The 57,671-nt window shown below is 70.2% G+C and carries 49 protein-coding genes and 1 pseudogene; 21 read left to right on the forward strand and 29 right to left on the reverse strand.

From position 1 onward, the window contains the following. Window positions 1-73: 73 nt before the first annotated feature. The 3 genes from OG381_RS13835 to OG381_RS13845 all read right to left on the reverse strand — a co-directional run bounded on the left by OG381_RS13835 (window position 74) and on the right by OG381_RS13845 (window position 2,663). A complete protein-coding gene (locus OG381_RS13835; RefSeq protein ID WP_327716408.1) occupies window positions 74-1,180 on the reverse strand; it encodes an amidohydrolase family protein in 1,107 nt (368 codons plus the stop codon). Between the two features lie 99 nt (window positions 1,181-1,279). After that, the gene (locus OG381_RS13840) at window positions 1,280-1,609 is read right to left on the reverse strand and encodes a hypothetical protein (protein ID WP_327716409.1); all 330 of its coding nucleotides are present in this window, start codon (window positions 1,607-1,609) and stop codon (window positions 1,280-1,282) included. Window positions 1,610-1,709: 100 nt separating this feature from the next. Then, window positions 1,710-2,663, reverse strand: coding sequence for a heme o synthase (locus OG381_RS13845; RefSeq protein WP_327716410.1), 954 nt, complete (start codon window positions 2,661-2,663; stop codon window positions 1,710-1,712). A gap of 377 nt (window positions 2,664-3,040) precedes the next feature. Here OG381_RS13845 and tkt point away from each other — a divergent pair, with 377 nt between their 5' ends. Genes tkt through pgl form a run of 5 tightly spaced genes read left to right on the forward strand, consistent with a single transcriptional unit; the run spans window position 3,041 to window position 9,648 of the window. Beyond that, the gene (gene tkt / locus OG381_RS13850) at window positions 3,041-5,128 is read left to right on the forward strand and encodes a transketolase (RefSeq protein ID WP_327716411.1); all 2,088 of its coding nucleotides are present in this window, start codon (window positions 3,041-3,043) and stop codon (window positions 5,126-5,128) included. Window positions 5,129-5,161: 33 nt separating this feature from the next. Continuing rightward, window positions 5,162-6,280, forward strand: a complete 1,119-nt coding sequence (gene tal, locus OG381_RS13855) for a transaldolase (RefSeq protein WP_327716412.1) — start codon at window positions 5,162-5,164, stop codon at window positions 6,278-6,280. A gap of 1 nt (window position 6,281) precedes the next feature. Further along, window positions 6,282-7,808, forward strand: coding sequence for a glucose-6-phosphate dehydrogenase (zwf, locus tag OG381_RS13860; RefSeq protein ID WP_327722457.1), 1,527 nt, complete (start codon window positions 6,282-6,284; stop codon window positions 7,806-7,808). Continuing rightward, window positions 7,805-8,869: a glucose-6-phosphate dehydrogenase assembly protein OpcA gene (gene opcA / locus OG381_RS13865; protein WP_327716413.1), complete on the forward strand. Its 1,065-nt coding sequence runs from the start codon at window positions 7,805-7,807 to the stop codon at window positions 8,867-8,869. The genes zwf and opcA overlap by 4 nt, the downstream gene beginning before the upstream one ends. Next, window positions 8,866-9,648 carry a 6-phosphogluconolactonase gene (gene pgl, locus OG381_RS13870; protein ID WP_327716414.1) on the forward strand — a complete coding sequence of 261 codons (783 nt, stop codon included), beginning with the start codon at window positions 8,866-8,868 and terminating at the stop codon, window positions 9,646-9,648. Before opcA ends, pgl begins: the two co-directional genes overlap by 4 nt. An 82-nt stretch (window positions 9,649-9,730) precedes the next feature. On the opposite strand, the gene OG381_RS13875 is transcribed toward pgl, so the two are convergent. The 14 genes and pseudogenes from OG381_RS13875 to OG381_RS13940 all read right to left on the reverse strand — a co-directional run. Further along, window positions 9,731-10,684, reverse strand: a complete 954-nt coding sequence (locus OG381_RS13875; RefSeq protein ID WP_327716415.1) for a DUF3824 domain-containing protein — start codon at window positions 10,682-10,684, stop codon at window positions 9,731-9,733. Window positions 10,685-10,775: 91 nt separating this feature from the next. Continuing rightward, a complete protein-coding gene (gene pgi, locus OG381_RS13880; protein WP_327716416.1) occupies window positions 10,776-12,428 on the reverse strand; it encodes a glucose-6-phosphate isomerase in 1,653 nt (550 codons plus the stop codon). A 52-nt stretch (window positions 12,429-12,480) separates the two neighbouring features. Beyond that, on the reverse strand, window positions 12,481-13,749 hold the full coding sequence (locus tag OG381_RS13885) for an MFS transporter (protein WP_327716417.1): 1,269 nt from the start codon (window positions 13,747-13,749) through the stop codon (window positions 12,481-12,483). Window positions 13,750-13,886: 137 nt separating this feature from the next. Continuing rightward, window positions 13,887-14,222 (reverse strand): RNA polymerase-binding protein RbpA, encoded by a 336-nt coding sequence (locus OG381_RS13890; RefSeq protein ID WP_003957010.1) that lies wholly within the window; start codon window positions 14,220-14,222, stop codon window positions 13,887-13,889. Between the two features lie 200 nt (window positions 14,223-14,422). Further along, window positions 14,423-14,653, reverse strand: a complete 231-nt coding sequence (secG, locus tag OG381_RS13895) for a preprotein translocase subunit SecG (RefSeq protein ID WP_046261782.1) — start codon at window positions 14,651-14,653, stop codon at window positions 14,423-14,425. Between the two features lie 219 nt (window positions 14,654-14,872). After that, entirely contained in the window at window positions 14,873-15,649 is a 777-nt protein-coding gene (tpiA, locus tag OG381_RS13900; RefSeq protein ID WP_327716418.1) for a triose-phosphate isomerase, read from the reverse strand. A 6-nt stretch (window positions 15,650-15,655) separates the two neighbouring features. After that, complete coding sequence (locus tag OG381_RS13905; protein ID WP_327716419.1) at window positions 15,656-16,867, reverse strand: phosphoglycerate kinase; 1,212 nt, start codon at window positions 16,865-16,867, stop codon at window positions 15,656-15,658. A 133-nt stretch (window positions 16,868-17,000) separates the two neighbouring features. Continuing rightward, window positions 17,001-18,011, reverse strand: coding sequence for a type I glyceraldehyde-3-phosphate dehydrogenase (gene gap / locus OG381_RS13910; RefSeq protein WP_020120076.1), 1,011 nt, complete (start codon window positions 18,009-18,011; stop codon window positions 17,001-17,003). Window positions 18,012-18,239: 228 nt separating this feature from the next. Next, a complete protein-coding gene (locus OG381_RS13915) occupies window positions 18,240-21,191 on the reverse strand; it encodes a M14 family metallopeptidase (protein WP_327716420.1) in 2,952 nt (983 codons plus the stop codon). Window positions 21,192-21,337: 146 nt separating this feature from the next. After that, the gene (gene whiA / locus OG381_RS13920) at window positions 21,338-22,327 is read right to left on the reverse strand and encodes a DNA-binding protein WhiA (protein WP_327716421.1); all 990 of its coding nucleotides are present in this window, start codon (window positions 22,325-22,327) and stop codon (window positions 21,338-21,340) included. Continuing rightward, on the reverse strand, window positions 22,318-23,385 hold the full coding sequence (locus tag OG381_RS13925) for a gluconeogenesis factor YvcK family protein (RefSeq protein ID WP_266828694.1): 1,068 nt from the start codon (window positions 23,383-23,385) through the stop codon (window positions 22,318-22,320). The genes whiA and OG381_RS13925 overlap by 10 nt, the downstream gene beginning before the upstream one ends. After that, a complete protein-coding gene (rapZ, locus tag OG381_RS13930) occupies window positions 23,382-24,341 on the reverse strand; it encodes an RNase adapter RapZ (RefSeq protein WP_307032236.1) in 960 nt (319 codons plus the stop codon). Before rapZ ends, OG381_RS13925 begins: the two co-directional genes overlap by 4 nt. Beyond that, a complete protein-coding gene (gene uvrC / locus OG381_RS13935; RefSeq protein ID WP_327722458.1) occupies window positions 24,338-26,398 on the reverse strand; it encodes an excinuclease ABC subunit UvrC in 2,061 nt (686 codons plus the stop codon). Before uvrC ends, rapZ begins: the two co-directional genes overlap by 4 nt. Window positions 26,399-26,476: 78 nt before the next feature. Further along, window positions 26,477-26,636, reverse strand: a pseudogene (locus OG381_RS13940) (DNA-binding response regulator); the annotation flags it as partial. Between the two features lies 1 nt (window position 26,637). Between OG381_RS13940 and OG381_RS13945 the strand changes: the two are divergent. From OG381_RS13945 to OG381_RS13960, 4 genes are all read left to right on the forward strand, one after another. After that, a complete protein-coding gene (locus OG381_RS13945) occupies window positions 26,638-26,976 on the forward strand; it encodes a hypothetical protein (RefSeq protein WP_327716422.1) in 339 nt (112 codons plus the stop codon). Between the two features lie 197 nt (window positions 26,977-27,173). Further along, window positions 27,174-28,130, forward strand: a complete 957-nt coding sequence (locus OG381_RS13950; protein ID WP_307032222.1) for a hypothetical protein — start codon at window positions 27,174-27,176, stop codon at window positions 28,128-28,130. Window positions 28,131-28,258: 128 nt separating this feature from the next. Continuing rightward, on the forward strand, window positions 28,259-29,281 hold the full coding sequence (locus OG381_RS13955; protein WP_327716423.1) for a LacI family DNA-binding transcriptional regulator: 1,023 nt from the start codon (window positions 28,259-28,261) through the stop codon (window positions 29,279-29,281). 181 nt (window positions 29,282-29,462) lie between these two features. Then, the gene (locus tag OG381_RS13960) at window positions 29,463-30,374 is read left to right on the forward strand and encodes a carbohydrate kinase family protein (RefSeq protein WP_327716424.1); all 912 of its coding nucleotides are present in this window, start codon (window positions 29,463-29,465) and stop codon (window positions 30,372-30,374) included. Between the two features lie 159 nt (window positions 30,375-30,533). Here the strand turns inward: OG381_RS13960 and uvrA are convergent, their stop codons facing one another. Then, window positions 30,534-33,572 (reverse strand): excinuclease ABC subunit UvrA, encoded by a 3,039-nt coding sequence (gene uvrA, locus OG381_RS13965; protein ID WP_327716425.1) that lies wholly within the window; start codon window positions 33,570-33,572, stop codon window positions 30,534-30,536. A 224-nt stretch (window positions 33,573-33,796) separates the two neighbouring features. On the opposite strand from uvrA, the gene OG381_RS13970 reads away from it, so the two are divergent. The 5 genes from OG381_RS13970 (at window position 33,797) to OG381_RS13990 (ending at window position 38,098) form a co-directional block, all read left to right on the forward strand. After that, window positions 33,797-34,483 (forward strand): maleylpyruvate isomerase family mycothiol-dependent enzyme, encoded by a 687-nt coding sequence (locus tag OG381_RS13970; RefSeq protein ID WP_327716426.1) that lies wholly within the window; start codon window positions 33,797-33,799, stop codon window positions 34,481-34,483. A gap of 21 nt (window positions 34,484-34,504) precedes the next feature. Beyond that, entirely contained in the window at window positions 34,505-35,161 is a 657-nt protein-coding gene (locus tag OG381_RS13975) for an MBL fold metallo-hydrolase (protein WP_327716427.1), read from the forward strand. A gap of 407 nt (window positions 35,162-35,568) precedes the next feature. Beyond that, window positions 35,569-36,456, forward strand: a complete 888-nt coding sequence (locus tag OG381_RS13980; RefSeq protein ID WP_307032209.1) for an ABC transporter substrate-binding protein — start codon at window positions 35,569-35,571, stop codon at window positions 36,454-36,456. Continuing rightward, entirely contained in the window at window positions 36,453-37,349 is an 897-nt protein-coding gene (locus OG381_RS13985; RefSeq protein WP_327716428.1) for an amino acid ABC transporter permease, read from the forward strand. The genes OG381_RS13980 and OG381_RS13985 overlap by 4 nt, the downstream gene beginning before the upstream one ends. Further along, a complete protein-coding gene (locus tag OG381_RS13990; protein WP_327716429.1) occupies window positions 37,346-38,098 on the forward strand; it encodes an amino acid ABC transporter ATP-binding protein in 753 nt (250 codons plus the stop codon). The genes OG381_RS13985 and OG381_RS13990 overlap by 4 nt, the downstream gene beginning before the upstream one ends. 25 nt (window positions 38,099-38,123) lie before the next feature. On the opposite strand, the gene aroQ is transcribed toward OG381_RS13990, so the two are convergent. Further along, window positions 38,124-38,597: a type II 3-dehydroquinate dehydratase gene (aroQ, locus tag OG381_RS13995; RefSeq protein ID WP_327716430.1), complete on the reverse strand. Its 474-nt coding sequence runs from the start codon at window positions 38,595-38,597 to the stop codon at window positions 38,124-38,126. 104 nt (window positions 38,598-38,701) lie between these two features. Here aroQ and OG381_RS14000 point away from each other — a divergent pair, with 104 nt between their 5' ends. Continuing rightward, window positions 38,702-39,748, forward strand: coding sequence for a S66 family peptidase (locus OG381_RS14000; protein ID WP_327716432.1), 1,047 nt, complete (start codon window positions 38,702-38,704; stop codon window positions 39,746-39,748). 51 nt (window positions 39,749-39,799) lie between these two features. Then, a complete protein-coding gene (locus OG381_RS14005) occupies window positions 39,800-41,113 on the forward strand; it encodes an MFS transporter (protein ID WP_327716433.1) in 1,314 nt (437 codons plus the stop codon). A 39-nt stretch (window positions 41,114-41,152) separates the two neighbouring features. On the opposite strand, the gene OG381_RS14010 is transcribed toward OG381_RS14005, so the two are convergent. From OG381_RS14010 to OG381_RS14040, 7 genes are all read right to left on the reverse strand, one after another. Then, a complete protein-coding gene (locus OG381_RS14010; protein WP_327716434.1) occupies window positions 41,153-42,253 on the reverse strand; it encodes a calcium:proton antiporter in 1,101 nt (366 codons plus the stop codon). Between the two features lie 60 nt (window positions 42,254-42,313). Beyond that, on the reverse strand, window positions 42,314-42,628 hold the full coding sequence (locus OG381_RS14015) for a hypothetical protein (RefSeq protein ID WP_327716435.1): 315 nt from the start codon (window positions 42,626-42,628) through the stop codon (window positions 42,314-42,316). A 128-nt stretch (window positions 42,629-42,756) separates the two neighbouring features. Beyond that, window positions 42,757-43,758, reverse strand: coding sequence for a TerC/Alx family metal homeostasis membrane protein (locus OG381_RS14020; RefSeq protein ID WP_327716436.1), 1,002 nt, complete (start codon window positions 43,756-43,758; stop codon window positions 42,757-42,759). Window positions 43,759-43,986: 228 nt separating this feature from the next. Next, window positions 43,987-45,999, reverse strand: coding sequence for a TerD family protein (locus OG381_RS14025; protein WP_327716437.1), 2,013 nt, complete (start codon window positions 45,997-45,999; stop codon window positions 43,987-43,989). A gap of 50 nt (window positions 46,000-46,049) precedes the next feature. Further along, on the reverse strand, window positions 46,050-46,628 hold the full coding sequence (locus OG381_RS14030; protein ID WP_327716438.1) for a TerD family protein: 579 nt from the start codon (window positions 46,626-46,628) through the stop codon (window positions 46,050-46,052). Between the two features lie 164 nt (window positions 46,629-46,792). Continuing rightward, on the reverse strand, window positions 46,793-48,922 hold the full coding sequence (gene uvrB, locus OG381_RS14035; protein ID WP_327716439.1) for an excinuclease ABC subunit UvrB: 2,130 nt from the start codon (window positions 48,920-48,922) through the stop codon (window positions 46,793-46,795). Between the two features lie 40 nt (window positions 48,923-48,962). Beyond that, a complete protein-coding gene (locus tag OG381_RS14040; protein WP_327716440.1) occupies window positions 48,963-49,832 on the reverse strand; it encodes an MHYT domain-containing protein in 870 nt (289 codons plus the stop codon). A 279-nt stretch (window positions 49,833-50,111) separates the two neighbouring features. Here OG381_RS14040 and OG381_RS14045 point away from each other — a divergent pair, with 279 nt between their 5' ends. Then, complete coding sequence (locus tag OG381_RS14045) at window positions 50,112-50,984, forward strand: glycerophosphodiester phosphodiesterase (protein WP_327716441.1); 873 nt, start codon at window positions 50,112-50,114, stop codon at window positions 50,982-50,984. Window positions 50,985-51,062: 78 nt separating this feature from the next. Further along, on the forward strand, window positions 51,063-51,617 hold the full coding sequence (locus tag OG381_RS14050; protein ID WP_327716442.1) for a methylated-DNA--[protein]-cysteine S-methyltransferase: 555 nt from the start codon (window positions 51,063-51,065) through the stop codon (window positions 51,615-51,617). A gap of 41 nt (window positions 51,618-51,658) precedes the next feature. On the opposite strand, the gene OG381_RS14055 is transcribed toward OG381_RS14050, so the two are convergent. Next, the gene (locus OG381_RS14055; RefSeq protein ID WP_327716443.1) at window positions 51,659-52,087 is read right to left on the reverse strand and encodes a VOC family protein; all 429 of its coding nucleotides are present in this window, start codon (window positions 52,085-52,087) and stop codon (window positions 51,659-51,661) included. Window positions 52,088-52,185: 98 nt separating this feature from the next. Here OG381_RS14055 and OG381_RS14060 point away from each other — a divergent pair, with 98 nt between their 5' ends. Both OG381_RS14060 and OG381_RS14065 read left to right on the forward strand, forming a co-directional pair. Continuing rightward, window positions 52,186-53,094: a pseudouridine-5'-phosphate glycosidase gene (locus tag OG381_RS14060; protein WP_327716444.1), complete on the forward strand. Its 909-nt coding sequence runs from the start codon at window positions 52,186-52,188 to the stop codon at window positions 53,092-53,094. Continuing rightward, the gene (locus OG381_RS14065) at window positions 53,091-54,035 is read left to right on the forward strand and encodes a carbohydrate kinase family protein (RefSeq protein ID WP_327716445.1); all 945 of its coding nucleotides are present in this window, start codon (window positions 53,091-53,093) and stop codon (window positions 54,033-54,035) included. Before OG381_RS14060 ends, OG381_RS14065 begins: the two co-directional genes overlap by 4 nt. Window positions 54,036-54,867: 832 nt before the next feature. Here the strand turns inward: OG381_RS14065 and OG381_RS14070 are convergent. Beyond that, the gene (locus tag OG381_RS14070; RefSeq protein WP_327716446.1) at window positions 54,868-55,662 is read right to left on the reverse strand and encodes a methyltransferase domain-containing protein; all 795 of its coding nucleotides are present in this window, start codon (window positions 55,660-55,662) and stop codon (window positions 54,868-54,870) included. A gap of 256 nt (window positions 55,663-55,918) precedes the next feature. Between OG381_RS14070 and corA the strand changes: the two genes are divergently transcribed. Continuing rightward, window positions 55,919-57,046, forward strand: a complete 1,128-nt coding sequence (gene corA, locus OG381_RS14075; protein ID WP_327716447.1) for a magnesium/cobalt transporter CorA — start codon at window positions 55,919-55,921, stop codon at window positions 57,044-57,046. 158 nt (window positions 57,047-57,204) lie between these two features. On the opposite strand, the gene OG381_RS14080 is transcribed toward corA, so the two are convergent. Continuing rightward, complete coding sequence (locus OG381_RS14080) at window positions 57,205-57,633, reverse strand: CBS domain-containing protein (protein WP_327716448.1); 429 nt, start codon at window positions 57,631-57,633, stop codon at window positions 57,205-57,207. Window positions 57,634-57,671 lie beyond the last annotated feature (38 nt).

Consider the following 57,671-nt stretch of genomic DNA (forward strand, 5'->3'; position numbering starts at 1 on the left):
TACAGCCCGCCCGGTCCCGTACACCCTCCCCGCACCCCGTCCGGGCGCACCCGGACCGGCGCCCGCCCCCGGCTCACTCCAGTCCGTACACCCGGCGCGCGTTCCCCGCCGCGATCAGGCCCGCGACCCGCTGCGCGTCCGCCAGCGACCACGCCCCCTCGGCGACCCAGTTGCCCAGCACCCGGGCCAGCGCCTCGCGGAACAGCCGCGCGCCGACGACGTGCAGTTCGGGCAGGCCCTGGGCACCGCTGGAGAAGAGGATCTTGCCGAAGGGGGCGAGTTCGAGGATCTCCGCCAGGACCGTCGCCGCACGGGCGCCCGTACGCACCAGAGCGGCGCCCGAGTCGGCGTACACATGCGGGAAGACACCGGCGAGATGGGCGGCGTGCCGGTGGTACGGGTAGCCGTGCAGCAGGATCAGATCGGTGCCGAGCCCCGCGGTGGCGCGGACGAAGTCCGTGAGCAGGACCGGGTCCGTACGGTCGATCCGCAGCCCCGGCTCACCGAGCCCGGCGTGCAGCTGGAGCGGCAGCCCCGAGGCGACCGCGATCCACAGCAGGTGCCGCAGCAGCACCGGATCGGACAGCTCGCCGCCCACCCTGCGGCCCGCCAGCCAGCGGCCGGCCGCGCCCCGCACCTCCCCCGGCCCCGGCGGCTCGGGCGCCAGCGCCAGTCCGTGCCGTACCCCCGCCACCGAGGTGAAGGCGACCGCGTCGACCGCCGCCCCGTGCACCGACTCGGCGAGGTTGGCGAGGAACGACTCGACCGTGCCGGAGGTGTCGGCGACCTGTTCGGCGAGGAGTTCGAGCCGCACGATCTCGCGGGCCTCGGCGGCCGACGCCGTGGCCATCTCGTCGGCGCCGGTCAGATCGCCGGGCAGGCCCGTGTCGACGAGGTATGTCGTGATGCCGCTGCCCCGCAGCAGTCTGCGGCCCGCCTCCAGTACGCCGAGTTCACGGCGCCGGGCGAGATAGCGGGCGGGCGGGCAGTGCGGTTCCAGACCGAGGAGCGGGGGGCACAGGCGCCGTACGGCGAAACCGGTCTGGGTGTCGAAGAGGGTCGTACCGGGGGCGGGCGGCCCCTCGGTACGGGCCAGCTGGGCCTCGAAGGTGCCGAGGCCCAGCTCTGTTCTCAGTACGCCGTGGCAGTACTGGTCCACGAGGGACGGCGTTTCGATCATCCGGGCTCCCGTGCTGGACCGTGTCCTTGCTACGGGGCCTAACGGGTGAACGGGGTGTCAGGTGTTGCTGTCGCGCACCCGGTGTGAAAGCCGTGCGCGTCAGCCGTTCTTCGGGCCGCCCAGCTGGATGCCCGCCATGCGGGTCCACTCGTACGGTCCCGTGCGCACCTTCGCGGCGAACTCGCCGTCGAAGTCCTCGTGGACGGTGATGCCGGCCTTTTCGACCGCCTTCTGCGCGATCTCGACGCTCGGGGCCACCAGGTTGCCCCAGTCGCCGTCCTCGCCGACGAGGGCGATCCGTGCGCCGAGGTCGCCCAGGTAGGCCACCTGGCCCTCGGCGCCGCCGTGTGCCTTGGAGAAGGCGCTGATCTGCTTGGCCAGCCGGGTCGCTCGGCGCTCGGCCTGGGCCGCCTGCTTGGTGTCTGCCATGACCAGGATGCTACCGACGGGTAGCCGGTACGGCGACTGCCGGGTCACGTGGTGTTGACCACGCGCCGGTCGCGCGGTTCCCCGCGTCCCGCACGGGGGCTCAGCGCAGGAAGGGGTCGATCGCGACCGCGAGGAACAGGATCGACACGTACGTGATCGACCAGTGGAACAGGCGCATCTCCTTGAGCTTGCCGCCCGTCACCTCGGCCTTGGCCCGGTTCTGCAGTCCGTGCGCCTCCCACAGCCAGAACCCGCCGGCCAGCAGCGCCACCAGCGTGTAGAACCAGCCCGTGTAGCCGAGCGGGGTCAGCAGCAGCGAGACGGCGACCATGACCCAGCTGTAGATCACGATCTGCTTGGCGACCACCTTGTTGGAGGCGACCACCGGCAGCATGGGCACGCCCACGCGCGCGTAGTCCTCCTTCACCTTCATGGACAGCGGCCAGTAGTGCGGCGGCGTCCAGAAGAACATGACGAGGAAGAGGATGACCGGCGCCCACGACAGGGAGTTCGTGACGGACGACCAGCCGATCAGCACCGGGAGGCAGCCGGCGATGCCGCCCCACACGATGTTCTGCGACGTGCGCCGCTTGAGGATCATCGTGTAGACGACGACGTAGAAGAGGAGCGCCCCCAGCGACAGCCAGGCGGAGAGCCAGTTGACGGCCAGGCCGAACAGGAGCGTGGAGACGATCGCGAGGGTGATGCCGAAGGCGAGGCACTCGCGCGGCGACACCATGCCGGTGACCAGCGGTCTCTGCGAGGTGCGGTCCATGAGCGCGTCGATGTCGCGGTCGATGTACATGTTCAGCGCGTTGGCGCCGCCCGCGGACAGGTAGCCGCCGAGGCAGGTGAGGAGCACCAGCGTCAGGTCGGGCACCCCCTGCTCGGCGAGGAACATCACGGGGACCGTGGTGATCAGGAGCAGTTCGATGATCCGGGGCTTGGTCAGCGCCACGAATGCCTTGACACGGGCCCCGAACGGCCGGTGACCCGAGCTCTTGCTCTCCCCCAGCACCCCGGCTGGACGGGATTCGACGGCCGTCACGCACACCCCTACAGAGACATCCCAGCAAACCCCTCCCGTGTGAAGTCCCGGTAAAGGCTCGCGCGTACCACGCCACTGTAGACGTTGCCCATACCCCGACATTCGCGGGGGTGGGGTCGTGTTGGTCAGCACCCCCGTAAGAGGGGACCAGCACCCCCGGACGAGCTGTTCGACACTCGGTTGAGCACTCGAACGAGCGCGTCCGTATTCAGTTGCCGAATGGCGAATCGGCCCAGTCAGGAGGCGGATCGTCATGACTCCCGGCAGTCTGGAATGACGCGAAAAAACGCACGTACTTACGGGGGTAGGCTCGACAACGGCCGGGGCGCCCCGTGCACCGGCATTCGACATGCGTGACATGTGGAGAGGAGCCCTGACCCAGGGTGAGCACCAAGCCGACCACCACAGACCTCGAGTGGACCGAGCTGGACCAGCGGGCCGTCGACACCGCCCGCGTCCTGGCCGCCGACGCCGTACAGAAGGTCGGCAACGGCCATCCCGGTACGGCGATGAGCCTGGCTCCCGCCGCCTACACCCTCTTCCAGAAGGTGATGCGGCACGACCCCGCCGACCCCGAATGGGTCGGACGTGACCGCTTCGTGCTGTCCGCGGGCCACTCGTCCCTGACCCTCTACACCCAGCTCTACCTGGCCGGCTTCGGCCTGGAGCTGGACGATCTGAAGTCGTTCAGGACATGGGGCTCCAAGACCCCCGGTCACCCGGAGTACGGCCACACCAAGGGCGTCGAGACGACGACCGGCCCGCTCGGCCAGGGTGTCGCCAACGCGGTGGGCATGGCGATGGCCGCCCGCTACGAGCGCGGCCTGTTCGACCCGGAGGCCGCCGAGGGCGAGTCCCCGTTCGACCACTTCGTGTACGCCATCGCCGGTGACGGCTGCCTCCAGGAGGGCATCTCCGCCGAGGCGTCCTCGCTGGCCGGCCACCAGAAGCTCGGCAACCTCGTGCTTTTGTGGGACGACAACCACATCTCGATCGAGGGCGACACCGAGACGGCCGTCTCCGAGGACACCGCCAAGCGCTACGAGGCGTACGGCTGGCATGTGCAGCGTGTCGCCCCGAAGCCGGACGGCGACCTCGACCCGCACGCCCTGTACGACGCGATCCAGGCCGCGAAGCGGGTGACGGACAAGCCGTCCTTCATCGCGATGCGCTCGATCATCGCCTGGCCCGCCCCGAACGCGCAGAACACCGAGGCCGCCCACGGCTCGGCGCTCGGCGACGACGAGGTCGCGGCGACCAAGCGGGTGCTGGGCTTCGACCCGGAGCAGAGCTTCGAGGTCTCCGACGAGGTCATCAACCACACCCGGGGTGCCCTGGACCGCGGCCGCCAGGCCAAGGCCGAGTGGGAGAAGCAGCTCCAGGAGTGGCGCAACAACAACGCCGAGCGCGCCGCCGAGTTCGACCGCATCGTCGCCGGTGAGCTGCCCAAGGGCTGGGAGGACAAGCTCCCGGTCTTCGAGCCCGGCAAGGGTGTCGCCACGCGTGCCGCCTCCGGCAAGGTGCTCCAGGCGCTCGGCGCGGTGATCCCCGAGCTGTGGGGCGGCTCCGCCGACCTGGCCGGCTCGAACAACACCACGATCGACAAGGACAGTTCCTTCCTGCCGGCGGACAACCCGCTGCCGGAGGCGAACCCGTACGGCCGCACGATCCACTTCGGCATCCGCGAGCACTCCATGGCCGCGGAGATGAACGGCATCGCGCTGCACGGCAACACCCGCATCTACGGCGGTACGTTCCTCGTCTTCTCCGACTACATGCGCAACGCGGTACGGCTGTCGGCGCTGATGCACCTGCCGGTGACGTACGTGTGGACGCACGACTCCATCGGTCTCGGCGAGGACGGCCCCACCCACCAGCCGGTCGAGCACCTGGCCTCGCTGCGCGCCATCCCGGGCCTGAACGTGGTCCGCCCGGCCGACGCCAACGAGACCGCGATCGCCTGGCGCGAGATCCTCAAGCGCTACACGAAGGTCTTCGGCAAGGGCGCCCCGCACGGTCTGGCGCTGACCCGTCAGGGCGTGCCGACGTACGAGTCCAACGAGGACGCGGTGAAGGGCGGCTACGTCCTCTTCGAGGCGTCGAACGACGCGCCCGAGGTCGTGCTCATCGCCACCGGTTCCGAGGTGCACGTCGCCGTCGAGGCGCGCGAGCGGCTGGAGGCCGACGGTGTGCCGACGCGCGTCGTGTCGATGCCGTGCGTGGAGTGGTTCGAGGAGCAGGACCAGGGGTACCGGGACAGCGTCCTGCCGCCGTCGGTGAAGGCGCGTGTCGCGGTGGAGGCCGGTATCGGTCTCACCTGGCACAAGTACGTCGGGGACGCGGGCCGCATCGTTTCCCTGGAGCACTTCGGTGCTTCGGCCGACGGCAAGGTCCTCTTCCAGGAGTTCGGCTTCACCGCGGAGAACGTGGCCGCGAAGGCGCGGGAATCCCTCGCCGCTGCCCAGCGCTGACGCTCACATACGACACGTAGGAGATGTAATTCCATGACAGACGCACTCAAGCGCCTCTCCGAAGAAGGCGTCGCGATCTGGCTGGACGACCTGTCGCGCAAGCGGATCACGTCCGGCAACCTCGCCGAACTGATCGACCAGCAGCACGTCGTGGGCGTCACGACCAACCCGTCGATCTTCCAGAAGGCGATCTCCCAGGGCGACGGCTACGACCAGCAGCTGTCCGACCTCGCCGCCCGCAAGGTCACCGTCGAAGAGGCCATCCGCATGATCACGACGGCGGACGTCCGTGACGCCGCCGACATCCTGCGCCCGGTCTTCGACGCCACCGGCGGCCAGGACGGCCGTGTGTCGATCGAGGTCGACCCGCGCCTGGCCCACAACACGCACGCGACGGTCGCCGAGGCCAAGCAGCTCGCCTGGCTGGTGGACCGGCCCAACACCCTCATCAAGATCCCGGCCACCCGCGCCGGCATCCCGGCGATCACCGAGGTGATCGGCCTCGGGATCAGCGTCAACGTCACGCTGATCTTCTCGCTCGAGCGCTACCGCGAGGTCATGGACGCCTACCTGGCCGGCCTGGAGAAGGCCATGGAGCGCGGCCTGGACCTCTCGCAGATCCACTCCGTGGCGTCCTTCTTCGTGTCCCGCGTGGACACCGAGATCGACAAGCGGATCGACGCGCTCGGCACCGACGCGGCCAAGGCCGCCCGCGGCAAGGCGGGCGTCGCCAACGCGCGTCTGGCCTACGAGGCGTACGAAGAGGTCTTCTCCTCCTCCCGCTGGCAGGAGCTGGACAAGGCGCGCGCCAACAAGCAGCGCCCGCTGTGGGCCTCGACCGGCGTGAAGGACCCGGCCTACAAGCCGACCCTCTACGTCGACGAGCTGGTGGCGCCGAACACGGTGAACACCATGCCGGAAGCCACTCTCCAGGCCACCGAGGCGGGCGGCGAGATCCGCGGCAACGCCGTCTCCGGCACCTACGAGCAGTCCCGTGCCGAGATCGACGCGGTCGAGAAGCTCGGGATCTCCTACGACGAGGTCGTGCAGCTGCTGGAGGACGAGGGCGTCGAGAAGTTCGAGGCGTCCTGGAACGACCTGCTCAAGTCGACCGAGGCAGAGCTGGAGCGCCTCGCCCCCTCGGAGGGCTGAAATCTTGTCGAGCAGCAACCCGCTGCGTGACCCCGCCGACCGACGGCTCCCGCGTATCGCGGGGCCGTCGGGGCTCGTCATCTTCGGCGTCACGGGCGATTTGTCCCGGAAGAAGCTCATGCCCGCGGTGTACGACCTCGCGAACCGGGGTCTGCTGCCGCCGGGCTTCTCGCTGGTCGGCTTCGCCCGGCGCGAGTGGCAGCACGAGGACTTCGCGCAGGAGGTCCATGACGCCGTCAAGGAGCACGCCCGTACGCCGTTCCGCGAGGAGGTCTGGCAGCAGCTCATCCAGGGGATGCGCTTCGTCCAGGGCACCTTCGACGACGACGACGCGTTCGAGCGGCTGCGCGGCACCATCGAGGAGCTCGACAAGGCACAGGGCACGGGCGGCAACTTCGCCTTCTACCTGTCGGTGCCGCCGCGTTCCTTCCCGGTGGTCATCCAGCAGCTGAAGAAGCACGGGCTCACCGACCAGTCCGCCGGCTCCTGGCGCCGTGCGGTCATCGAGAAGCCCTTCGGCCACGACCTGAAGTCGGCCGAGGACCTCAACAAGGTCGTCCACGAGGTCTTCGCCCCGGACCAGGTCTTCCGGATCGACCACTACCTCGGCAAGGAGACCGTCCAGAACATCCTGGCGCTCCGCTTCGCCAACCAGATGTTCGAGCCGATCTGGAACCGGTCCTTCGTGGACCACGTGCAGATCACGATGGCCGAGGACATCGGCGTCGGCGGCCGGGCCGGCTACTACGACGGCATCGGCGCCGCCCGTGACGTCATCCAGAACCACCTCCTCCAGCTCATGGCCCTCACCGCCATGGAGGAGCCGTCCTCCTTCGACGCGGACGCGCTGGCCGCCGAGAAGACCAAGGTGCTCGGCGCGGTGAAGCTGCCGAAGGACCTGGGCCGGGACACCGTCCGCGGACAGTACGCGGAGGGCTGGCAGGGCGGTGAGCAGGCGGTCGGGTACCTCCAGGAGGAGGGCATCGATCCCAAGTCCAAGACGGACACGTACGCCGCCATCAAGCTGGAGGTCGACAACCGCCGCTGGGCGGGCGTCCCCTTCTACCTGCGCACCGGCAAGCGCCTGGGCCGCCGGGTCACCGAGATCGCGGTGGTGTTCCAGCGGGCGCCGCACTCCCCCTTCGACTCGACGGCCACCGAGGAGCTGGGCTCCAACGCGATCGTCATCCGCGTCCAGCCCGACGAGGGCATCACGGTCCGCTTCGGCTCGAAGGTCCCCGGCACCTCCATGGAGATCCGGGACGTGTCGATGGACTTCGCCTACGGCGAGTCCTTCACGGAGTCCTCGCCCGAGGCGTACGAGCGACTGATCCTCGACGTCCTGCTCGGCGACTCGAACCTCTTCCCGCGCACCGAGGAGGTCGAGCTGTCCTGGAAGATCCTCGACCCGATCGAGGAGTACTGGGACCAGCACGGCAAGCCGGCCCAGTACCCGTCCGGCACCTGGGGGCCGGTCGAGGCGGACGAAATGCTCGAACGAGAGGGACGGAGCTGGCGCCGGCCATGAAGATAGACCTCACGGACACCACCGCCAGCAAGATCAACAAGGCACTGGTCAAGGGCCGCCGGGCCATCGGCACACCGGCCGTCGGCATGGTGCTCACGCTGGTCATCGTCACGGACGAGGAGAACGCGTACGACGCCCTGAAGGCCGCCAACGACGCGTCGCGCGAGCACCCCTCGCGCACGCTCGTGGTCATCAAGCGCGTCTCCCGCACTCCCCGCGACCGCACCCAGTCCCGCCTCGACGCCGAGGTGCGGGTGGGCGCGGACGCGGGCACCGGCGAGACGGTGGTCCTGCGGCTGTACGGCGATGTCGTGCACCACGCCCAGTCGGTCGTCCTGCCGCTGCTGCTGCCCGACGCCCCCGTGGTCGTCTGGTGGCCGGTGGAGGCACCGATCGACCCGGCGAACGACCCGCTGGGGGCCCTCGCCCAGCGCCGGGTCACCGACACCTACGCCTCCGAGCAGCCGGTACGGGACCTCGGCGCCCGCGCCGACACCTACACGCCGGGCGACACCGATCTGTCCTGGACCCGCATCACGCCCTGGCGCTCGATGCTGGCCGCGGCGCTGGACCAGGTCACCGTGGACGTCAACGCCGTCGAGGTGGAGGGCGAGGAGTTCAACCCGAGCTGCGAGCTCCTGGCGATGTGGCTCGCGGACCGGCTCGACGTCCCGGTGAAGCGTTCGCTGTCGGGCGGCCCCGGTCTCACCGCGGTCCGCATGGACACCAGCCACGGTCCGATCACCCTGGACCGCGCGGACGGCTCGCTGGCGACGCTGTCCATCGAGGGCCAGCCGGCCCGTGCGGTGGCGCTCAAGCGGCGGGAGACGGCCGAGCTGATCGCCGAGGAACTGCGGCGGCTCGACCCGGACGACACGTACGCCTCGGCGCTGCGGTTCGGGGTGGAGCGGCTGAACCCCTCGGCGCAGGACGCGGCGGCTCCGGCTCCGGTCGCTTCCGCCGAGGAGCCGGTCGCGGTCCCGGTGGAGGAGGCGGCGAAGGCTCCCGCGAAGAAGGCGGCGGCCAAGCGCGGCCCGGTGAAGAAGGCGGCGGCCAAGTGAGCACTCCGCAGCTGGTCGTGCACCACGACAAGGAGCTGATGGCGCAGGCCGCCGCGGCCCGTCTGATCACGAAGATCGTGGACGCGCAGGCCTCCCGGGGTTACGCGTCCGTGGTCCTCACCGGCGGCCGCAACGGCAACGGCCTGCTGGCCGCGCTGGCGGCGGCTCCCGCGCGGGACGCGATCGACTGGGGCCGGCTCGACCTGTGGTGGGGTGACGAGCGGTTCCTGCCCGAGGGCGACCCGGACCGCAATGTCACGCAGGCCCGCGAGGCCCTGCTGGATTCGGTGCCGCTCGATCCGAAGCGGGTGCACGCCATGCCCGCCTCGGACGGGCCGTACGGCAAGGACGTGGACGCGGCGGCGACCGCCTACGCCGAGGAGCTCGCCCGTGCGGCGGGCCCGGAGAACCACGGCTCGGTGCCGACTTTCGACGTCCTGATGCTTGGCGTGGGTCCGGACACGCATGTCGCGTCGCTGTTCCCGGAGCTCCCGGCGGTCCGCGAGACCGAGCGCACGGTGGTCGGTGTCCACGGCGCGCCGAAGCCCCCGCCGACGCGCGTGACCCTGACCCTGCCCGCCATCCGCGCCGCCCGTGAGGTCTGGCTCCTCGCGGCCGGCGAGGACAAGGCCCAGGCGGCGGCGATCGCCCTCTCGGGCGCGGGCGAGATCCAGGCCCCGGCGGCCGGCGCACAGGGCCGTCGGCGCACCCTGTGGCTCCTGGACGCGGCAGCGGCCTCACAGCTGCCGCGCGCGCTGTATCCGCCGGCGTCACCCTGAGCGCACTGCCGGACGGCCCCAGGTCATCGACCTGGGGCCGTCTCGCGTTCACGCCACGCTGCCGCGGCGGCGCCGGAGCCCGTCAGTGCCCGTAGGGATTGCCCTGGTTGTAGGGGTTCCCGGCCGGCGGCCCGTACGGGTTGCCGTGAGGGTACGGCTGCCCCGCGCCCGGCCCGTACGGGTTGCCCGGGTGGTACGGCTGTCCCGTGCCCGGCCCGTACGGGTTGCCCTGCGGGGGCAGGTACGGCGGCGCCGGAGGGGCGTTCGGCGGCATCGGCGGGGGCGGTGGGGCGAGGTGCGGATGGGTGGCCGGGTGGGCCGCCAGCCGTATGCCGTAGCGCTGCTCCAGTCGCCGCATCTCCAGCAGCGCGATCCCTGTGACCGTCAGGGGTGCACCCAGGATGAACAGGACGCCCATCCCGAGGCTGAGCCCGTGCAGGTCGCCCGTGAGCAGATCGGGCAGGGCCATCAGCCAGGACGTGACCGCGGCGAGCAGCGGCGGCAGACAGCGGTGCACTCCCGCGGTGCCGAAGAAGTTCGCGCCCACGTGCCAGGCCCCGCGGGCCACGAAACCGATCAGCCACAGCACGGCCGGGCCGAGGACCAGGATGAAGAATCCCGCGCCGCCCGCCGACTGCAGCAGCACGACCGTGAGCACGATCGTCCCCACGAAGAGCAGCAGCAGCTTCAGCGAGTTGAACAGCGAGGGCTTCAGCCCGCTCACCGAGCCGCGCCGCCGCCACACGAAGAGCATGATGCCGACCGTCAGCGGTGTGATGAGGAGCAGGACGACGGAGGCCGTCAGCATGTTCTCCAGCATCTCGTCGAAGGCGAAGCCGCCCTCGACGAAGGTGTACACACCGATCGCGGCGACCGTCCCGGCGATGAGACGGATCTTCTTCAGCTGTTCCACCGTCGGGTCGACGGACTGAGGTATCCACGCCGGATGGAACACGGCGCGTGCCGCGTACTTCGGTTTCCACAGCGACCCCGCCGTCAGCGCGCCGCCCGTCCAGCTTCCTTGTGAACCAGCCACCGTGCACTCCCCCGAGCCATGGCTTCCATGATCGTCGGGGATTCTACGGGAAGCGGACGGCACCTCGCCGCCCGCTTTCCGCGATCTGCGGTCACGAACGGCCGCGCAGCTCCCGGTACTTGGCCACCAGAGCCTTGGTCGACGCGTCGAGACCCGGAACGTCCGCGCCCTCGGTCAGCGCGGGTTCCACGCGCCGGGCGAGGACCTTGCCGAGCTCCACTCCCCACTGGTCGAAGGAGTCGATGTTCCAGACGGCTCCCTGTACGAACACCTTGTGCTCGTACAGCGCCACGAGCTGTCCGAGCACCGACGGCGTCAGCTCGCGCGCGAGGATCGTCGTGGTCGGGTGGTTGCCCTGGAACGTCTTGTGCGCGACGAGTTCCTCGGCCACCCCCTCGGCCCGTACCTCGTCCGGTGTCTTGCCGAACGCGAGGGCCTGCGTCTGCGCGAAGAAGTTCGCCATCAACAGGTCGTGCTGCGCCTTGAGTTCGTCGCTCAGCTCGGCCACGGGTTCGGCGAAGCCGATGAAGTCCGCCGGGATCATCTTCGTGCCCTGGTGGATCAACTGGTAGTACGCGTGCTGCCCGTTCGTCCCCGGCGTCCCCCACACCACGGGACCGGTCTGCCACTCCACCGGAACGCCGTCCCGGCCCACGGACTTGCCGTTGGACTCCATGTCCAACTGCTGGAGGTACGCCGTGAACTTGGACAGGTAGTGGCTGTAGGGCAGCACCGCATGCGACTGGGCGTCATGGAAGTTGCCGTACCAGATGCCCAACAGGCCAAGGAGCAGCGGCACGTTGGACTCGGCGGGCGCGGTCCTGAAGTGCTCGTCGACGAGCCGGAACCCGTCGAGCATCTCCCGGAAGCGGTCCGGGCCGATGGCGATCATCAGGGACAGCCCGATCGCCGAGTCGTACGAGTACCGTCCGCCGACCCAGTCCCAGAACTCGAACATGTTGGCCGTGTCGATACCGAAGTCGCCGACCTTCTCGGCATTCGTCGACAGCGCCACGAAGTGCTTGGCGACGGCGGCCTCGTCACCGAGCGCGTCCAGCAGCCACTGCCGTGCCGAGGTCGCGTTGGTGATCGTCTCGATGGTGGTGAAGGTCTTGGAGGCGATGATGAACAGCGTCTCGGCCGGGTCCAGGTCGCGGGTCGCCTCGTGCAGGTCGGCGCCGTCCACGTTGGACACGAAGCGGACCGTGAGGTCGCGGTCGGTGAAGCTGCGCAGCACCTCGTACGCCATCGCCGGGCCGAGGTCGGAGCCGCCGATGCCGACGTTGACGACGTTCGTGATGCGCCTGCCGGTGTGCCCCTTCCACTCCCCGGAGCGGACGCGCTCGGCGAAGCCGGCCATCTTGTCGAGGACCGCGTGCACGCCCGGGACCACGTTCTCCCCGTCGACCTCGACCACCGCGTCCGGGGCGGCCCGCAGCGCGGTGTGCAGGACGGCCCGGTCCTCGGTGGTGTTGATCTTCTCGCCGTGGAACATGGCGTCCCGGAGGCCGAAGACATCGGTGGCGGCGGCCAGTTCGCGCAGCAGCCGCAGCGTCTCGTCGGTGACGAGGTGCTTGGAGTAGTCGACGTGCAGGTCCCCGACCTGGAGCGTGTATCCGGCGCCGCGACCCGGGTCGGCGGCGAACAGCTCGCGCAGTCGCACCTCGCCGAGCTCCTCGCGGTGCTTGGCCAGAGCGGTCCACTCGGGTGTCTGGTTGAGCCTCGTACGGCCGTCTGCGTTCATGTCCGACTTCAGCCTTCTTTCGTGCCTGTGCCAGCTGGTCCAACCTAATTGATCAGCGCGTGACATGAGCTGTCGCGGCGCCGTCCTGCGGTGCGACAACAGGTACGTCCGGCTTGAGCGCAGGTGTCAACGAGGCGACGGAGAGAACGAAGAAGCCGGCCGCGAGCAACGCCGGGGTGCCCCGCCCCCAGACCGTGGCGACGACACCGCCGAGGAGCGCGCCCAGGGGTGCTCCCGCGACCGCCAGGGTCCGGAAGGCCGAGCTGACCCGGCCCAGCATGTCGGCGGGGCTGCGCTGTTGCATGAGGGTCGTGGTGTTGACGTTCCACACCATGCCCATCAGTCCGAAGACGGCCATCGCCGCCACCATCGCGGTCAGGCTCCGCACGGTCCCCATCACGACGAGCGCGCCGATCTGCACGGTGCCGGCGAGCAGTATCGCCCGCACCCGTCCGGTGCGGGAGACCAGCCGGCGGTTGAGCGCTCCCCCGGCCAGGGAGCCGACGGTGTAGGCGGTCGTCGCCGCCGCGAACCCGGCTTGTCCCGCGCCGATCCAGTCGGTCACCAGCAGCACCATGGTGGCGATGAGGGCGCCCACGCCGACATTGCACAGGGCGGTTGCCGCGCACAGCCCGCGCAGGGCCCGGTCCCCGGCCAGGGCGCGCAGCCCCTCCGCGATCTCGCGGCGCAGGGTGCTGCCCGCCGGTCTCGGCTTCCGCGTGGGGGCGCCGGTCCGCAGGGAGGCCACCAGCGCCGCCGCCACCAGGAAGGTCGCCGCGTCGGCCACGAAGGGCACGGGGGCGCCGACCACCAGCAGCAGGGGTACGACGGGGGCGCCGAGCAGACCGCCGGCGATCTTCTGCCCGGTCATCAGCCGGGCGTTCGCACTGCCGAGGGCCTCGTCGTCCACCAGCGCGGGCAGCAGGGCGGTGGAGGCGTTGTCGAAGAGGGTCTGCAGGCTGGTCAGGGCGAAGGCCAGCGCGATCAGCAGCCCGACGGATGCCTGCCCGAGCGCCACGGCCGCCGCGAAACCGGCGACCAGCAGCCCTCGTAGCGCATCCACCGTCCACATCGCGCGCCGCTGGTCCACCCGGTCGGCGACCGCTCCGCCGAGCAGCCCGAAGACGATCCAGGGCAGATAGCCGCAGGCGGTGACCGCCGCTATGGCCAGGGGCTCGTCGGTCAGGGTGGCGGCCAGCAGGGGCAGCGCCGCCGTACGCAGCGCGTCACCGAAACTGGAGAGCACGGCGGCGCTCCACAGCCGCCCGAACCCTCCACGCCACGCGGGCACCCGCACACCCGCAGCCTCGACCGTCACCACAGCTTCCCCCTCACGATGAGCACGCCTTGCGGCATGCCCAAACCGTAGAGGTCACCACTGACATCGCGGTGGGCCTGTGGATAACGTGAGAACAGCTCCGGCCAGGCACCTCTCGGTGCCCGGCCGGCTGTCAATTCCTAGATCTCGCCCCGCAGTTTGGCGAGCGCCTCGGCGAGGATCGCCTCGCCGTCCGCATCGCTGCGCCGCTCCCGTACGTACGCGAGGTGCGTCTTGTACGGTTCGGTGCGCGGTGGGTCCGGCGGGTTGTCCCGGTCCTGTCCGGCGGGGAAGCCGCAGCGCGGACAGTCCCAGGTGTCGGGAACCTGCGCGTCGCTGGCGAAGCTGGGCTGCGTCTCGTGCCCGTTGGAGCACCAGAAGGAGATGCGCAGCCGTGGCGCGGACTCGCCACGCTCGGCCTCGCCCATCGGCCCCGCCCCGACCCGGCTTCCTCGGATCGCGTTGCCACTTGCCACGGTCGTAACTCCCTGCGTGATGGTGCCGCGAAGCGAGTCGGCGTTTTCGCTCCGTTGCGAGCGCCTCAGTCTACGTAAGGCCCAACGCGCGTCCAGTGATTGGAGTTACAGCCCCCACACCTAGACGCAAGCCCCATGATAGGCCGCGCTCAGGTGCGCGTACCGAACATGGGGCCTTACGTACGGAATGTGCGTGCCGGTCAGTTGTTCACCTTCATCAGAAGGCCGAGCACGATGATGCACGCGAACCACAGCAGACCGACCACGATGGTGATCCGGTCGAGGTTGCGCTCGGCGACCGAGGAGCCGCCGACGGAGGACTGCATACCGCCACCGAACATGTCGGAGAGGCCGCCGCCCTTGCCCTTGTGCATGAGCACCAGCAGCATCATCAGGCCGCTGAAGACGATCAGGGCGATCGAGAACCCCATAACCACGGCTGGACCAACTTCCTCGGATCTGGATGGACGACAGGGGCACAGCCTCAGAGCTGTGCCCCCGCCAGGGTACGACGGATCCCGCCTACCGCATACTCACTGCTTGCCGGATCGCCTCCGGGGCGCTCCGATCCGGTGTCGAGAGGCCGACCGTGCTCAGCCCTTCGGGCCTCCGCGCGCTCGGCCTCTCTACACCGGCCGCGCCCCTACGGCTCACTGGTCGCGGAAGCGCACGATCTTGACGAACTCGTCGGCATCGAGCGACGCACCGCCCACGAGCGCACCGTCGATGTCGGCCTGCGCCATGATCTCGGCGACATTGCCGGACTTCACGGAGCCGCCGTACTGGATGCGGACCTGGTCGGCCAGCTCCTGGCTGTAGAGCTCGGCGACCTTGCCACGGATGGCGGCGCAGACCTCCTGGGCGTCCTCGGCGCCGCAGACCTTGCCGGTGCCGATGGCCCACACCGGCTCGTAGGCGATCACGACGGACTCGGCCTGCTCGGCCGGGAGGTCCTTCAGACCGCCCTCGACCTGGGCGAGGGTGTGGGAGACGTGGTTGCCCGCCTCGCGGACGTCCAGCTCCTCGCCGACGCACAGGATCGGGGTCAGCCCGTGCTTGTAGGCGGCCTTGACCTTGGCGTTGACGATCTCGTCGGTCTCGGCGTGGTACTGGCGGCGCTCGGAGTGGCCGATCGCCACGTACGTGCACTTCAGCTTGGCGAGCATGGCACCGGAGATCTCGCCGGTGTAGGCGCCGGAGTCCTGCGCGGAGATGTCCTGGGCGCCGTACTTGATCTTGAGCTTGTCGCCGTCGACCAGGGTCTGCACGGAGCGCAGATCGGTGAAGGGCGGCAGGACGGCGACCTCGACGGCCTCGTAGTCCTTGTCGGCCAGGGCGAAAGCGAGCTTCTGGACGTGCGCGATGGCCTCGAGGTGGTTGAGGTTCATCTTCCAGTTACCCGCCATGATCGGCGTGCGAGTGGTCATGCGGGGTCAGTCCTCCAGTGCGGCGAGGCCGGGGAGCGTCTTGCCCTCGAGGTATTCGAGGGAGGCGCCGCCGCCGGTCGAGATGTGGCCGAACGCGTTCTCGTCGAAGCCCAGGATGCGAACGGCCGCGGCGGAGTCGCCACCGCCGACGACCGTGAAGGCCTGGGAGTCGAGGAGTGCCTGGGCGACCGCCTTGGTGCCCTCGGCGAATTCGGGGTGCTCGAAGACGCCCATCGGCCCGTTCCAGAAGACGGTGGCGGCGTCGGTGATCTTCGAGGCGTACAGCTTGCCGGACGCCGGGCCGATGTCCAGGCCCATCCGGTCGGCCGGGATGGCGTCCGCGGCGACGGTGGTGGCGTCGGCCGGGGCCTTGGTCTTCAGGTCCGGGAACGCGGGGGCGACCACGGCGTCGACCGGCAGAACCAGCTCGACACCGGTCTTCTCGGCGCGCTCGATGTACTCCAGGACCGCCGGGATCTGGTCCTCCTGGAGGAGGGAGGCGCCGACCTCGTGGCCCTTGGCCTTGAGGAAGGTGAAGGCCATGCCGCCGCCGATGAGGATGCGGTCGGCCTTGCCGAGCAACTGGTCGATGACGGCGAGCTTGTCGGAGACCTTGGCACCGCCGAGCACGACCACGTAGGGCCGCTGGACGTCGTCGGTGAGCTTCTTCAGGACGCCGACCTCGGTGGCGATGAGGTGGCCGGCGTAGTGCGGCAGGCGGGCCGGAAGGTCGAAGACCGAGGCGTGCTTGCGGTGCACCGCGCCGAAGCCGTCGCCCACGTACACGTCGGCGAGGGCGGCGAGCTGGTCGGCGAAGGCACCGCGCTCGGCGTCGTCCTTGGACGTCTCGCCGGCGTTGAAGCGCAGGTTCTCCACGACCGCGACCCGGCCGTCGGCGAGGCCGGCGACGGTGGCCGTGGCGGACTCGCCGACGGTGTCGGTCGCGAAGGCCACGTCGGCGCCGAGGAGTTCACCGAGGCGCGCGGCGGCGGGAGCGAGGGAGAAGGCCGGGTCCGGGGCGCCCTTGGGGCGGCCCAGGTGGGAGGCGACGACCACGCGGGCGCCCGCCTCGGCCAGTGCCTTGACGGTGGGCAGCACGGCGCGGATCCGGCCGTCGTCGGTGATCGTGGTGCCGTCCAGCGGCACGTTCAGGTCGGCGCGGACGAAGACCCGCTTGCCTGCGACGCCTTCGGCGAGAAGTTCGTCGATCGTCTTCATTGAGAGGGCTCCCGAGAGGACTGGTGGTGCTCGTGATCCTAAGAGGGCTGGTCTGTACGTGAGTCAGGGCCCGAGCGGCGCGTCGTTGCGCCGCCCGAGCCCTGCTCTCACATCAACGTGCCTGCTCTGTCGGTCAGAGCTGGTTGCCGACGAAGACCGTGAGGTCGACAAGTCGGTTGGAGTAGCCCCACTCGTTGTCGTACCAGCCGAGGATCTTCACCGTGTTGCCCTCCTGGACCATGGTCAGGGAGGAGTCGAAGGTGCAGGACGACGGGTCGCCGACGATGTCCGAGGAGACGATCGGGTCCTCGGTGTAGGTGAGGAAGCCCTTGAGGTCGCCGTCGTCGGAGGCCTTCTTGAACGCGGCGTTGACCTCGTCCTTGGTGACCTCGCGCTGCAGCGTCACGACCAGGTCGGTGGCCGAGCCGGTCGGGACCGGGACACGCATCGCGATGCCGTCGAGCTTGCCCTTGAGCTGCGGGAGGACCAGGGCGGTGGCCTTGGCGGCACCCGTCGTGGTCGGGATGATGTTCTCGGCGGCGGCGCGGGCGCGACGCAGGTCCGAGTGCGGGAAGTCCAGGATGCGCTGGTCGTTGGTGTACGCGTGGACCGTCGTCATCAGGCCCTTGACGATGCCGAAGTTCTCGTCCAGAACCTTGGCCATCGGCGCCACACAGTTGGTGGTGCAGGAGGCGTTGGAGATGACGTGGTGGTTGGCCGCGTCGTACTTGTCCTGGTTGACGCCCATCACGATGGTGATGTCCTCGTCCTTGGCCGGAGCCGAGATGAGGACCTTCTTGGCGCCACCGGCGATGTGCTTCTCGGCGTCGGCCTTCTTCGTGAAGATGCCGGTCGACTCGATGACGATGTCGACGCCCAGCTCGCCCCACGGGATGTCCGCGGGGTTGCGCTCGGAGAGCACCTTGATGGTGTGGCCGTCGACCGTGATGGTGTCGGCGGTGTGCGAGACCTCGGCCTTGAGACGGCCCAGGATGGTGTCGTACTTCAGCAGGTGAGCGGTGGTCGCAGTGTCACCCAGGTCGTTGACAGCCACGATCTCGATGTCAGCACCCTGCTCCAGCAGTGCGCGGAAGTAGTTGCGACCAATACGACCGAAGCCGTTGATGCCTACGCGGATCGTCACGAACCGATCTCCTCGTTGGTACGCCGGCTATGCGATGCCGGCGAGCTCTGTTTGGGATGTCCCCGACCGCCTACGACCCTACCTCCCACAAGCTCCCGCAGTGACATCGAGATGCCGCATACACGGGCAGGCGGTCCGTACCCGCCAGTAGGGGTACGGACCGCCCGGGCCGGAAGGCCCTGTCGCTCGAATTGGTTACGGAGAGTCAGTCACCGTTGACCGGTGTGTTCACTTTCCGAGAGCCGCGAGCGCCTTGCCGAGCAGGGTCGTGCGGTCGGCCGCCGCGGTGACGTGTTCCAGGCCGAAGCCCAGGAGCACGGTGTCATCCGTGGTGACCGCGCCGTACGTCTTGAACAGCTCTCCGGAGCGCCCCCAGTCCTTGACGACCGCCGGGCTGCCCGCGGGCGGTCCGGGGACGCTCCAGGCACCGAGCGACGTCTCGAAGCCCTCGGTCTCGACGGCGTTGCCGCCGATCACCACGGACGCGTTGTCGGCGAGGACGCCGCGGCCGCCGGATCCGGGGTCGGTGATGTAGCTGAGGGAGACCTCGACCCTCTTGCCGGCGTACGCGGAGAGGTCGAAGGAGACCTCCTGCCAGCCGGGCGACGCCCCGGTGAAGCTGTTCCACTGGCCGCTGGTGCCGGAGGCCGTGCAGCCGCCGTCGCCGAGGGTCAGATACCGCTTGAGTGCGGGATGGGCCGCGATGAAGTACCCGGCGTCGCACTCCGCGGGCACGGCGGTGCTGGTTTTGCCGTTCCTGTCCGGGAGCGTGGTCCAGTCGTCGGCCCCGGCCGTGTGGGCCTCCAGGACGGCGTGGTCGTAGCCCTCCTCGGTGCTCCACAGCAGCCGGGTGCTGAGCGTGGGTGCCTGGGCGGCGGTCACCGAGGTGAGGTCGATGGTGCGGGTGAGGCGGTTCCAGGCGTAGTCGCTGTGCGTGACGGCCGCCATGGAGGCGCCTTCGTAGGGCCCGTACGGGTTGGCCGTGCCGGGGTAGGTGCCGCCGCCCGCGCTCGCGAACTGCGGGAACGTGGCGACCGGCAGGGTGTCCGAGGTGACGCTGAACGACCCGGCCGTGTCGAGCGGGTTGCCCGGGGCCGCGCCGAGCGCTCCGCCGGCTCCGGCGAGTTTGCCGACGCCCTGGAAGGCGGTGGTGCCCGGCAGGGACGTACGGGTGTAGGCGCCCAGGTAGTACTGGCTGAAGTCGTTCGACAGGGTGCCGCCGCCGAGGTCGACGTTGCCGCCGGCCCGCTCGCCGGCCTCGATCAGCTTGCCGCCCTCGTTGAGGAAGGCCCGCAGCTGGAGCTGGGTGGCGTTGCCCGGGACGCTCGCGCCGGTGTAGTGGACGACCGTCCTGAAGTGGTCCAGGACGCCGAGCGCGTCGGGCGTGCCCTGGGTGGCGACGTCCCAGACGATCGCCTTGCGGCCGTTGGCCTTCAGGGCGTCGACGTAGGTCTGCGCCTGTGTGGCGGCCGCGCCCTCCTCGGCGACCACGAGCACGTCCGCGCGCGGCCGCGCGGCCACGGTGTACGTGAAGTGCTCGCTGGAGGTGCGCTTCCCGCTCCGCGTCTCGCCGGTGAACCACACCTCGACCTTGTCGCCCGGGTCGCCGTCGGCGACCTTGGCGCGGTACTCGTCGAAGTAGAGGTTGTCGTCACCGCCGAACGTCTCTCCGCCCTTCCAGGCCCTGAGCGCCATGTCCTCGACACGGCCGCCGTTGACGCGGTACTTGAGCTCCTTGTCGCGCACGGACTTGCGGGCGACGACGGAGACCTCCTGGTCCGCGCCGCGCGAGTACGACGTGGTGAACGTCTTCGGGGTGAAGTCGGCGGCCTTCAGTCCGAGCGAGGACTTCGGCTGGTCGGGCCGGGCCGCGGACTCGGCGACGGAGAGCGCGAACGGGATGTTCTTCTCGAACTCCTGCTGGATCAGCTTCTCGTCGTCCGGGAAGTTGAAGACCGACTGGCAGTCGGCCGCGTTCCACTGGTCGTCGGGGTAGAGGTCCGACGCGGTCTGACAGGTCGACATCTCGGGGGTGAACATCGCCAGCCCGTTGACGTTCGACGCGTGGCCGTCCGCCTCGCCGTTGGTGGTGTACAGCTCCGAGGAGACCTGGGGCCGGTAGCCGGGGATCGCGGAGTTCTCCGGGGTGCCGGCGAGGGATTTGTAGAGGACGTCGTCCGGCGTGTCGGTGGCCACCTGCCAGCCGACGCCGTAGAGGAGAAGCTCGGCGGCGGAGTGATAGTTGATGCCGTACGTGAAGCCGATCCGCTTCTGGAAGGCGTCGATGGCCTTGGTCTCGGGCTCGGAGCCCGGGCTCGTGCCGCGGTAGGTCTCGCTGGTGGGGGTGGGTGACGAACCCTCGTTGTCGTAGCCCCACTTGTAGGAGAAGTTGCGGTTGAGGTCGACGCCGTCGCCGACGGCGATGGTGCCGTCGGCGTTGTTGTCCCGCAGGTTCTTGCGCCACAGACGGGAGTCGTCGCCCTGGAAGGTGTAGTCGTAGCCGTCGGGGTTGGCCGAGATGACGAACCACAGCTCGGTCGAGTCGACGATCTTCTTGATGCGCTTGTCGGACTTGTAGTTGTCGACGTAGTGGTGGAGCAGCCGTCTGGTCATCTCCGGCGTGATCCACTCGCGCGCGTGCTGGTTGGACATGTACAGCACGGAGGGCTTGGCGCCGTCCTTGGTCTTCTTCGCGTTCTTGGTGAGCTTGAGCGCGAGGATGTCCTGGCCGTTGACCGTCTTGCCGATGGAGACGACCTTGGTGAGGCCGGGGTTCTGCTGGCCGGTGCGGAGGATCTCCTCCTTGATGTTCCCGGCTCCGCTGTACGGGCGGTACACACCGTCGGCGGCCGCCTCGACACGCTTCTCCGCCTTGGCGGACAGGGTGTGCTCGGTGAGGTCGACGCCCTGTTTCTCGAGCTTGTCCGCCTGTTGGTCGGTCAGGTAGACCTCGACGGTCGCGGTGCCCTTGGCGGGTACCTGCTCACTCAGTTCGTGGCTGTCCTGCCCGGCCGCCAGCAGCAGGGGTACCTGCTGATTGGTGACCTCGGCCCGGAAGACCTTGATCTCGTCGGGATCGGGAGAGCCCGCGCTCTCCGCCGCCTGGGCGATGGGTGCGATGCCCGCACCGCCCAGGAGGAGTGCGCCGACAGCGAGGATCGGTCTCGCTCTTCGTCTCATGTGCCCCCCTTGCGTGTGTCCGCCACAGCAGCGAACAGATGCCAGGCTCATGACAGTTCATGATCCAGTCAAGGGGGCCTCAAGGACGGACAAACGCCGGTGCCGACACTCCGATGGAGTATCGGCACCGGCGTGGTGACGGTGAGTCAGCCCACGAAGTTGTCGGCCATCTCCTCGGTGATGCTGGATTCCGTGCCCGGAATGCCGAGATCCTGGGCCCGCTTGTCGGCCATCGCCAGCAGTCGGCGGATCCGGCCGGCGACGGCGTCCTTGGTCAGCGGCGGGTCGGCGAGCGCACCGAGCTCCTCCAGGGAGGCCTGCTTGTGATCCATGCGCAGGCGTCCGGCGGCCGCGAGGTGCTCGGGGACCTCGTCGCCGAGGATCTCCAGCGCGCGCTGGACCCGGGCACCGGCGGCGACGGCAGCACGCGCCGAGCGACGCAGGTTGGCGTCGTCGAAGTTGGCGAGACGGTTCGCCGTGGCCCGCACCTCGCGCCGCATCCGGCGCTCCTCCCAGGCCAGCACCGACTCATGGGCGCCGAGCCGGGTGAGCAGCGCCCCGATCGCGTCGCCGTCGCGGACGACCACCCGGTCCACCCCGCGCACCTCGCGGGCCTTCGCGGCGATGGAGAGCCGACGAGCGGCGCCGACCAGGGCGAGCGCGGCCTCCGGACCCGGGCAGGTCACCTCCAGCGAGGAGGAACGACCGGGCTCGGTCAGGGAGCCGTGCGCCAGGAAGGCCCCGCGCCAGGCGGCCTCGGCATCGCAGGTGGCCCCGGAGACGACCTGCGGGGGCAGACCGCGGATCGGGCGCCCCCGGCCGTCGACCAGGCCGGTCTGCCGGGCCAGCTGGTCACCACCGGCGACCACGCGCACCACGTAACGCGAACCGCGGCGCAGTCCGCCCGGAGCCATCACGATCAGCTCGGAGCTGTGGCCGAAGATCTCCAGGATGTCCCGCTTGAGCCGACGGGCCGCCATCGCGGTGTCCAGCTCCGCCTCGATCACGATGCGCCCGCTCACCAGGTGGAGGCCGCCGGCGAACCGCAGAATGGCGGAGACCTCCGCCTTTCTGCAGCAGGTACGGGTGACGGGGAGCCGGGAGATCTCATCCTTCACCGCTGCCGTCATCGCCATGGGCCGATCCTTCCATGCATCCGAAAAATACGGTCGTACGCGGCGGCCAACAGCTCCGGGTCGTGCCTCGGGGTCCCATCGGGCCGGGCCACCGGCGCCAGCTCGACCGCGGCACCGAACCGCTTGGCGGCATCGGTCAGGGAATCGCGGTCGGGCACGGCGGCCTGGTCGGCCAGCACCACGTCCAGGGCGAGTTTAGGGGCGTGTCGTCCCAAAACCTCCAAATGACGCTGCGGGGAGAAGCCATCGGTTTCTCCGGGCTGCGGTGCGAGGTTCAGCGAGAGCACCCGGCGCGCCTTCGTCTGGGTGAGGGCGTCCAGGAGTTCGGGCACCAGCAGATGCGGGATGACCGAGGAGAACCAGGAGCCGGGTCCGAGCACCACCCAGTCCGCGTCGAGGACGGCGGCGACGGCCTCGGGGACGGCGGGCGGGTCGTGCGGGACGACGTGCACGGACTGCACCTCGCCGGGGGTGAGGGCGACGGTCGCCTGTCCCCGGACGGTGTCCACGTCCTCGGGCCGCTCCGGGTCATGCCCCTTGACCAGGGCCTGGAGCTCCAGGGGTACGGCGGACATGGGCAGCACCCGGCCGTGCGCGCCCAGCAGCCTGCCGACCAGGTCGAGGGCCTGGACAGGGTCGCCGAGCTGCTCCCACAGGGCGACGATCAGCACGTTGCCGACCGCGTGGTCATGCAGGTCGCCCTTGGACTGGAAGCGGTGCTGGATGACACGGGCCCAGGTCTGGCCCCAGTCGTCGTCGCCGCACAGCGCGGCCAGCGCCTTGCGCAGATCGCCGGGCGGCAGTACGCCCAGCTCGTCGCGGAGCCGCCCGCTGGAGCCGCCGTCGTCGGCCACGGTGACGACGGCGGTGAGGTCGCCGGTGATCCGGCGCAGTGCGGCGAGCGAGGCGGACAGGCCCATGCCGCCGCCGAGCGCGACGACCTTGGGCTGGGCGCCGCGGCGGCGCGGCTTGGCGCCGCGGGCCTCCACGGGGCGGGTCGCGCGTCCCTCGGGCACGACCCGGCGCAGCCTGCTCAGCCGCGGAGAACGTCCTGTCATTCCCGTCCCATGTCCCGGTGTACGACCACCGTCTCCACGCCCTGGGAGGCGAGTCGGGCGGCGAGCTTCTCGGAGGTGGCGACGGAGCGGTGCTTGCCGCCGGTGCAGCCGACGGCGATCGTCACGTACCGCTTGCCCTCGCGGCGGTAGCCGGCGGCGATGAGCTGGAGCAGCTCGGAGTAGCGGTCGATGAACTCCTTCGCGCCGGGCTGGTTGAAGACGTACGCCGACACCTCCTCGTTGAGGCCGGTGAAGGGGCGCAGCTCCGGGACCCAGTGCGGGTTGGGCAGGAACCGCATGTCCACGACCAGGTCGGCGTCGACCGGGAGGCCGTACTTGAAGCCGAAGGACATGACGGTGGCCCGCAGCTCGGGCTCCTCCTCGCCGGCGAACTGGGCGTCCATCTTGGCGCGCAGCTCGTGGACGTTGAGGCTGGAGGTGTCGATGACCAGGTCGGCGTCGCCGCGCAGCTCGCGCAGCAGCTCGCGCTCGGCGTCGATGCCGTCGACGATGCGGCCGTCGCCCTGGAGGGGATGCGGGCGGCGCACCGACTCGAAGCGGCGGACCAGGGCCTCGTCGGAGGACTCCAGGAAGACGATCCGCCGGGTGACGTGCTTGGCCTCGAGGTCGGCGAGGGATTCGCGCAGGTTGTCGAAGAAGCGGCGGCCGCGGACGTCGACGACGACCGCGATCCGGGCGACGTTGCCCTGGGAGCGGGCGCCGAGCTCCACCATGGTGGGGATCAGCGCGGGCGGCAGGTTGTCGACGACGAACCAGCCGAGGTCCTCCAGACACTTGGCGGCGGTCGACCGGCCGGCTCCGGACATGCCGGAGATGATCACCAGCTCGGGGATGGCCGCCTCGGGGAGTCCGGCGGGCTCGCCGGTCGTGCCCGTGCTCACTTGTGCTCCGTCTCCGTCTTGGCTCTGTTGGCCTTCGTTCTCGTTCACACTCATGTCTCCTGCCCCCGTCGTTCGTCCGGGGTGCCCGCCGTCACGGGCTCCCCACCGGAACCCATGGTGTCGGGTTCCTCTTCCATGATCTCTCCAGTAGCTGTGTTCACCGCGGGCGCGGCGGGTGCCGCCTGGGCGAGGGCCACGGCGATGGTCTCTGCCGTTTTGCGGCCTATGCCGGGGACCTCGCAGATCTGGTCGATGGTGGCAGATCGAAGTTTCTTCAACGAGCCGAAATGTTTGAGAAGCGCCTGCTTGCGTGTCTCACCGAGGCCCGGGACGTCGTCCAGGGGGCTCGCCCGGAACCGCTTGGCCCGCTTGGCGCGCTGGTAGGTGATCGCGAAGCGGTGGGCCTCGTCGCGGACGCGCTGGAGCAGATAGAGGCCCTCGCTGGTGCGGGGCAGGACCACCGGGTCGTCCTCGTCGGGCAGCCAGACCTCCTCCAGGCGCTTGGCGAGGCCGCAGACGGCGATGTCGTCGATGCCGAGCTCGTCCAGGGCCTTCTTGGCCGCGGCGACCTGGGGCTGTCCGCCGTCGACGACGAGGAGCTGGGGCGGGTAGGCGAACTTCTTGGGGCGGCCGTCGTCCTCCTTGAGGCCGTTGCCGGGCTCACCGGCGAGGCCGTCCTCGTGGCCGTCCTCCACCCACTCGCCGGTCTTCTCCTTCTCGGCGAGATAGCGCCGGAAGCGGCGGCTGATCACCTCGTGCATCGAGCGGACGTCGTCCTGGCCCTCGAAGCCCTTGATCTGGAAGCGGCGGTACTCGCTCTTGCGCTGCAGACCGTCCTCGAAGACGACCATGGAGGCCACGACGTCGTCGCCCTGGAGGTGCGAGATGTCGAAGCACTCGATCCGCAGCGGCGCGCTGTCCAGGTCGAGGGCCCCGGCGATCTCCTCCAGCGCGCGCGAGCGCGTGGTCAGGTCGGAGGCACGCTTGGTCTTGTGCAGCGCGAGGGTCTGCAGGGCGTTGCGCTGCACGGTCTCCATCAGCGCCTTCTTGTCGCCGCGCTGCGGGATGCGCAGCGAGACGTTCGAACCCCGGCGGCCGGTGAGCCACTCCTGGACCGGCTCGACGGGGTCGGGCAGGGCCGGGACGAGGACCTCCTTGGGGACGGAGTCCCCGCTCTCCTCGCCGTAGAGCTGCTGGAGGGCGTGCTCGACGAGGGCGCCTGTGGTGATCTCCTCGACCTTGTCGGTGACCCAGCCACGCTGGCCGCGCACGCGTCCGCCGCGGACGTGGAAGATCTGCACGGCGGCTTCGAGCTCGTCCTCGGCGACCGCGATGAGGTCGGCGTCGGTCGCGTCGGCGAGCACGACGGCGCTCTTCTCCATGGCCTTCTTCAGGGCCTCGATGTCGTCGCGCAGGCGGGCCGCCCGCTCGTACTCCATCTCCTCGGCCGCCTCCGTCATCTGCTTCTCCAGGCGGCGCAGATACGTCCCGGTCCGGCCTGCCATGAAGTCGCCGAAGTCCTCGGCGAGTTCGCGGTGCTCGTCGGCGGAGACGCGGCCCACGCAGGGCGCGGAGCACTTTCCGATGTAGCCGAGGAGGCAGGGGCGGCCGGTGCGGGCGGCGTTCTTGAACACGCCGGCGGAGCAGGTGCGGACGGGGAAGACACGCAGCAGGAGGTCGACGGTGTCGCGGATCGCCCACGCGTGTCCGTAGGGCCCGAAGTACCTGACGCCCTTCTTCTTGTGACCGCGCATCACCTGTACGCGCGGGAACTCCTCGTTCATCGTCACCGCGAGGTACGGGTAGCTCTTGTCGTCGCGGTACTTGACGTTGAACCGGGGGTCGTACTCCTTGATCCAGGAGTACTCCAGCTGCAGGGCCTCGACCTCCGTGGACACCACCGTCCACTCCACGGACGCGGCCGTGGTCACCATCGTGCGGGTGCGGGGGTGCAGGCTCGCCAGGTCCTGGAAGTAGTTCGCCAGGCGCTGGCGCAGGCTCTTCGCCTTTCCGACGTAGATCACCCGGCGGTGCTCGTCGCGGAATCGGTAGACCCCGGGAGAGTCCGGGATCTGTCCCGGCCTGGGGCGGTAACTGGAGGGGTCGGCCATGTCTCCCACCCTACTGGCGGGGGCTGACAGTCCGACGGGGCCGGTGACGAGCCGGGGACGAGGGCCGGGCGACCTCGACCTGGACTCCAGGAACGTCAGGACGGCCAGGACCCGGCGATGACCGTCCGTGTCCTCCGTTGGAGCGGTCCTCTGCCATGAGGGCCAGGACCTCACTCTCACGGGAGCTGAGGTGGGACAGGGGGTCGTCGCGGCGCCGGGCCGTGAAGAGTTCGTGGACCGTGCAGGATCGCCGGCTCCGCGCCCTCGCGTTCGGCGGCCTCGATGGCCCGTACGAGGGCGATGTGGGCGTCCGCCGCACGGCCCGAGGTCCGGGTGGGGCTCCCCGATGCGAACACGGCGACATGGTCGAGCAGGGCGTCCTCGATGCCCGCGTAGTCGCGGCGGAGCTCGCCGGCAATGTCACGTCCGTGATCATCCTGATCTCCACACACTCCCCGGACGACTTCGAGGAACTCGTGGCCGCCGGCCCGGCGCGCGGCCTTCTTCACAAGTCCGCGCTCTGCGCACGGGCGATCAGAGACGTACTGGGCAACGACGGCTCGGGCGCGCCGACTTGACTTCTCCAGGCCGTATCCCGGCCAGGAGCGCGTGACTGTTGGGCATGAGGTGTTGTCGGGACTTGGTCAACACGCTTCAATGCGGGGGAACTCGGGATCGTGAAGAACGGCGTACGGATGTGAAGACGCCCCGATCCCGGTGCGAATCCGCACGAACGGTCTGACCAGCCGTCGTGACCACACAGAAAGGCCCCTGCATGCCGCACGCCACACAGCACGGGGACGTCTCCGCCGTCGCCGACGCGGAACTGGACACGGCCCTGCGAGGCGGCCCCTTCCATGTCGCCCTGCGGGCGGCGATAGCCGCCCGCGGACTGCCGCTCCAGCGCGTGCAGCACCATCTGTCGCGCTACGGGGTCAAGGTCGGCGTGACCAGCCTGAGTTACTGGCAGCAGGGTGCGCGCCGCCCCCAGCGCCCCGAGTCGCTGCGCGCGGTGCGGGCCCTGGAGGAGATCCTCCAGCTGCCGGAGGAGTCACTGATCCGGCTTCTCGCCGAGGCTGACGCGCACGCGGCCGGCCAGCGCCCCGCCGTCCGCTCCTACCGTTCCCTGGTCGAGGCCTCCGGCGTACTGGAGCGGCTGCTGGCCGAGCTGGACTCACCGCCGGACGGCGGGCTGCACACCCTCGGGCACCACGAGCGGGTACGGATAGGGGGACGCCGGGAGCTTCTCGGGCGCGAGTCGCACCACATCGTGCGCGCCCACCAGGACGGCGTCGACCGGTTCGTGGCCGTGCACCACGGCGACCCGGGGTGCGTGCCGGAGCGCATGCAGGTGCATGCCCTGGAGAACTGCCGCACGGGACGCGTCCGCTCCCACCACGGGACCGGCGTGTTCGTGGCCGAGCTGCTGTTCGACACCCGGCTGCGGGCCGGCGACACCTTTCTGTTCCGCTACGGCGTCGAGGACGGCACGGCGGGTGTCTCCCGCGAGTACATCCGCGGGTTCGGCCCGTCCGGCGGGCAGTACGCGCTCCAGGTGCGCTTCGACGAGAGCGCCCTGCCGGCCCGCTGCCACAGGTTCACCCAGCACTCGGCGGCGGCCCCGCGCAGCGGGCGCCAGGAACTGGCGCTCACCGGGACGCACCGGTCGGTGCACATCGTCGAGCCGCGGGTGCGGACGGGGATCGTGGGGATCGGCTGGGACTGGGAGTGAGCCGCCTGGGATCCGCCTGACGTAAACGCTTGCGCAAGCGTTTACGTCAGGCGACGGATGAGATACGTTCCTGGCCTGAGCGGTGTCCGCCGAGGCGTGTCGCCCGAGGGCTGTCCAGGAGGAGCGTCATGCCGACCATGGCCGATGTCGCACGCTGTGCGGGCGTGTCCGTGGCGACCGTCTCGCACGTGCTCAACGACACCCGACCGGTGCTCCCGCACACCCGCCAGGCCGTCCTGGACGCCATCGACGAGCTCGGCTACACACCCAACACCCTGGCCCGCTCCCTGGTGACCTCCCGCACCCGCTCCATCGGGCTCGCGGTGTCGGCGATCACCAATCCGTACTTCACGGAGATCCTCCAGGGCGTCGAGGCGGAGGTCCTGGAGCGCGGCTACAGCCTGCTGATCGCCGATCCGCACGACGACCCCGCCCATGAACGCAAGGTCGTCCAGCTGCTGCACGAGCGGCGGGTGGACGGCATGATCGTCGCGCCCTCCGCGGACCCCGGGGAGCTGCTGGCCTACCTCGGCCGCCATGCCGTCCCCACGGTGCTCCTCGACCGTGTCGTCGACACCGCGCCGCCCTTCGACCAGGTCTGCGCCGAGAACACGGCGCCGATGAGCGAGCTGGTCGCCCATCTCGCCGTGCTCGGCCACCGGCGGATCGGGCTGGTGGCGGGGCTGCCCGGGCTCAGCACCAGCGGTGAGCGGGTCGCCGGGTACCGTGGCGGGCTCGCGGCCGCCGGGCTGCCGTACGACGAACGGCTCGTGGTCCACGGCGACTCCGCGTCGGCCGGTGCCGAGCGGGCCACCGCGGCGCTGCTGGCCCTGCCCGAACCGCCGACGGCGCTCGTCACCGCCAACAACGCGATGACCATCGGCGCGCTGCGCGCCCTGCGCGACCACGGCCTCACCGTGCCCGGCGACGTCGCCCTGTGCTGCTTCGACGACTTCGCCTGGGCCGACCTCTTCTCCCCTCGGCTCACCGCGATCGCCCAGCCCAGCAAGGAGATCGGCGCCCGGGCGGTGCGGGTGCTCCTGGAGCGCCTGGCCGATCCGGACCGGCCGGCCCGGACGGTCCGCCTGCCCTGCGCCCTCGTGCACCGCACGTCGTGCGGGTGCCCCGAGGAGGCGGTGGTGTCCGGATGACCGCTGCCGGAGGGGGCCGAGCTGCTCCGGCGGCCGGCCGAAGTCGCCGGGGTGTCACGACGGCGGTTGCCCGAACAGGCCGGGAGCACCCGACAGGGGCTGCCCGAGGGGCGGTTGCCCTCTCCGCCGCCTGTGCCCGTACCGCGGGAGAGCCCCGCGAGCCCGAGAAAGGAACACGTTCGTGATCGTCGTCGCCGGTGAGGCTCTCATCGACCTGGTACCGCAGGGCACGGGAGCCCTGGCGGGACTGACGCCCGCGCTCGGCGGCGGCCCGTACAACACGGCCGTCGCCCTCGGCCGCCTCGGCTCCCCCGCCGCCTTCTGCTCCCGTACGTCGTCCGACGCGTTCGGCGAGGCCCTGCTCGACGGGCTGCGCCGGACGTCGGTGGACGTGTCGGCGGTGCAGCGCGGGCCGGAACCGACCACTCTGGCGGTCGCCACGATCGACGCGAGCGGCTCGGCCGCCTACTCCTTCTATGTCGAGGGCACCGCCGACCGGCTGTTCACGGCCCCCGCCGCCCTTCCCGCCGGTACGCGCGCGGTGTCCTTCGGCACCTGCTCGCTCGTCCTGGAGCCGGGGGCGAGCGCCTACGAGGAGCTGATGCGGACCGCCGCCGCGCAGGGCGTGTTCACCGCGCTCGACCCGAACATCCGGGCCGGGCTGATCCCCGATCCGGACGCCTACCGGGCCCGGTTCAAGAGCTGGCTGCCGTCGGTGGCCCTGCTCAAGCTCTCCGAGGAGGACGCGCAGTGGCTGGGGGGCACCCCGCACGAGTGGCTGGCCGCGGGACCCTCGGCCGTCGTGATCACTCGGGGCGGTGACGGTCTGACCGCGTTCACCCGGGACGGCTCGGAGCACTCCGTGCCGGGCGAGAAGGTCGACGTCGTCGACACGATCGGGGCCGGTGACACGGTGAATGCGGCACTCCTGCACGGCCTGTCCGTCCGGGACGCCCTGTCCGCCGAGGCGCTCCTGGGACTGGGCGCCGACGGCTGGACGAGGCTGCTGCGATTCGCGGCGCGGGCAGCCGCGATCACCTGCTCCCGGGCGGGGGCGGAACCGCCGTACGCCTCCGAACTCGGGGACGTGTAGGGGGCGTTCGGCCTTCCGCCGATTCCACTGTTCAGGAGTCAAGGTGCGTCGCGGCCGCAGGGATCGGGCGGCTGATCCTGCAACGATCGGCGCCCCGCGGGGAGTTCCCACGGGGCGCCGAACTTTTCCGTATTTCTCAGGACCTGTCCCCTATGGGGTTCAGGCCTTGCGGGCCCGCGTCGCCTTCTTCGCGGGTGCCGCCTTCTTGGTGACGGCGGCCGCCTTCTTGGTCGCCGCGGTGCCGGCGGCCTTGGTCGTCCTCGCCGTGGCCGTCTTCTTCGCCGCGGTCTTGGCGGCGACGGTCTTCCTGGCCGCCGCCTTGCGCGGGGCCTTCACCGAGGACGCGTCGCTGATCCGGTCGGCGCCCAGAACCTCCCGCAGGAACTTGCCGGTGTGGCTGGCGGGGACTCCGGCGACCTCCTCGGGGGTGCCCTCGGCGACGACGAGACCGCCGCCCGCGCCACCCTCGGGGCCCATGTCGACGACCCAGTCGGCGGTCTTGATCACGTCGAGGTTGTGCTCGATGACGATGACCGTGTTGCCCTTGTCGACCAGGCCGGCGAGGACCTTCAGCAGCTTGCTGATGTCCTCGAAGTGCAGACCGGTGGTCGGTTCGTCCAGGACGTAGACCGTGCGTCCGGTGGAGCGCTTCTGCAGCTCGCTGGCGAGCTTCACGCGCTGGGCCTCGCCGCCGGACAGCGTGGTCGCGGACTGGCCGAGGCGGACATAACCGAGACCGACGTCGTTGAGCGTCTTGAGGTGGCGGTTGATCGCCGGAACGGCCTCGAAGAAGTGCATGGCTTCCTCGATGGGCATGTTCAGGACCTCGGCGATGGACCTGCCCTTGTAGTGGACCTCCAGGGTCTCCCGGTTGTACCGGGCACCGTGGCAGACCTCGCACGGGACATACACGTCCGGGAGGAAGTTCATCTCGATCTTGATCGTGCCGTCGCCCGAGCAGTTCTCGCAGCGGCCGCCCTTGACGTTGAAGGAGAAGCGGCCGGGCAGATAGCCGCGGACCTTCGCCTCGGTGGTCTCGGCGAACAGCTTGCGGACGTGGTCGAAGACGCCGGTGTACGTCGCCGGGTTGGACCGCGGGGTGCGGCCGATGGGCGACTGGTCGACGTGCACGACCTTGTCGACGAGGTCGTCGCCGTCCACGCGCGTGTGGCGTCCCGGGACGCTCCTGGCGCCGTTCAGCTCACGGGCCAGGTGGGTGTACAGGATGTCGTTGACCAGCGTGGACTTGCCGGAGCCGGAGACGCCGGTGACCGCGGTGAACACACCGAGCGGGAACGAGACGTCGATGTCCTGGAGGTTGTTCTCCCGGGCACCGTGCACCGTGAGCCGGCGGGACGGGTCCTGCGGGCGCCGGATGTCGGGGAGCGGGATCGCCTTCTTGCCGGACAGGTACTGGCCGGTCATGGACTCGTCGTTGGTGAGCAGCTCCTTCAGGGAGCCGCTGTGCACGACCTTGCCGCCGTGCTCACCGGCGCCGGGGCCGATGTCGACGATCCAGTCGGCGACCTTGATGGTGTCCTCGTCGTGCTCGACGACGATGAGCGTGTTGCCCATGTCGCGCAGCCGGACCAGGGTCTCGATCAGCCGGTGGTTGTCGCGCTGGTGCAGACCGATGGACGGCTCGTCCAGGACGTAGAGCACGCCGACGAGGCCGGAGCCGATCTGGGTGGCCAGGCGGATGCGCTGGGCCTCGCCGCCGGACAGGGTGCCGGCCGCGCGGTTGAGCGAGAGGTAGTCGAGGCCGACGTCGACGAGGAACTTCAGCCGCTCGTTGACCTCCTTCAGCACCCGCTCGGCGATCTTCTTGTCGCGGTTGTTGAGCTTCAGCTCGCCCAGGAAGTCCGCGCAGTCGCTGATGGACATCGCGGAGACCTCGGCGATGGACTTCCCCATCACCGTGACCGCGAGGACGATCGGCTTGAGGCGGGTGCCCTCACAGGTGGGGCAGGGCACCTCGCGCATGTAGCCCTCGAAGCGCTCACGGCTGGCGTCGCTCTCGGACTCGCTGTGCCGGCGCTTGACGAAGGGGACGGCCCCTTCGAACGGCGTCGTGTAGACCCGCTCGCGGCCGTACCGGTTCCGGTAGCGGACCTCGATCTGCGTCTTGTGGCCGTGGAGAAGGGCCTTCTTGGCGCGCTGGGGCAGGCCCGCGAAGGGGATGTCGGTCCGGAAGCCCAGCGCGTCCGCGAGGGCGCCGATCAGCCGGCTGAAGTAATCCTTGGTGTGGCCGTGCGACCAGGGGTGGATGGCGCCCTCGTCGAGGGACTTGTCCTCGTCGGGGACGATCAGCTCGGGGTCGACCTCCATACGGGTGCCGATGCCGCTGCACTCGGGGCAGGCGCCGAAGGGGGAGTTGAAGGAGAAGGAACGCGGCTCCAGCTCCTCGAAGGACAGGTCGTCGTACGCGCAGTACAGGTGCTCCGAGTACAGGCGCTCGCGCTCGGGGTCGTCCGCGGGGAGGTCGACGAAGTCGAGGACGACCATGCCGCCGGCCAGGCCGAGGGCGGTCTCCACGGAGTCGGTGAGCCGGCGCTTGGCGGACTCCTTCACCGTGAGGCGGTCGATGACCACCTCGATGGTGTGCTTCTCCTGCTTCTTCAGTGTGGGCGGCTCGGAGAGCTGGATGATCTCGCCGTCCACGCGCGCGCGGCTGTAGCCCTTGGTCTGGAGGTCGGCGAAGAGGTCGACGAACTCGCCCTTGCGCTCGCGCACCAGCGGCGACAGCACCTGGAAGCGGCTCCCCTCCGGCAGCTCCAGGACCTTGTCGACGATGGCCTGCGGCGACTGGCGCGCGATCGGGCGGCCGCACTCGGGGCAGTGCGGCTTGCCGATCCGCGCGAAGAGCAGCCGGAGGTAGTCGTAGACCTCGGTGATGGTGCCGACCGTCGAGCGCGGGTTGCGAGAGGTCGACTTCTGGTCGATGGAGACCGCGGGCGAGAGGCCCTCGATGAAGTCGACGTCCGGCTTGTCCATCTGGCCGAGGAACTGGCGGGCGTACGAGGAGAGCGACTCCACGTACCGACGCTGACCTTCGGCGAAGATCGTGTCGAAGGCCAGGGAGGACTTGCCCGACCCGGACAGGCCCGTGAAGACGATGAGCGAGTCACGCGGCAGGTCGAGCGAGACGTTCTTGAGGTTGTGCTCGCGCGCGCCACGGACGATGAGACGGTCGGCCACGCCGGTCCGCACCTTTCTTGAGAAGAAGTGACAGGGGCGGGGCCCCCGTGCTTTTTCAGACTAGGGGGAGCCACTGACAACGCCGGTCGGATTCCCGGATGCATAACAATCCCCGGCTATCCAGCATGCCCGACGCCGCTGTCGACCATATAGCACGTGCATTCGATTTACGGCACTGCTTCACCACCTTCACCCAAAGGTGTGGCGGGACTAATGTCAGCAGCATGATTGATCACGCGCATGACCTGGCGTCTGTACGTGACGCGACGGAGCGGCTGCTCACCGCAGCCGCCAAACTGGACAACGCGTCTGTGACGGAGCCGTCACGGCTTCCCGGGTGGACCCGCGGTCACGTCCTCGCCCACCTGGCCCGCAACGCGGACGCCCTGGTGAACGTTCTGGAGGGCCGGCCGATGTACGTCTCCGGGAAGGCCCGGGACGCCGAGATCGGCCGGGACGCCCCGCGCCCCCTCGACATCCAGCTCACGGACGTCCGTGACAGCGCCGCCCGCTTCCAGGAGGCGGGAGCCGCCCCGGCCGACTGGTCGCGCATCGTGCAGCTGCGCAACGGGGTCACCGACTCGGCGGCCCGGGTGCCGTTCCGGCGGTGGGTGGAGGTGGAGCTGCACCATGTGGACCTCGGGATCGGGTACGAGCTGGAGGACGTGCCCGCGGAGTTCGCGGGCCGGGAGATCGCCTTCCTCGCCGAGCGGTTCACCGGGCACCCCGACGTACCGCCGACCCGCCTGACGGACGACACGCGCGTGTGGACCACGGGCCGGGTGGCGGAGGCGATCGTGGTCACGGTGACGGGATCCCCCGCGGACCTGCTCGGCTGGCTCGCCGGGCGCCGCGACGGATCGGTGCTGAGCGTGGAGGGCGGAAGGCTTCCGGAGCTTCCTCCGCTGTAGGGGCGCCCTAGACTGACCGCCATGACGTACAGCGGACAGGTCACGGTCGGCGGCCCGGCGGACGTGCACGAACTCAAGGACCTGATGATCACCAAGATCGCGGTCGGTCCCATGAACAACAACGCCTATCTGCTGCGCTGCCGGGCCACGGACGAACAGCTGCTGATCGACGCGGCCAACGACGCCAAGACGCTGATCGGCATGATCGGTGACGACGGCATCGCGTCCGTCGTCACCACGCACCAGCACGGCGACCACTGGCAGGCCCTCGCCCAGGTCGTCGCCGCCACCGGCGCCCGTACCTACGCGGGCCGGGAGGACGCGGCCGGCATCCCCGTCCCGACCGACGTCCTCCTCGACGACGGCGCCACCCTCCGGGTGGGGCAGGTGGAGCTGACCGCGCGCCATCTGGTCGGACACACGCCGGGGTCGATCGCCCTCGTCTACGACGACCCGCACGGCCACCCCCATGTGTTCACTGGCGACTGTCTCTTCCCCGGCGGCGTGGGCAACACCCGCAAAGATCCTGAGGCGTTCGCGAGCCTGATCCACGACGTGGAGACGAAGATCTTCGACGTCCTGCCGGACGAGACGTGGGTCTACCCCGGCCACGGCGACGACACCTCGCTCGGCGCCGAGCGTCCGCACTTGCCGGAGTGGCACGCGCGCGGATGGTGAACGACGGGGTGCTCGGCCAATCCCCGCGCACCGGCGCGTGACCCACTCGCGCCCGCCCGGGCACAACGGCCCTCGCGCGCCCCGCGCACAACACACCTTTACGCGCCGCGTCTTCGCGCCCCCGGCGCGCATACCTCCGCACGCGCCCCGTGTGAACCGTTCACACACGCCGGTGTCCCGCGCACGCTCCCCGCGCACTTGGTTGCGCGGTCAACTGGTAGCAGCCCCGCACAGGATGACGGCTCCTGCGCGGCAAGGGCCGCCGGTCTTCCGATCCCCGCCCTCGGCCGGCGGCCCCGGCGACCCGCACAGGAGGCGTTCACAAGAACGCAACACCCGTTCCCAGTATGCGGACAAATACCGCCGTGACCTCGACAAACGAGGCGACCTGCTGTCAATCTCCCGCCATGCACCTCGCCCCTCGCGCCCTGCGCCGCGCTGCCGCCGCCGCGACCATAGCCCTGCTCGCCACCGCCGTCGGCTGCGCACCGCAGCCGGAGGAGGACTCGGCCGCCAAGCCTTCGGGGTCGTCGACCGGCACCACGTGCGCCAAGGGGAAGCTGGCCACCGAGACGTCCGGCAAGCTGACGATCGCCACCGACGAGCCCGCGTACGAGCCGTGGTTCAAGGACGACAAGCCCGCCAACGGCAAGGGGTTCGAGTCCGCGGTCGCCTACGCCGTGGCGGAGCAGCTCGGCTACGACAAGAGCGCCGTCGTCTGGCAGAGCGTTCCCTTCAACAAGGCGTTCGCGCCCGGTGAGAAGACCTTCGACTTCGACATCAACCAGGTGTCGATCAGTGCCGAGCGCAAGAAGGCCGTGGACTTCTCGTCCGGCTACTACGACGTGCGCCAGGCCGTCATCGCCCTCAAGGGCACCAAGGCGGCGAAGGCGACGAGCATCGCGGACCTGAAGGGCCTCAAGCTGGGCGCCCAGGTCGGCACGACCAGCCTCAACTACATCGAGGACGTGGTGAAGCCGACGCGGCAGGCCGCCGCCTACGCCAAGAACGACCAGGCCAAGTCCGCCCTGAAGAACGGCCAGGTGGACGCCATCGTCGTCGACCTGCCGACCGCCTTCTACATCACCGCCGCCGAGGTCACCGACGCCGAGATCGTCGGCCAGTTCGAGAATCAGGGCGGCACTCCGGAGCAGTTCGGTCTCGTCCTCGACAAGGGCAGCGCGCTCACCTCCTGCGTCACCGACGCGGTCGACACCCTGCGCGAGAACGGCACGCTGGCGAAGATCGAGCAGCAGTGGCTGTCCGACGCCGTCGACGCCCCGGTGCTCAAGTGACGCTCACGAAGGACGAGTCCGGCGCGGAGTCGCCGGACTCGATCGACACGTACACGCCCTCCGAGCGACGGCTCGAGCGGGAGCGCCACAAGCGGACCCGCTCCCGCCGTGCCACCGCGATCGCCGCGCTGTCGACCCTCGTCACGGCCGTCGTCCTCTACCTGGTCGTCGTCAACGCGCCGGGCTGGCAGCGCACCAAGGAGACCTTCTTCAACGGGGAGTACGCGCGCGAGGCGTTCCCCAAGGTCCTCGAAGGACTGTGGCTCAACCTCCGGCTGCTGCTGATCTGCGGTGTGGCCGTGCTCGTCCTCGGCATGCTCATCGCCATCGCCCGCACCCTGCGCGGCCCGGTCTTCTTCCCGCTGCGGGTGCTGGCCGCCGCCTACACGGACTTCTTCCGGGGCCTCCCGCTCATCATCAACCTGATGATCGTGGTCCTGGGCGTCCCGGCGCTGCGACTCCAGGGCGTGACCGTCGACCCGGTGCTGCTGGGCGGCACGGCGCTGACGCTGACGTACTCCGCGTACGTGGCCGAGGTGTTCCGCGCCGGCATCGAGTCCATCCACCCCTCGCAGCGCGCCGCGGCCCGCTCGCTCGGCCTCTCCAACCGGCAGGCGCTGCGGCACGTGGTGCTGCCGCAGGCCGTACGACGCCAGGTACCGCCGCTGCTCAACGACCTGGTGTCGCTGCAGAAGGACACCGGGCTCGTGTCGATCGGCGGTGCGGTGGACGCCGTACGCGCCGCCGACATCATCGTGGGCCGCAGCCTCAACTACACGCCGTACATCGTCGCCGGCCTGGTCTTCGTCGCGCTGACCATTCCGATGACCCGGTTCACGGACTGGGTGACGGCCCGGATGGACCGTCAGCGGGCCCAGGGAGGGACCACATGACCGACGCACCGGTGCTGCGGATGGAGGCCGTCCGCAAGACGTTCGACGACTCGGTCGTGCTGCGGGACGTGGACCTCGAGGTCGCCCCGCACACGGTCACCGCGCTGATCGGCGCCTCCGGCTCCGGCAAGTCCACGCTCCTGCGCTGCGCGAACCTGCTGGAGGAGATCGACGACGGCGCGATCTGGCTGGACGGCGAGGAGATCACCGACCCGCGGGCCGACCAGGACGCGGTACGCCGCCGTATCGGCGTCGTCTTCCAGGCGTACAACCTCTTCCCGCACATGACCGTCCTGGAGAACATCACGCTCGCCCCGCGCCGTGTGCACGGGGTGTCCCGCGCGGAGGCCGAGGAGCGCGGCAGGGAGCTGCTGGAGCGGCTCGGACTCGGTGGCAAGGCGGGCGAGTACCCGGACCGGCTGAGCGGCGGTCAGCAGCAGCGGGTCGCGATCGTGCGCGCCCTGGCCGTACGTCCTCGGCTGCTGCTCCTCGACGAGATCACCGCGGCCCTCGACCCGGAGCTCGTGGGCGAGGTGCTCACCGTCGTCCGTGATCTGAAGGGCGAGGGCATGACCATGGTGCTGGCCACCCATGAGATGGGCTTCGCCCGCGATGTCGCCGACCAGGTCTGTTTTCTGGACGGAGGCGTGGTCCTGGAGAGCGGGACGGCCGAGCAGATCTTCGGTGACCCGCAGCAGGAGCGCACGCAGCGCTTCCTGCGACGGATCGTGGAGGCCGGGCGCCTGTAACAGGCGCCCGCCAGGAGGGCGGGGCTTACGCCTCGGTCTGTCCCGTCCCCGCCAGCGCCGCGACCCGCTCCACACCGAAGGCGTATCCCTGCACGCCACAGCCCGCGATGACGCCGTCGGCGCGCAGCGAGACGTAGGAGTGGTGGCGGAAGGACTCGCGCTGGTGGATGTTGGAGATGTGGACCTCGAGGACCGGCAGTCCGTCGCAGGTGTTGAGTGCGTCCAGAATCGCGACCGACGTGTGCGAGTAGGCGCCGGGGTTGATGACGATCCCGCAGTGGTTCAGCCGCGCCTCGTGGATCCAGTCGACCAGCTCGCCCTCGTGGTTGGACTGCCGGAAGTCCACGGTGCCGCCGTGCGCGGCCGCGGTCTTGGCGCACAGGGCCTCGACGTCGGCCAGGGTGTCGGAACCGTAGATCTCCGGCTGGCGCTGGCCGAGCAGGTTCAGGTTGGGGCCGTTGAGGATCATGATCGGGGCGTTGGCCAGGGTGCGGGGCACGGTTCCTCCGGTCCGGTGGCGGGTGCGCGATCCGTTGAAGACCGCTGCTCAGACCCCGGTTTATCACGGTGCACCCGGAGCGCGGACGGCCGTACCCTCCACGGATGACGACGATCTCGTACCCGCCCAAGCCCTCCCCCGGCGACCGCATAGCCGTCATCTCGGCCGGCGCCGGCCTGCCCGAGCTGTTCCCGCGCCCCTTCGAACTGGGCCTGGAGCGACTGCGCGAGGACTACGGCCTCATCCCGGTTGAGTACCCGACGACCCGCAAGATGGGCACGACTCCGCGAGAGCGCGCCGCCGACATCCACGCCGCCTTCGCCGACCCGGACATCAAGGCGGTCGTGGCGTCGATCGGCGGCGACGACCAGATCACCGTGCTGCCGTATCTGGACCGGGAGTTGATCCGGGCGAACCCGAAGCCGTTCTTCGGGATGAGCGACAACACGAACCTGCTGATGTATCTGCGGAACACGGGGATCGTCGGCTACCACGGGGCGACCGTGATGTGCGAGCTGGGCCGCCCCGGCGCCATGAACCCGCGGACCGCGGACTCCCTGCGGGCCGCGCTGTTCACCTCGGGCGAGTACGAGCTGAGGCCCGCCGACCGCTGGAACGACGTCAACCGCGACTGGGCGGACCCGGCGACCTTCGAAGCGGAGCCGGAGACCAGACCCGGCAACGGCTGGACCTGGGTAAACGCCGACCGGGTAGTCGAGGGCAGGACGTGGGGCGGCTGTCTGGAGATCGTGGGATGGCTGCTGATGGCCGACCGCGAGGTCTCGCACGACCTGAGCGAGTACGACGGCGCAGTACTGCTCCTGGAGACCTCAGAGGACATGCCCAGCGCCACAGAGGTCTTCCGGACGCTCCGGAACATGGGCGAGCGCGGGCTGCTGCACCGCTTCTCGGCGCTGCTGATGGGGCGCGCGAAGACCTGGTCCTTCGAGCGTCCCAACAGCCCGGAGGACGCCGCTCGTTACGGGTCCGAACAGCGCGAGGCCGTACTGCGCGCCATGCGGGACTACGCCCCGGACACCACGATCGTCTTCGACGTCGACTTCGGGCACACCGATCCCCAACTCGTCATCCCCTACGGCGGTCTCGTCCGCGTCGACGGTCCCGCCCGGCGCATCACGGTCACCTACTGACGCACCCGTACGCCCCCGTAACCCGTCGTCACCGTGGGTAGTTGACGCGGCATGCACGACGTACGCACCGTAAGGGCGCCCTCCATGCCGCGGCTCGCGGCCGCCTCGCTCGCCGGGACGGCCATCGAGTTCTACGACTTCTTCGTCTACGGGACCGCGGCGGCACTGGTCCTGGGGCCGCTGTTCTTCCCGACGTTCTCGCCGCTGGCGGGGACGCTGGCCGCCTTCGCCACGTTCGGTGTGGGGTTCGTGGCGCGGCCGCTGGGTTCGGTGCTCTTCGGGCACATCGGGGACCGGCGTGGGCGGCGGCCGGTCCTCGTCGCCTCGTTGCTGCTGACCGGCGGCGCCACGGTCGCGGTCGGCTGTGTGCCGACGTACGACTCGATCGGGGTGACCGCTCCCCTGCTGCTGCTCGTGCTGCGGTTCCTGCAAGGCCTGGGGCTCGGCGGGGAGTGGGGCGGGGCCGTGCTGCTGACGGCCGAGCACGCGCCGCCCGAGCGGCGGGCCCTGTGGTCGAGCTTCCCCCAGATCGGGCCCGCGGTGGGATTTCTGCTCGCCAACGGCGTGATGCTGGTCCTGTCGGCGTCGCTGACCGAGGCGCAGTTCGCCGCGTGGGGGTGGCGGGTGCCGTTCTGGGCGGCCGGGGTGCTGGCCGTGGCGGGGCTGTGGCTGCGGTCGTCGCTCGCCGAGAGTCCCAGCTTCCTCGACATCGACGATCACGCGCGCGTGCCGCTCATCGAGGTCGTGCGCGACCACTGGCGGCTCGTCCTGCTGACGGCCGGGGCGCTCGCGGTCGGGTACGCGATCTTCTACGCCGTCACGACCTGGTCGCTCGCATACGGGACGGAGCGGCTGGGCGTGGGACGTACGGTCATGCTGGCCTGCATCATGGCTGCGGTCGTGGTGAAGGGATCACTCACGCCGGTGGTCGCGTTGCTCGGCGACCGCTACGGGCGGCGGCCGCTGTGTCTGGCGGGGTGCGCGGCGGCGGCCGTGTGGATGTTCCCTATGGTCGCGCTGCTCGCGACCGGCGAGCCGCTGCTGATGTTCCTGGGGTTCCTGGGCGCGATGCTCGCGTTCATCACGATGTTCGCCGTGATCGCCGCGTATCTGCCGGAGCTGTACGAGCCGAGGGTGCGCTGCACGGGCGCCGCGGTCGGCTACAACCTCGGCGGGGTCCTCGGGGGCGCGCTCACGCCGATCGTGGCGACGGCGCTCGCCGAGCGGAGCGGCCGGGTGCCGTGGGGCGTGGGGGCGTATCTGACGGGGATCGCCCTGCTGAGCCTGGGGTGCTTCGCGCTGCTGCCGGAGACACGTCCGGTGCCGGTGGCCGCCGCGGCGGAACCGGAGCCGGCCATGGATTGATCCGGGGAATCGGTCCATGGATTGAGTCGACAGGCCGGTCTACGGATTGATCGCCAGCTCCAGGTAGGCCGCGAACAGCACCAGGTGTACGCCGCCCTGGAGCGGGGTGGCCCGGCCCGGCACCACCGTCAGGGAGCTGACCACCACGGTCAGGGCGAGCAGCACCATGTGGGTGGCGCCCAGGCCCAGGACGAGCGGGCCGTCGAGCCAGATGGAGGCCAGGGCGACGGCGGGAATGGTGAGGCCGATGCTGGCCATCGCGGAGCCGAGCGCGAGGTTGAGGCTGGTCTGCACGCGGTCGCGGCGCGCGGAGCGCAGTGCGGCGATGGTCTCGGGGAGGAGCACCAGCAGGGCGATGATCACGCCGACGACGGCATGCGGCAGTCCGGCCGCGGCCACCCCGGACTCGATGGTGGGCGACACGCCCTTGGCCAGGCCGACGACGCCGATCAATGCCAGTCCCAGCAGCCCGAGGCTGATCCGGGCGGTGCGGGAGGACGGCGCGTCGGCGTGGTCGTCGACGGTGACGACCACGCCCTGGCGGGTGATCGGGAGGAAGTAGTCGCGGTGCCGCACGGTCTGGGTGGCCACGAACAGGCCGTACAGGACCAGTGAGGAGAGCGCGGCGAAGGTCAGCTGGACACCGGAGAACTCGGGGCCCGGCTTGCTGGTCGTGAACGTCGGCAGGACCAGGCTGAGGGTGGCCAGGGTGGCGACGGTCGCGAGGGCGGCGCCGGTGCCCTCGGGGTTGAAGACGGCGATGCCGTGGCGCAGCGAGGCGACCAGGAGGCAGATGCCGACGATGCCGTTGCAGGTGATCATCACGGCCGCGAAGACCGTGTCCCGGGCGAGCGTGGAACTTTTGCCGCCGCCGTCGGCCATCAGGGTGACGATGAGGGCGACTTCGATGATGGTGACGGCCACGGCGAGGACCAGGGAGCCGAAGGGTTCGCCGACCCGGTGCGCGACCACTTCGGCGTGGTGCACGGCGGCCAGGACGGCGCCCGCGAGGACCAGGGTCACCAGGGCGACGATCACGCCCGGCAGATCACGCCCCCAGGTGAGGGCCAGGAGGACGACGGCGAGCACCGGCACGAGGATCGTCCACTGGGTGGTGAGCGACCTGAGCCGAGTGATCATGCAGCGATCGTCGCAGAGGGGGTGGGGCCCCGCACCCTGGCGGTACGGGGCCCGCGGGCCTCACTTGAGCTCGGTGACGTCCACCAGATCGCAGTCCGTGAAGGTCGGTGCCTTGGTGCACAGCGCGGCCATCTGCTCCGCGAACCTGCCCGTCTCCGGGTCGCCGCTGTTGCGCATGGCTTCCTCGTAGGAGTCGAACTCGATCACGACGAGGTAGCGGTTCGGATTGCTGCGGTCCCTCAGCACCATGCGGTGGGTGGGGCCGTCGGTGCGGCCCGCGAACTGTTCCTCCGCCTGTCGGCCCAGTGCCTGCATCTCTTCGATGCGGTCGGTCTCGTAGTCGATGATCTGCACGAACTTCATGGGTGCGTCCATGGTGCCTCCACCCGGTCATGGCGTCTCCGGGCGGGAGACGCTCCGCACACAACGGAAGCACCGGGAGCGGTGGGCGGCAATTGGCCGCGCGGCGCTCCCGGTGCTGGTTGTTCCTACGTCCGACGTGGTCAGACGTCGATGCTGTCCTTCGGAGCGCCATCGCTCTGCGCCTGCGCCGCCTCGGCCGCCGCCTGCTTCTTGGAGGCACGGAGACTGGTGAGCGTGGTGACGATCAGGACCCCGCAGATCACGCCGAGGGAGACCGGGATGGAGATCTCCGGGACGTGGACGCCGGACTCGTGCAGGGCGTGCAGCACCAGCTTGACGCCGATGAAGCCGAGGATGATCGACAGGCCGTAGCTGAGGTGGACCAGCTTCTTCAGCAGGCCGCCGATGAGGAAGTACAGCTGGCGCAGACCCATCAGGGCGAACGCGTTGGCGGTGAAGACGATGTACGGGTCCTGGGTCAGGCCGAAGATCGCGGGGATCGAGTCCAGGGCGAAGAGCACATCGGTGGTGCCGATCGCGAGCATGACGACCAGCATCGGGGTCATGACCCGCTTGCCGTTCTCCTCGATCCACAGCTTGGTGCCGTGGTACCGGTCGGCGACACCGAAGCGGCGCTCGGCGGCCTTGAGCAGCTTGTTCTCCTCGAACTCCTCTTCGTCCTCGTCGGCCCGGGCCTCCTGGATGAGCTTCCAGGCGGTCCAGATGAGGAAGGCACCGAAGATGTAGAACACCCACGCGAAGCTGGCGAGGATCGCGGCGCCCGCGGCGATGAAGATGGCCCTCAGCACCAGGGCTATGAGGACGCCGACGAGCAGGACCCGCTGCTGGTACTGCGACGGGACCGCGAACTTCGCCATGATCAGGACGAAGACGAAGAGGTTGTCGACGCTCAGGGACTTCTCGGTGATGAAGCCCGCGAAGAACTCTCCGCCGGCCTGGCCACCGCCGAAGACGAGCAGGCCGAGGCCGAAGAGGCCGGCCAGGGCGATCCAGACGACGGTCCAGATTCCGGCTTCCTTGATGGACACGTCGTGCGGCTTGCGGCCGATGAAGAAGTCGACCGCGATGAGGGCCGCGAGGCCCACGATCGTCAGGACCCACAGGGTCACGGAAACATCCATTGCTGCGCCTCCGGCATTACGTAACGGCAAATAACCAGCGTCGTCGCGCTGCCGGAGGTCTCTTCCACCCAAGGTGGGCCGACGCCCCGGGATCGGATCCGATCCGTATTGACGGGTACGCCGCATCGACAGGGAGTACTCCCCTCCGTGAGGAAAACGGTACCCCAATCACCAAGGAAAGGTAAAGCGGTTAGCAAAAGAAAGGTCAAAGTCCCTGGTCAGGAGACTTTACGTGTACTTGGTACGAGCCGCCGCCACCAGTTGGAGCACCTGCTGGAGCACCTGGCTGCCCGCCGGCACGAGCGAGGGCTCGTACGTCCAGGCATGCCCCACCCACGGGTCGGCGAGATGGTCGTCGGGAACCGGCGTGAGTCGCATCAGCGAACGCCACAGCGGGTCGAGCAGCGGACCGTACCCGGAGGCCTCCTCGCGGTCCGCGACCATCATCAGATGGACACCGACCGCCGGGCCCTCGTCGGCGAGGTAGCGCAGCTGGGTCACGGCGCGGTCGTCGAAGCCGTGCGGGAAGTCGTTGACGATCAGGAGCTGCTCGGCGGTGTCGAAACCGGGCGGAAGCGCGTCGGGCGCGCCGCCGCGCACCGCCATCTGCACCAGGTCGACCCGTTGGGTGAGCCGGGCCAGCACGTCCGCCACACCCGCCGCGCCGACGGCGGGCGGGGCCGCGAGCACGCCGCTCTGCACCAGCGGCACCAGCGCCTGTCCGCCCGAGCCCGCCGGGTCGATGACGTGCACGGTGAACTCGCGCGCGGGATAGACGGCGAGCAGCCGCGCCGCGACCGCCACCGCGGTGTCCATGGCCAGACGCTTCACTTCGTGGGAGTCGGTGTACGAGCCGTCGATCGTGCCGGCCCGTCCGCTGTCGATCCACAGTCCGCGCTCCAGCGGCAGCCTGACCAGCATCGGGATGCTCACCTGCGGGGCCTCGGGAAGGTGGAGATCGCCCAGGCGCAGGGCCATGGGGATCTCCATCGGCACCCGGTAGCCGTGCCAGACGGGGTTGTCCCAGCGGGCGTACGCCGGCGGCAGTGCGGGTTCCACGACATCGGCCTCGGCGGCGAGCTGGGCGAGGTCGCGGTCCAGGACCGCCTGGGCCTGGTCGACGAGCTGGGCGTGCTTGGCGCGGGCCGCCTCGCGCGCCGCGTCGCCCTGGCCCCCGATCCGGCTGCGCGGGTCGGACAGGACCTGGTCGAGCTCCTTCTCCCTGCGCGACTCGGCGAAGTCGACGGCGCTGCGGTACGCGGCCATGCTGCGGGCCAGGTCCTCGAACATGCCCCACACCTGGTTGTAGAGCCGCTCGTCCATGGACCAGCCGGTCGCGTCCCCCGCGACGGGCTGCTGCGGCTGCCCGGGCTGAGCCGGGGGCGCGGTCGGCGGGGGCGGCGGCGGTGCGGTGGTCTGCCGGCTCGGGTGGCTGTAGTCGACCGGGCCGCCCGCGGTGGGCGTGGACGGCTGGGTGGCCGCGGAGGGGTCCGTGGAGCCCTGCTGGGCGCCCTGCGCGCCGTAGGGCGAGGTGGGCCGGTCGGGCCCCTGGGCGCCGTAGGGCGAGGTCGGAGGCTGCACGGCGCCCTGAGATGCCGTACTCCCCTGGTCCGGGCCGGGTGCCGGGGCGGCCGTCTGCCGGGTGCGGTCGCCGTCGGCGGTGCGCGGCGGGGCCGGTACGGAGCGGGCCAGGCCCTGGACCACGGCCTCGTTGATGCTGCCGGCGAGTGTGTGGGCCTCCGGCATGCCCTGGTCCGCCAGGAGTTCGGCGAGGCCGCCGGCGTATCCCTGGCCGACGGCGCGCACCTTCCAGGCGCCCTGGCGGCGGTAGAGCTCCAGGGCGACGACGGCGGACTCCGCCTCCAGGCCGGTGATGGTGTAGCTGGCGACCTCGCTGCCGTCGAGGCCGGTGACCGCGACGAAGGGAGCGGCCAGGCCGCCGAAGCGGACCGGGCCCGCCACTCCCGTGGGCAGGGCGAGCAGCACACTGATCCGGTGCACCGCCTCCGGCATGGCGCCGAGGTCCACCGCGAGGCGGTGGTCGGCGGCTGCCTGCCGCGAGACCTCCAGGCCCGGCAGGGTGGGTGTGCCCGGGTGGGCCACCCACTCCGCGCCGTGGACCTTGCCGTGCTCGTCGCTCAACGCGGCTCCGGCCACGATCGGCTTGTCGGCCGAGACCCGGATCTCGAGACGGGCCTGGGAGAGCGGGTGGTTCTGCCCCCGCACCAGCTCGGCCGTCATGCCTTCGTCCCCCTGTGTCGCTGTTCGGTGTCGGGTACCGCTCGCGCGGCTTACAGGTGCGGCAGGATCGTCGGCATCAGGTCCTGGAAGGTACGGCCGTTGGCCGGGGTACCCAGGGCCGTCATCGTCCAGCCGGGGCCGGTGCGGTGCACCTTCGCCATGATCTGGGCCGTGTAGGCGCCACCGCCCGCGAGCGTGTAGCGGGCCAGCTCCTGGCCGTTGGTCTCGTCGACCAGGCGGCAGAACGCGTTCTGCACCTCCTGGAAGGTCTGGCCCGTGAAGGAGTTCACGGTGAAGACGATCTGGTCGATGTGGACCGGGATGCGCGCCAGGTCGACGAGGATCGCCTCGTCGTCGCCACCCTGGCCGACACCGCCGACGAGGTTGTCGCCGGTGTGGCGCACCGAGCCGTCGTCGCTCACCAGGTGGCGGAAGAAGACGACGTCGACCGGCTGCTTGTCCGCGAACAGGACAGCGGAGGCGTCGAGGTCGATCTCCCGGGTGCGCGAGCCGAACAGGCCGCGACGGGGAGCCGCCTGCCAGCCGAGACCCATGCGCACCGAAGTCAGGCTGCCGCCATCGTTCTTCTGCAGACTGATGGCCTGACCCTTGGTCATGTTGACGGTCACGCGCTGATTCCCCTCTCGAACTGTCCCCTGTTACCGCGGGCTCCGCGGTTGACCAGAACCCTACGCAGTGGCACTGACAGTGCCGCTACCCAGGTCCGCACTTTGTGTCGGTCTTGCAACACAGCGCGTTCGCGGCGGGGGCGGGAGAGGGAGCGGGGCGCCCGTCAGGCCAGGCCGGCCTCCCTCATCTGACGCAGTTCCTTCTTCATCTCGGAGACCTCGTCGCGCAGCCGGGCCGCGATCTCGAACTGGAGGTCGGCGGCGGCGGCGCGCATGCGCTCGGTCATCTCCTCGATCTGCCCCGCGAGCTCGGCAGCGGGCCGGTCGGTGGGCACGGTCTCCTTGGCCTTGCCCTTGGCGACCTTGGCCGCCTTGCCGCCGAGAGAGGGCACGGGGGCCTTGGCGGCCTTGCCGTCCTTCTGCTTGCGGTACCCGGAGCCGAGCAGCTGCTCGGTGTCGATGTCCTCGCGAGCGATCTGCGCCACGATGTCGTTGATCTTCTTGCGGAGCGGCTGGGGGTCGATGCCGTGCGCCGTGTTGTACGCGACCTGCTTCTCCCGGCGCCGGTTGGTCTCGTCGATGGCCTTCGCCATCGCCGGGGTGATCTTGTCGGCGTACATGTGGACCTGACCGGAGACATTGCGCGCCGCGCGGCCGATGGTCTGGATCAGGGAGGTGCCGGAGCGCAGGAAGCCCTCCTTGTCGGCGTCGAGGATGGCCACCAGGGACACCTCGGGAAGGTCGAGGCCCTCGCGCAGGAGGTTGATGCCGACCAGGACGTCGTACTCGCCGGAGCGCAGCTCCCGCAGCAGTTCGACGCGGCGCAGGGTGTCGACGTCGCTGTGCAGGTAGCGGACCTGGATGCCGAGCTCCAGGAAGTAGTCGGTGAGGTCCTCGGACATCTTCTTGGTGAGCGTGGTGACCAGGACACGCTCGTCCTTCTCGGTGCGCTTGCGAATCTCGTGCACCAGGTCGTCGATCTGGCCCTCGGTGGGCTTGACCACGACCTCCGGGTCGATGAGGCCCGTCGGGCGGATGATCTGCTCGACGACGCCGTCCCCGCGGGAGAGCTCGTAGTTGCCCGGTGTCGCGGACAGGTAGACGGTCTGTCCGATCCGCTCCTGGAACTCCTCCCACTTCAGGGGGCGGTTGTCGAGGGCGGAGGGCAGCCGGAAGCCGTGGTCGACGAGGGTGCGCTTGCGGGACGCGTCGCCCTCGTACATGGCGCCGATCTGCGGGACCGTGACATGCGACTCGTCGATGACGAGCAGGAAGTCGTCCGGGAAGTAGTCCAGCAGGGTGTTCGGCGGGGAGCCGGGCTCGCGGCCGTCGAAGTGCATCGAGTAGTTCTCGACGCCGGAGCAGGAGCCGATCTGGCGGAGCATCTCGAGGTCGTACGTCGTTCGCATCCGCAGACGCTGGGCCTCCAGGAGCTTGCCCTGCTTCTCCAGCTCGGTGAGGCGCTCGCCCAGCTCCTTCTCGATGTCGTTGGCGGCCCGCTCCAGACGCTCGGGGCCGGCGACGTAGTGGGAGGCCGGGAAGACGTACAGGTGTTGGTCGTCGCTGATGATCTCGCCGGTGAGCGGGTGGAGGGTGGACAGGGCCTCGATCTCGTCACCGAACATCTCGATGCGGACGGCGAGTTCCTCGTACACCGGGAAGATCTCGATGGTGTCGCCGCGGACGCGGAAGGTGCCGCGGCTGAAGGCCAGGTCGTTGCGCGTGTACTGGATGTCCACGAAGCGGCGCAGCAGCTGGTCGCGGTCGATCTCGTCGCCGACCCTGAGGGGGACCATGCGGTCCACGTACTCCTGCGGGGTGCCGAGGCCGTAGATGCAGGAGACCGAGGCGACCACGATGACGTCACGGCGGGTGAGCAGCGAGTTGGTCGCGGAGTGGCGCAGGCGCTCGACCTCCTCGTTGATCGAGGAGTCCTTCTCGATGTAGGTGTCCGACTGCGGGACGTAGGCCTCGGGCTGGTAGTAGTCGTAGTACGAGACGAAGTACTCGACCGCGTTGTTCGGCAACAGCTCCCGGAACTCGTTCGCCAGCTGGGCGGCCAGGGTCTTGTTCGGGGCCATCACCAGGGTGGGCCGCTGGAGCTTCTCGATCATCCACGCGGTGGTGGCGGACTTGCCGGTGCCGGTCGCACCGAGGAGGACCACGTCCTTCTCACCGGCCTCGATGCGCTTGGCCAGGTCGGCGATGGCCGCCGGCTGGTCACCGCTGGGCTGGTAGGGACTGACGACCTCGAAAGGCGCCACCGTACGTTCGATGTGGGAAACGGGCCGCATGGAGTCCACCGTACGACCCCCCACTGACAACGCGGTCCGATCAGCGGTTCTGCGGGGTGCGGGAGCTGCGGTGGCCAACGCCTCGGCGGGGGCGGATCGCGGCACCGCGCGGGGGGTGCGGGGTGTCGGCGTGGGCCGGGATACCGGGTTTGTTCTCGGTGGGGGTCCACTCGGGTTTGCCCATGACCATCAGCGGGTCGAACATCACGACGACGCCGGCTATCAGCAGAAAGGCCAGCGGGCCGACCATCATGGGCGCGAGCAGCTCGGCGGGCGAGTCGCCCGAGGAGGGAGTGCCGCCGGCGCCGTGCAGGTGGACGCTGAGGGCCGCCATGCCGGTGTAGTGCATGCCGCTGACGGCGAGCCCCATGACGAGACTCGCGCCGACACTCCACAGGAAGCCTCTGACCTGGCCGGCCGCCCACAGGGCCGCGGTGGCGGCGCACATGGCTATGACGACGGAGGCGGCCACGGTGAGCGTGTTGTATTCCAGCTTTCCGTTGAACCGCATTCCGGCCATGCCGAGATAGTGCATGGAGGCGACCCCGAGGCCGGTGATGGTGCCGCCGGTGAACAGGGCCGTTCCGCTCGCGCCCCGGTAGCCGACTATGAAGATCCCGACGCCCACCATGACGATGGCGACGCCCAGACTCGCGAAGGTCGTCGGCTTGTCGTAGTGGATAGGCGCGCCCTTGACCGTGAAGCCCATCATGGCGACGAAGTGCATGGTCCAGATGCCGGAACCGATGGCCGCGGATCCGAGGGCCAGCCAGCCGGGTCTCCAGGAGTTCGAGACGAGCATGGACCGGGTGGTGCAGCGCAGACCGAGGGCACCTCCCAGGCAAGCCATGAGGTAGGCCACCAGCGGTGTGACGAGTCCGTAGCTGAATCCGTCGACCGTGCCTTGCATGCGCGGTGTCCTTCCCGCCCTCTTACGTCCCCGAATGTGCTGAAATACGCCCCCTCCCAGGACCGCCCGAGCGGTCAGGGCCGAGGCAGAGAGTATGACTCCCACCGGAATGGTCGAACGATTTTCCGGCAAAGAAACACGTCCCTGCCGCAGTTGTGCGGCACCAGTGAGCGGAGTTGGGCAGCCCCATTCAATCTGTGGCCATTCTGTACCCCCCTGCTGTTGACCCTCTGCTGTCACAGTTGAGCTGTCCGTGATCGCTCGCCGCAAGGAGTCAGCATGCACGCGCGCTCAGTTGCCGCCACGACCTCCGCGCTCCTGGGGACTGCCACTCTCCTGCTCCCCGCCTCCGACGTCCGCGCCGTCGAGGTCGGCGAACCGCCGACGGTCATCGCCCACCGGGGCGCGTCCGCCTACGCCCCCGAGAACACCCTGGCCGCTATCGACAAGGCAGCCGGGCTGGGCATCCGCTGGGTCGAGAACGACGTCCAGCGCACCCGGGACGGCCAGCTCGTCGTCGTCCACGACGACAACCTGCGGCGCACCACCGACGTCGAGGAGGTCTTCCCCGACCGGGCGCCCTGGAAGGTGAAGGACTTCACGGCGGCCGAGATCGCGCGCCTCGACGCGGGAAGCTGGTTCGGCCCCGCCTACGCGGGCGCGCGCGTGCCGACCCTGGAGCAGTACGTGCGCCGCGTCGACCGCAACCACCAGAAACTGCTGCTGGAGATCAAGAACCCCGAGCTCTACCCGGGCATCGAGCAGCAGACCCTCAAGGTCCTCGCCAACGAGAGCTGGCTCGACCGGCCGCACCGGTCCAAGCTGATCGTGCAGAGCTTCAGCGCGGACGCCGTGCGCACCGTCCACAAGCTGAAGCCCGACGTCAGGACCGGTCTGCTCGGCACGCCGAACGTGGCGGACCTGCCCGGTTACGCGCAGTTCACCGACCAGATCAACCCGTCGCACAGCACCATCTCCACCGGGTACGTCTCCGCCGTCCAGGCGTTCACGGGGCCGCACGGCAAGCCGCTGGAGGTCTTCACCTGGACCGTGAACGACGCCGCCACCGCGAGGCGGGTCGCGAGGTACGGCGTCGACGGCATCATCACGAACACGCCGGATGTGGTGCGGGACGCGGTGGGAGCGCCCTGAGAGCCGCCCCGCCCGGGGAGCCGCCGTCCCCCGGCCGCAACCCGGGCGTTGTCAGTGGCGGGTCGTACGGTGGGTCGCATGAACAGCCATGGGCAGTCCGAGCAGCAGGTCGTGTGGGCCGTGGTGGGCACCGACATCGGTCCGCTGCTGCTGGCCGCGACCCGCGAGGGTCTGGTCAACGTCGTGTTCCACGCCACCGAGGCGGTGCGCGAGCGCGCGCTCGACCGGCTGGCGTCCCGGCTGGGCACCGAGCCCGTGGAAGCACCCGGCTCCCCGCTGCTGGCGGAGCCGATACGCCAGGTGGAGGCGTACTTCGCGGGGGCGCGGCACGACTTCGAGCTGCCGCTGGACTGGTCGCTGATCTCCGGCTTCAACCGTGAGGTGCTGCGCGAGCTGGCGTCCGGGGTGCCGTTCGGCAGTGTCGTGGGATACGGGGACCTGGCCGGACGGGTCGGCCAGCCGGGGGCGGCCCAGGCCGTGGGGGCGGCGATGGGCGCCAATCCGCTGCCGGTGGTCGTGCCCTGCCACCGGGTCGTCGAGCGCGACGGCGGCATCGGCGGTTTCGGGGGCGGTCTGGAGACCAAGCGGAAGCTGCTCGCCCTGGAAGGGGTACTTCCGGAACCGCTGTTCTGAACCACTGTTCTGAGGGGGCGATGAGGACGCACCGCGCCCCGCTACTCGTAGTGGCGGGCCTCGAAGACGTTCCCGTCGGGGTCGCGGAAGTAGAAGCTGCGGCGGGCCATGCCACGGGCGCCGAAGGAGTCGTGGGAGAAGTCCGAGACGGGGACCGACCGTTCCTCCAGGCGGACGCGGAGTGCCTGGAAGTCGTCGCCGGGCAGGGCCAGACAGACGTGGTTGACGGGATGGCCCGAGCTCTCGGTGGCGCCGGGGAGCATCGTCATGCGTTCCGTCATGGTGAGCGGCATCAGGTCGAAGATGGTCTCGTCATTGAGTCGTACGGAGGGGAAGGACACCGCTCCCGCGGCGTAGTCGGTGATCCTCAGTGGTTCCATACCGACCGCCTTCTCGTAGAAGTCGGCCGACGCCACCGGGTCGTGCACCCAGAGGACGACATGGTCGAGACGTATGGCGTTGTCCGTCATGTCCCCAGGCTGATGTCCTCCCCCACAGCCCGCAAGGGTTTGGCCGGGTGCGCCGCCCGCCAGAGATCAGGGAGGACCCATCGACAGGAGGCAGGCGCGTGGTGCTGGTGTTGTCGGAGGAAGTGCGCGAGGCGGTCGACGCGCGTCGACCCGTGGTGGCCCTCGAGTCCACGATCATCGCCCACGGGTTGCCGCGGCCGCGGAACCTGCAGGTGGCGCTGGAGCTGGAGGACGTCGTACGGCAGGAGGGTGCCGTACCCGCGACGATCGCGGTGCTGGACGGAAGGCCCCATGTCGGCCTGGACAAGCAGCAGTTGGAGCGGGTGGCCAACGAGGACGGGATCCGCAAGCTGGGCCATCGTGACCTGCCCCTCGCGGTGGCCGCCGGGGCCAGCGGGGCGACCACGGTGTCGGCGACGGCACAGCTGGCGGCGCTGGCGGGTGTGCGGGTGTTCGCGACCGGCGGGCTCGGCGGGGTGCACCGGGAGTGGACGGTGACGCAGGACGAGTCGGCGGACCTGGGGCTGCTGGCGCGCACGCGGATCACGGTGGTCTGCGCGGGCGTGAAGTCGATCCTCGACGTGCCGGCGACCCTGCAGCGCCTGGAGACCCTGGGCGTGGCGGTGGCCGGGTACGGCACGGACCGCTTCCCCGGCTTCTACCTGTCCGATTCGGGACATCCGGTGGACTGGACGCTGGACTCCCCGCAGCAGGTGGCGGAGGTGATGCGGGCTCAGGACGTCCTGGACGGACCCGGGTCGGCGCTGATCCTCGCCAACCCGGTCCCCGAGGCGGAGCAGTTGGACCCCGAGCTCCACGCGCGCGTGCTCGCGGACGCGTTGCGGGACGCCGAGGAGGCGGGGGTCACCGGTCAAGGGGTCACGCCGTTCCTCCTCTCCTACCTCGTACAGCACACCGACGGCGCCTCCCTGAGCGCCAATCTGGCGGCGGTGCGGGGCAACGTCCGGCTGGCGGGGCGGATCGCGGCGGCCTGGGCCGGGGCGTGACGGTCGCGGCGGACGGCTCCGGGGCCGAACCGGTGCCGGGTGGTGCGCTGTTGGTCGTCGGTGATGTCGTCACCGACATCGTGGCCCGACATCGGGGGCCACTCGCGCCGAGCACCGACACGGCCGCGGCGATCCGGACGCTGCCGGGCGGCGCGGGGGCCAACGTGGCCTGCTGGGCTGCCCGTCGGGGCGGCGTCGAGGTACGGCTGCTCGGGCGGGTGGGCGCGGACGCGGCCGCATGGCACGAGCGGGAGCTGGTGGCCGCCGGGGTACGACCCCGACTCGTCGTCGATACGCAGGCGCCGACCGGGACGGTGATCTGCCTCGTCGACACGGGCGCCGCGGCCGAGCGGACGTTCCTCACGGACAGCGGTGCGGCCCTGCGGTTCGAGCCGGACGACTGGTCGGACGCGCTGCTCGACGGGGTGGCCCGCCTGCATCTGTCGGGCTATCTGCTGTTCTCGGAGCCGAGCCGCGCGCTGGTGGAAGTGGCCCTGTCCGCCGCACGCGCGCGTGGTGTGCCGGTGAGCCTGGACCCGGCGTCGACGGGGTTCCTCGTGGAACTCGGCGTCGACCGTTTCCTGGCGCTGGTGGAGGGGATCGACGTCCTGCTGCCCAGCCGTGACGAGGCGCGGCTCCTGACGGGGCTGCCCGACCCGGCGGACGCGGCGGCCAAGCTGAGCCGTCACGTCCCGCTGGTGGTCGCCAAACAGGGAGCGGACGGTGCGCTGGTGGCCCGCTCGGGTCAGGTGCTCGCCCAGGTATCGGCCGTACCGGCGACACCCAGGGACACCACGGGCGCGGGCGACGCGTTCACGGGCGCGTTCCTCGCCGCTCTCCTCACGGGCGCCGAGCCCGAGGAGGCGGCGCGGGAGGGGTGCCGGGCGGGGGCGATAGCGGTCGAGCGGCTGGGCGGCAGACCGCCAACCGTGACCGACTGACGTCGGCCGGCGGGGCGGCGGCTCGTGCGGAGCGGACCGCCGATCCCTCAGGGCGGCGGGGGGTGGCCGGTGGTGAACCGGCGCCGTGGGCCGCTTCACGCCGGCTCCCCGACCAGAGCGGACCATCGACCCCTCATGGCGCCGGGAAGGTGGCCGGTGGTGGATCGGCGCCGTGGGCCGCTTCACGCCGGCTCCCCGACCAGAGCGGACCATCGACCCCTCATGGTGCTGGGGCGGTGGCCCTTGGTGGGTCGGCGCCGTGGGGCGCTTCGCACCGGCTCGCGGACCAGAGCGGACAGCCGATCCCTTCGGGGCGCCGGGCGGTGGCCCGTCACGGACCGGCGCCGTAGGCCGCTTCACGCCGGCTCCCGGACCCGAGCGGACCGCCGACCCCTTCAGGGCACCGGGCGGTAGCCCGTCACGGACCGGCGCCGTAGGCCGCTTCACGCCGGCTCCCCGACCAGAGCGGACCGCCGATCCCTTCAGGGCACCGGGCGGTGGCCCGTCACGGACCGGCGCCGTAGGCCGCTTCACGCCGGCTCCCGGACCCGAGCGGACCGCCGATCCCTTCAGGGCACCGGGCGGTGGCCCGTGGTGGGCCGGCGTCGTGGGCACCTTCGCGTCGGCTCCCCGACCAGATCGGCGCCGCCCGCTGCCCGGCTCCCGGACGGACCCGAGCGGTGCCGCCCTCCACTGCCCGTCACTCGCCCCTGTCGGCGCCCGACCCGCCGCTGCCTGTCGCCGACCGTTTCCGAGCGCCGTCAGCCGAAAGGGCCGCGGCTCCCGGCTCCCGGCTTCCGGCCCCTCCCGCAACGCCGATTCCCGCCTCGCCCTACGCCTTGCGACCCCACGCCGAGATCATCGGCGCCGTGGCCAGGTCCATGCCGCCCGCCGCGACGTTTGCCAGGTGCTGGTCGATGTCGTCGTCCGTGGCGAGGCCCGCGGTGACGAGTTGGTCGCGGATCTGGCGGATCGTGGCGGACTCCAGGGCCGCGCAGGCGGGTGAGCTGAGCGGGAAGTACGCGTCGGCCTCCACGCGGTGCAGGCCCGCCTCGCGGAGCAGGCGCGGCAGGCGGCGGCCGTAGGAGAGGTCGGCGCCGCGGTCGGCGAGCAGTCGGCGGAAGCCCTGGCGCAGACGGTTCGCCAACTGCTCGGCGGGGCCGTGGTCGTCGGGGCAGGTCAGGGGCTGGAGTGCGGGGTCGGCGTCCTCGATCAGGAGGCGGCCGCCGGGCCGCAGGGACTCTGCCATCGAGCGCAACGCCCGTTCCCGGTCGGGCACATGGACGAGGACGAGCCGGGCGTGGACGAGGTCGAAGCCCTCCCCCGGCGCCTGCTCCGTGCCCACGTCGTGGACCCGGACCTCGACCGGCGGGCGGGCGGCCGGGGCGAGCTGCGAGGTGTCGATGTCGGTCGCGACGACCCGTCCGGTCGGGCCGACCTTCTTGGCCAGCCAGGACACCACGGACGTGCCGCCCGCGCCGACCTCCCAGCAGCGCCAACCGGGTCCGATGCCGAACGACTCGAGGTGGCGGAACGTCGTGGGGTCGAAGAGGGCGGCGAAGGCGGCGAAGCGCTCTGCGGCCTCGGCCTGTTGGTTGTCGAGGAGATACCCGTCGGTTCGCATCATGTCGCGATCATCCCATTTGCCTGTCGTGTCCCTGCGGGTCGACGCTCCGGCGCCCCGCCGCCACCGTACGACGGCGCACGCCGGAACCAACGGCCCCCGCCCCACCGTCACAGCGGCCGAAGCCCGTCATCCACAGGCGGGAACAAAGCGGAACATCCTGCTCCCACAGGCTTGCACGCCTTTCACCCCGAGCTGGCAGACTGGCCGGCCAGGGCGCAGAGATGCGGTGAGCGGGGATCCACGCTAGGAGATCCAGATGTCCATGGCAGGGAATCTGCGGAAGGTCACGAGCCTCAGCGGGGTCGGCGGCCTCCGCAAGGTGGCGCGGCTGGCGCGGCGGCGCCGACGCGTCGACCTGAGCCACCCGGCCCGATCCCCTCTGGGTTCCTCCGTGGTGAACTGCGTGACGTACCGGGACGGCGGACGCGTCCAGGGCGGCAGCGATCTGGTCGACGCCGTGGAGCTGGTGCGCAAGCACGGCGACGGTTTCGTCTGGCTCGGTCTCCACGAACCGACGGACCAGGAGTTCGCGGGCATCGCGGAACTCTTCGAACTCCATCCGCTGGCGGTCGAGGACGCGATCGAGGCACATCAGCGGCCGAAACTGGAGCGGTACGACGACGTGCTGTTCGCGGTGTTCAAGACGGTCTGCTACGTCGAGCACGAGGAACTCACGGCGACGAGCGAGGTGGTGAACACCGGCGAGATCATGGTGTTCGTCGGCGAGGACTTCGTGATCACGGTCCGCCACGGCATGCACGGCTCGCTGGGCCCGCTGCGCGAGGAGCTGGAGGCCGACCCGCAACAGCTCGCCAAGGGCCCCGCCGCGGTGCTGCACGCGATCGCGGACCATGTGGTCGACGACTATCTGCACGTCACCGACCTGGTGCAGGCCGACCTCGACCAGGTGGAGTCGGACGTCTTCTCCGAGAACGGCGCACGGCTCGACCCGGGGCGCATCTACCAGCTCAAGCGCGAACTCCTGGAGCTGAAGCGGGCCGTGGTCCCGCTGACCCGGCCCATCGAGGAGCTCTCCACCCGGCCGATACGGGCGGTCGCCCCGGAGATACAGGCCTACTTCCGCGATGTGTCCGACCACCTGCTGCGCGCCAAGGACCAGATCGCCGCCTTCGACGAACTGCTCAACTCGATCCTTCAGGCACACCTCGCCCAGGTCTCGGTCGCGCAGAACGAGGACATGCGGAAGATCACGTCCTGGGCCGCGATCGTCGCCGTGCCGACGATGGTCTGCGGGGTGTACGGCATGAACTTCGAGCACATGCCGGAACTGCGCTGGGCGTTCGGCTATCCCCTGGTCCTCGGCGTGATAGCCGTCGCGTGTCTGACGCTGTACCGCGGCTTCCGGCGCAACGGCTGGCTCTGAAGCCGAGGAAGAAGCGGGGGCGGAGAAGGGACCGGGGGCGGGCGAGAGGAAGCCGGGGTGGACGGGGCGGACTCCGTCCGTCGGGGGCGGGCGCACTATCACCCACCCCCGACCGCACCCACCCCCAACCGCGCCCACCCCCGACCGCGTCACGCGGATCAGTGCATCGGGCTCTTCGCGTAGACGCTCTCCGCCCAGGTGTGGATCTGGTCCTCCGTCAGGTGCTGGGCCAGGTCGGCCTCGCTGATCATGCCGACCAGGCGCTTGTTCTCGATGACGGGGAGCCGGCGGATCTGGTGGTCCTGCATCTCGCGGAGCACATCGCCGACGTCGGCGCCCGCCTCGATCCAGCGCGGGGTGCCCTGGGCCATCTCACCGGCCGTGACCTTGGCCGGGTCGTGTCCCACGGCCACACAGCCGATGACGATGTCGCGGTCGGTGAGGATGCCGCAGAGCCGTTCGTTCTCGTCGCTGATGGGCAGGGCTCCGACGTTGAGCTCACGCATCAGCTGGGCGGCGCGGTCCAGGGTCTCGTGGGCGGGGATCCACTGGGCGCCGCGGTGCATGATGTCTCCGGCGGTGGTCATGAAGTACCTCCCGGTGCCGGGCGGCCGGCGCGGCGCGG

Origin of the sequence: Streptomyces sp. NBC_00490 (assembly GCF_036013645.1) — a bacterium.
Lineage (GTDB): Bacteria > Actinomycetota > Actinomycetes > Streptomycetales > Streptomycetaceae > Streptomyces > Streptomyces canus_F.

What these genes read in the sequence shown, in the direction of transcription:
- OG381_RS13835 (WP_327716408.1), bottom strand. Translation starts at nt 1,180, where the DNA reads ATGATCGAAACGCCGTCCCTCGTGGACCAGTACTGCCACGGCGTACTG.
- OG381_RS13840 (WP_327716409.1), bottom strand. Translation starts at nt 1,609, where the DNA reads ATGGCAGACACCAAGCAGGCGGCCCAGGCCGAGCGCCGAGCGACCCGG.
- tal (WP_327716412.1), top strand. Translation starts at nt 5,162, where the DNA reads ATGACAGACGCACTCAAGCGCCTCTCCGAAGAAGGCGTCGCGATCTGG.
- opcA (WP_327716413.1), top strand. Translation starts at nt 7,805, where the DNA reads ATGAAGATAGACCTCACGGACACCACCGCCAGCAAGATCAACAAGGCA.
- pgi (WP_327716416.1), bottom strand. Translation starts at nt 12,428, where the DNA reads ATGAACGCAGACGGCCGTACGAGGCTCAACCAGACACCCGAGTGGACC.
- secG (WP_046261782.1), bottom strand. Translation starts at nt 14,653, where the DNA reads ATGGGGTTCTCGATCGCCCTGATCGTCTTCAGCGGCCTGATGATGCTG.
- tpiA (WP_327716418.1), bottom strand. Translation starts at nt 15,649, where the DNA reads ATGACCACTCGCACGCCGATCATGGCGGGTAACTGGAAGATGAACCTC.
- OG381_RS13905 (WP_327716419.1), bottom strand. Translation starts at nt 16,867, where the DNA reads ATGAAGACGATCGACGAACTTCTCGCCGAAGGCGTCGCAGGCAAGCGG.
- OG381_RS13915 (WP_327716420.1), bottom strand. Translation starts at nt 21,191, where the DNA reads ATGAGACGAAGAGCGAGACCGATCCTCGCTGTCGGCGCACTCCTCCTG.
- whiA (WP_327716421.1), bottom strand. Translation starts at nt 22,327, where the DNA reads ATGGCGATGACGGCAGCGGTGAAGGATGAGATCTCCCGGCTCCCCGTC.
- OG381_RS13925 (WP_266828694.1), bottom strand. Translation starts at nt 23,385, where the DNA reads ATGACAGGACGTTCTCCGCGGCTGAGCAGGCTGCGCCGGGTCGTGCCC.
- rapZ (WP_307032236.1), bottom strand. Translation starts at nt 24,341, where the DNA reads ATGAGTGTGAACGAGAACGAAGGCCAACAGAGCCAAGACGGAGACGGA.
- uvrC (WP_327722458.1), bottom strand. Translation starts at nt 26,398, where the DNA reads ATGGCCGACCCCTCCAGTTACCGCCCCAGGCCGGGACAGATCCCGGAC.
- OG381_RS13950 (WP_307032222.1), top strand. Translation starts at nt 27,174, where the DNA reads ATGCCGCACGCCACACAGCACGGGGACGTCTCCGCCGTCGCCGACGCG.
- OG381_RS13955 (WP_327716423.1), top strand. Translation starts at nt 28,259, where the DNA reads ATGCCGACCATGGCCGATGTCGCACGCTGTGCGGGCGTGTCCGTGGCG.
- OG381_RS13970 (WP_327716426.1), top strand. Translation starts at nt 33,797, where the DNA reads ATGATTGATCACGCGCATGACCTGGCGTCTGTACGTGACGCGACGGAG.
- OG381_RS13975 (WP_327716427.1), top strand. Translation starts at nt 34,505, where the DNA reads ATGACGTACAGCGGACAGGTCACGGTCGGCGGCCCGGCGGACGTGCAC.
- OG381_RS13980 (WP_307032209.1), top strand. Translation starts at nt 35,569, where the DNA reads ATGCACCTCGCCCCTCGCGCCCTGCGCCGCGCTGCCGCCGCCGCGACC.
- OG381_RS13990 (WP_327716429.1), top strand. Translation starts at nt 37,346, where the DNA reads ATGACCGACGCACCGGTGCTGCGGATGGAGGCCGTCCGCAAGACGTTC.
- OG381_RS14000 (WP_327716432.1), top strand. Translation starts at nt 38,702, where the DNA reads ATGACGACGATCTCGTACCCGCCCAAGCCCTCCCCCGGCGACCGCATA.
- OG381_RS14005 (WP_327716433.1), top strand. Translation starts at nt 39,800, where the DNA reads ATGCACGACGTACGCACCGTAAGGGCGCCCTCCATGCCGCGGCTCGCG.
- OG381_RS14010 (WP_327716434.1), bottom strand. Translation starts at nt 42,253, where the DNA reads ATGATCACTCGGCTCAGGTCGCTCACCACCCAGTGGACGATCCTCGTG.
- OG381_RS14015 (WP_327716435.1), bottom strand. Translation starts at nt 42,628, where the DNA reads ATGGACGCACCCATGAAGTTCGTGCAGATCATCGACTACGAGACCGAC.
- OG381_RS14020 (WP_327716436.1), bottom strand. Translation starts at nt 43,758, where the DNA reads ATGGATGTTTCCGTGACCCTGTGGGTCCTGACGATCGTGGGCCTCGCG.
- OG381_RS14025 (WP_327716437.1), bottom strand. Translation starts at nt 45,999, where the DNA reads ATGACGGCCGAGCTGGTGCGGGGGCAGAACCACCCGCTCTCCCAGGCC.
- uvrB (WP_327716439.1), bottom strand. Translation starts at nt 48,922, where the DNA reads ATGCGGCCCGTTTCCCACATCGAACGTACGGTGGCGCCTTTCGAGGTC.
- OG381_RS14040 (WP_327716440.1), bottom strand. Translation starts at nt 49,832, where the DNA reads ATGCAAGGCACGGTCGACGGATTCAGCTACGGACTCGTCACACCGCTG.
- OG381_RS14045 (WP_327716441.1), top strand. Translation starts at nt 50,112, where the DNA reads ATGCACGCGCGCTCAGTTGCCGCCACGACCTCCGCGCTCCTGGGGACT.
- OG381_RS14050 (WP_327716442.1), top strand. Translation starts at nt 51,063, where the DNA reads ATGAACAGCCATGGGCAGTCCGAGCAGCAGGTCGTGTGGGCCGTGGTG.
- OG381_RS14055 (WP_327716443.1), bottom strand. Translation starts at nt 52,087, where the DNA reads ATGACGGACAACGCCATACGTCTCGACCATGTCGTCCTCTGGGTGCAC.
- OG381_RS14070 (WP_327716446.1), bottom strand. Translation starts at nt 55,662, where the DNA reads ATGATGCGAACCGACGGGTATCTCCTCGACAACCAACAGGCCGAGGCC.
- corA (WP_327716447.1), top strand. Translation starts at nt 55,919, where the DNA reads ATGTCCATGGCAGGGAATCTGCGGAAGGTCACGAGCCTCAGCGGGGTC.
- OG381_RS14080 (WP_327716448.1), bottom strand. Translation starts at nt 57,633, where the DNA reads ATGACCACCGCCGGAGACATCATGCACCGCGGCGCCCAGTGGATCCCC.